At 68.5% G+C, this 43,477-nt stretch carries 38 protein-coding genes and 1 tRNA gene (1 of these 39 running past the window's edge); 27 read left to right on the top strand and 12 right to left on the bottom strand.

The window, feature by feature from the left end; translation table 11 throughout:
• Both OC372_RS11870 and OC372_RS11875 read left to right on the top strand, forming a co-directional pair.
• Positions 1 to 588: the 3' portion of a PH domain-containing protein gene (locus OC372_RS11870; protein ID WP_262002176.1), read on the top strand. It extends 1,470 nt beyond the left edge of the window; only the last 588 of its 2,058 coding nucleotides appear in the window; the start codon falls outside the window, past its left edge; the stop codon is at positions 586 to 588.
• Positions 589 to 590: 2 nt separating this feature from the next.
• A complete protein-coding gene (locus OC372_RS11875) occupies positions 591 to 1,283 on the top strand; it encodes a DUF2520 domain-containing protein (protein ID WP_029263726.1) in 693 nt (230 codons plus the stop codon).
• 13 nt (positions 1,284 to 1,296) lie between these two features.
• On the opposite strand, the gene OC372_RS11880 is transcribed toward OC372_RS11875, so the two are convergent.
• Positions 1,297 to 3,165: a DUF2207 domain-containing protein gene (locus tag OC372_RS11880; RefSeq protein WP_262002177.1), complete on the bottom strand. Its 1,869-nt coding sequence runs from the start codon at positions 3,163 to 3,165 to the stop codon at positions 1,297 to 1,299.
• A gap of 80 nt (positions 3,166 to 3,245) precedes the next feature.
• Between OC372_RS11880 and lysS the strand changes: the two genes are divergently transcribed.
• On the top strand, positions 3,246 to 4,778 hold the full coding sequence (lysS, locus tag OC372_RS11885) for a lysine--tRNA ligase (protein WP_105711039.1): 1,533 nt from the start codon (positions 3,246 to 3,248) through the stop codon (positions 4,776 to 4,778).
• 16 nt (positions 4,779 to 4,794) lie between these two features.
• On the opposite strand, the gene OC372_RS11890 is transcribed toward lysS, so the two are convergent.
• Positions 4,795 to 5,919, bottom strand: coding sequence for a DUF4192 domain-containing protein (locus OC372_RS11890; protein WP_262002178.1), 1,125 nt, complete (start codon positions 5,917 to 5,919; stop codon positions 4,795 to 4,797).
• Positions 5,920 to 6,031: 112 nt separating this feature from the next.
• On the opposite strand from OC372_RS11890, the gene OC372_RS11895 reads away from it, so the two are divergent.
• The 3 genes from OC372_RS11895 to OC372_RS11905 all read left to right on the top strand — a co-directional run bounded on the left by OC372_RS11895 (position 6,032) and on the right by OC372_RS11905 (position 8,537).
• Positions 6,032 to 6,205 (top strand): hypothetical protein, encoded by a 174-nt coding sequence (locus OC372_RS11895; protein ID WP_168380830.1) that lies wholly within the window; start codon positions 6,032 to 6,034, stop codon positions 6,203 to 6,205.
• Positions 6,206 to 6,291: 86 nt separating this feature from the next.
• The gene (gene cls, locus OC372_RS11900) at positions 6,292 to 7,752 is read left to right on the top strand and encodes a cardiolipin synthase (protein WP_105711041.1); all 1,461 of its coding nucleotides are present in this window, start codon (positions 6,292 to 6,294) and stop codon (positions 7,750 to 7,752) included.
• Positions 7,753 to 7,808: 56 nt separating this feature from the next.
• Entirely contained in the window at positions 7,809 to 8,537 is a 729-nt protein-coding gene (locus OC372_RS11905) for a hypothetical protein (protein ID WP_262002179.1), read from the top strand.
• Positions 8,538 to 8,646: 109 nt separating this feature from the next.
• On the opposite strand, the gene OC372_RS11910 is transcribed toward OC372_RS11905, so the two are convergent.
• On the bottom strand, positions 8,647 to 9,645 hold the full coding sequence (locus OC372_RS11910) for a diacylglycerol/lipid kinase family protein (protein ID WP_262002180.1): 999 nt from the start codon (positions 9,643 to 9,645) through the stop codon (positions 8,647 to 8,649).
• 82 nt (positions 9,646 to 9,727) lie between these two features.
• Here OC372_RS11910 and OC372_RS11915 point away from each other — a divergent pair, with 82 nt between their 5' ends.
• Positions 9,728 to 10,258, top strand: coding sequence for an RNA polymerase sigma factor (locus tag OC372_RS11915; RefSeq protein ID WP_262002181.1), 531 nt, complete (start codon positions 9,728 to 9,730; stop codon positions 10,256 to 10,258).
• A gap of 34 nt (positions 10,259 to 10,292) precedes the next feature.
• Here OC372_RS11915 and OC372_RS11920 read toward each other — a convergent pair whose 3' ends face one another.
• Positions 10,293 to 10,673 (bottom strand): YybH family protein, encoded by a 381-nt coding sequence (locus OC372_RS11920; protein WP_262002182.1) that lies wholly within the window; start codon positions 10,671 to 10,673, stop codon positions 10,293 to 10,295.
• A gap of 111 nt (positions 10,674 to 10,784) precedes the next feature.
• On the opposite strand from OC372_RS11920, the gene serS reads away from it, so the two are divergent.
• From serS to OC372_RS11965, 9 genes are all read left to right on the top strand, one after another.
• Positions 10,785 to 12,101: a serine--tRNA ligase gene (gene serS, locus OC372_RS11925; protein ID WP_262002183.1), complete on the top strand. Its 1,317-nt coding sequence runs from the start codon at positions 10,785 to 10,787 to the stop codon at positions 12,099 to 12,101.
• Positions 12,098 to 12,919, top strand: coding sequence for an HAD family hydrolase (locus OC372_RS11930; RefSeq protein ID WP_029263736.1), 822 nt, complete (start codon positions 12,098 to 12,100; stop codon positions 12,917 to 12,919). Before serS ends, OC372_RS11930 begins: the two co-directional genes overlap by 4 nt.
• Positions 12,920 to 12,962: 43 nt before the next feature.
• A tRNA-Ser gene (locus tag OC372_RS11935) sits at positions 12,963 to 13,047 on the top strand.
• Between the two features lie 50 nt (positions 13,048 to 13,097).
• Entirely contained in the window at positions 13,098 to 14,336 is a 1,239-nt protein-coding gene (locus OC372_RS11940) for an LCP family protein (RefSeq protein WP_262002184.1), read from the top strand.
• Positions 14,337 to 14,399: 63 nt separating this feature from the next.
• Complete coding sequence (locus OC372_RS11945) at positions 14,400 to 15,404, top strand: LacI family DNA-binding transcriptional regulator (protein WP_105711047.1); 1,005 nt, start codon at positions 14,400 to 14,402, stop codon at positions 15,402 to 15,404.
• Positions 15,405 to 15,583: 179 nt separating this feature from the next.
• Complete coding sequence (locus OC372_RS11950) at positions 15,584 to 17,227, top strand: glycoside hydrolase family 13 protein (protein ID WP_262002347.1); 1,644 nt, start codon at positions 15,584 to 15,586, stop codon at positions 17,225 to 17,227.
• Between the two features lie 42 nt (positions 17,228 to 17,269).
• Positions 17,270 to 18,640, top strand: a complete 1,371-nt coding sequence (locus OC372_RS11955; protein ID WP_262002185.1) for an ABC transporter substrate-binding protein — start codon at positions 17,270 to 17,272, stop codon at positions 18,638 to 18,640.
• 6 nt (positions 18,641 to 18,646) lie between these two features.
• Positions 18,647 to 19,612 carry a carbohydrate ABC transporter permease gene (locus tag OC372_RS11960; RefSeq protein WP_262002186.1) on the top strand — a complete coding sequence of 322 codons (966 nt, stop codon included), beginning with the start codon at positions 18,647 to 18,649 and terminating at the stop codon, positions 19,610 to 19,612.
• A complete protein-coding gene (locus OC372_RS11965) occupies positions 19,609 to 20,556 on the top strand; it encodes a carbohydrate ABC transporter permease (protein WP_091035694.1) in 948 nt (315 codons plus the stop codon). The genes OC372_RS11960 and OC372_RS11965 overlap by 4 nt, the downstream gene beginning before the upstream one ends.
• Positions 20,557 to 20,561: 5 nt before the next feature.
• Here OC372_RS11965 and OC372_RS11970 read toward each other — a convergent pair whose 3' ends face one another.
• Complete coding sequence (locus OC372_RS11970; RefSeq protein ID WP_029263743.1) at positions 20,562 to 21,569, bottom strand: LacI family DNA-binding transcriptional regulator; 1,008 nt, start codon at positions 21,567 to 21,569, stop codon at positions 20,562 to 20,564.
• A gap of 149 nt (positions 21,570 to 21,718) precedes the next feature.
• On the opposite strand from OC372_RS11970, the gene OC372_RS11975 reads away from it, so the two are divergent.
• Genes OC372_RS11975 through rhaS form a run of 4 tightly spaced genes read left to right on the top strand, consistent with a single transcriptional unit; the run spans position 21,719 to position 26,418 of the window.
• Positions 21,719 to 23,248, top strand: a complete 1,530-nt coding sequence (locus tag OC372_RS11975) for a sugar ABC transporter ATP-binding protein (RefSeq protein ID WP_262002187.1) — start codon at positions 21,719 to 21,721, stop codon at positions 23,246 to 23,248.
• A complete protein-coding gene (locus OC372_RS11980; RefSeq protein WP_105711051.1) occupies positions 23,245 to 24,273 on the top strand; it encodes an ABC transporter permease in 1,029 nt (342 codons plus the stop codon). Before OC372_RS11975 ends, OC372_RS11980 begins: the two co-directional genes overlap by 4 nt.
• Entirely contained in the window at positions 24,270 to 25,319 is a 1,050-nt protein-coding gene (locus tag OC372_RS11985; protein ID WP_262002188.1) for an ABC transporter permease, read from the top strand. The genes OC372_RS11980 and OC372_RS11985 overlap by 4 nt, the downstream gene beginning before the upstream one ends.
• 55 nt (positions 25,320 to 25,374) lie before the next feature.
• On the top strand, positions 25,375 to 26,418 hold the full coding sequence (gene rhaS / locus OC372_RS11990) for a rhamnose ABC transporter substrate-binding protein (RefSeq protein ID WP_105711052.1): 1,044 nt from the start codon (positions 25,375 to 25,377) through the stop codon (positions 26,416 to 26,418).
• 196 nt (positions 26,419 to 26,614) lie between these two features.
• Here rhaS and OC372_RS11995 read toward each other — a convergent pair whose 3' ends face one another.
• The 3 genes from OC372_RS11995 to OC372_RS12005 all read right to left on the bottom strand — a co-directional run bounded on the left by OC372_RS11995 (position 26,615) and on the right by OC372_RS12005 (position 31,011).
• Positions 26,615 to 28,012, bottom strand: a complete 1,398-nt coding sequence (locus tag OC372_RS11995; protein ID WP_262002189.1) for a rhamnulokinase — start codon at positions 28,010 to 28,012, stop codon at positions 26,615 to 26,617.
• Positions 28,013 to 28,118: 106 nt separating this feature from the next.
• The gene (locus OC372_RS12000; RefSeq protein WP_262002190.1) at positions 28,119 to 30,155 is read right to left on the bottom strand and encodes a bifunctional aldolase/short-chain dehydrogenase; all 2,037 of its coding nucleotides are present in this window, start codon (positions 30,153 to 30,155) and stop codon (positions 28,119 to 28,121) included.
• Positions 30,156 to 30,249: 94 nt separating this feature from the next.
• The gene (locus tag OC372_RS12005) at positions 30,250 to 31,011 is read right to left on the bottom strand and encodes a DeoR/GlpR family DNA-binding transcription regulator (protein ID WP_262002191.1); all 762 of its coding nucleotides are present in this window, start codon (positions 31,009 to 31,011) and stop codon (positions 30,250 to 30,252) included.
• A 108-nt stretch (positions 31,012 to 31,119) separates the two neighbouring features.
• Here OC372_RS12005 and OC372_RS12010 point away from each other — a divergent pair, with 108 nt between their 5' ends.
• Together OC372_RS12010 and OC372_RS12015 are read left to right on the top strand one after the other, a co-directional pair.
• Positions 31,120 to 31,905 carry an SDR family NAD(P)-dependent oxidoreductase gene (locus OC372_RS12010; protein WP_262002192.1) on the top strand — a complete coding sequence of 262 codons (786 nt, stop codon included), beginning with the start codon at positions 31,120 to 31,122 and terminating at the stop codon, positions 31,903 to 31,905.
• A gap of 28 nt (positions 31,906 to 31,933) precedes the next feature.
• Positions 31,934 to 33,382 carry a rhamnulokinase gene (locus OC372_RS12015; RefSeq protein ID WP_262002193.1) on the top strand — a complete coding sequence of 483 codons (1,449 nt, stop codon included), beginning with the start codon at positions 31,934 to 31,936 and terminating at the stop codon, positions 33,380 to 33,382.
• 16 nt (positions 33,383 to 33,398) lie between these two features.
• On the opposite strand, the gene OC372_RS12020 is transcribed toward OC372_RS12015, so the two are convergent.
• Positions 33,399 to 34,331 (bottom strand): sugar-binding transcriptional regulator, encoded by a 933-nt coding sequence (locus OC372_RS12020; RefSeq protein ID WP_262002194.1) that lies wholly within the window; start codon positions 34,329 to 34,331, stop codon positions 33,399 to 33,401.
• A gap of 143 nt (positions 34,332 to 34,474) precedes the next feature.
• Here OC372_RS12020 and OC372_RS12025 point away from each other — a divergent pair, with 143 nt between their 5' ends.
• Genes OC372_RS12025 through OC372_RS12040 form a run of 4 tightly spaced genes read left to right on the top strand, consistent with a single transcriptional unit; the run spans position 34,475 to position 39,234 of the window.
• The gene (locus OC372_RS12025; protein WP_262002195.1) at positions 34,475 to 35,521 is read left to right on the top strand and encodes an NAD(P)-dependent alcohol dehydrogenase; all 1,047 of its coding nucleotides are present in this window, start codon (positions 34,475 to 34,477) and stop codon (positions 35,519 to 35,521) included.
• Positions 35,518 to 37,107 carry a sugar ABC transporter ATP-binding protein gene (locus tag OC372_RS12030; RefSeq protein WP_262002196.1) on the top strand — a complete coding sequence of 530 codons (1,590 nt, stop codon included), beginning with the start codon at positions 35,518 to 35,520 and terminating at the stop codon, positions 37,105 to 37,107. Before OC372_RS12025 ends, OC372_RS12030 begins: the two co-directional genes overlap by 4 nt.
• Entirely contained in the window at positions 37,104 to 38,111 is a 1,008-nt protein-coding gene (locus tag OC372_RS12035; protein ID WP_262002197.1) for an ABC transporter permease, read from the top strand. Before OC372_RS12030 ends, OC372_RS12035 begins: the two co-directional genes overlap by 4 nt.
• 49 nt (positions 38,112 to 38,160) lie before the next feature.
• Positions 38,161 to 39,234 carry a substrate-binding domain-containing protein gene (locus tag OC372_RS12040; RefSeq protein ID WP_315985396.1) on the top strand — a complete coding sequence of 358 codons (1,074 nt, stop codon included), beginning with the start codon at positions 38,161 to 38,163 and terminating at the stop codon, positions 39,232 to 39,234.
• Between the two features lie 81 nt (positions 39,235 to 39,315).
• Here the strand turns inward: OC372_RS12040 and OC372_RS12045 are convergent, their stop codons facing one another.
• Genes OC372_RS12045 through OC372_RS12055 form a run of 3 tightly spaced genes read right to left on the bottom strand, consistent with a single transcriptional unit; the run spans position 39,316 to position 42,332 of the window.
• Positions 39,316 to 40,725 carry a hypothetical protein gene (locus OC372_RS12045; protein ID WP_105711056.1) on the bottom strand — a complete coding sequence of 470 codons (1,410 nt, stop codon included), beginning with the start codon at positions 40,723 to 40,725 and terminating at the stop codon, positions 39,316 to 39,318.
• A gap of 45 nt (positions 40,726 to 40,770) precedes the next feature.
• Complete coding sequence (gene rhaI, locus OC372_RS12050) at positions 40,771 to 41,937, bottom strand: L-rhamnose isomerase (RefSeq protein WP_262002198.1); 1,167 nt, start codon at positions 41,935 to 41,937, stop codon at positions 40,771 to 40,773.
• Positions 41,934 to 42,332: an L-rhamnose mutarotase gene (locus tag OC372_RS12055; RefSeq protein ID WP_105711058.1), complete on the bottom strand. Its 399-nt coding sequence runs from the start codon at positions 42,330 to 42,332 to the stop codon at positions 41,934 to 41,936. The genes rhaI and OC372_RS12055 overlap by 4 nt, the downstream gene beginning before the upstream one ends.
• A 142-nt stretch (positions 42,333 to 42,474) precedes the next feature.
• Between OC372_RS12055 and OC372_RS12060 the strand changes: the two genes are divergently transcribed.
• A partial coding sequence (locus tag OC372_RS12060) for a LacI family DNA-binding transcriptional regulator (RefSeq protein ID WP_262002199.1) occupies positions 42,475 to 43,477 on the top strand: 1,003 nt, incomplete at its 3' end.

Below are 43,477 nucleotides of genomic sequence, written 5' to 3' on the forward strand. Positions count from 1 at the left end.
CAGGGCGTCTCGCTCAGTCAGGGGCCGATCGACCGGTCGCAGCGGGTCTCGGGCGCGCAGGTGCATTCGGTTCCGGGACCCATCACCGGCTACCTCTCCGGCCTCGAGCGCGCCGATGCCCTGGCGCTGCTCGACGACGTCAGCCGGGCGGCCGCCGAGGCCGCATCGCGCGACACGACCCACCGCTGGAGCGAGCATGCGGCCGCCGCATCCGAGACGCAGCCCGTGGGGCCGCCCGCGTACGCAGGTCCGCCGTCCGTGACTCCGCCGCCGCCGCCATTCGTGCCGAACCTCGCGCCCCCGGCGCCGGGGGCGCGACCGGCGCCGTTCGCCCCGCCGGCATCGTACGCCCCGCCGGCATCGTACGCGCCGCCGGCATTCACGCCGCCTGCTGCGGCACCGGCGGCACCGCCCGCCCCTGCGGCACCTCCCGCCCCTGCGGCACCTCCCGCAGCTCCGCCTTCGCCTGTGGTTCCTGCGGCAGCACAGCCCGACCCTGCTGCAGCGCCGGCTGAGCCGCCGGCTGAGCCGCAGTTGCGGCGGCGGAGGACGCCGCCGCCCGCACCGTCGGATCAGCCGGAGGAGTGACGGTGGCGCGGGACGGGCGTCTCGGCGTCGGCATCATCGGCGCGGGACGTGTCGGTCCGGTGATCGGTGCGGCGCTCGGCGGAGCGGGGCACGCGGTGATCGGGATCACGAGCGGGTCCGATGACGAGCGCGCTTCGGCCGTGCTGCCGGATGTGCCCGTGCTCGACGCGCTGGAGGTCGTGCGTCGAGCCGAGCTCGTGGTCATCGCGGTTCCCTCCGAGCAGCTGCCGTCGCTGGTCGCCGGCATCGCCGAGGTCGGGGGCTGGCAGATCGGGCAGCTCGTGCTGCACACCGATCCCGCGTACGGCATCGACGTGCTGCGGCCGGCCGCCGAGCGCGGCGCGATCCCGCTCGCCGTGCACCCCGCCATCACGTTCACGGGGACCTCGATCGACCTGCGTCAACTGCAGGCGGGGTTCGCCGCGGTGACGGCTCCCGCCGCGGTGCTGCCGATCGCCCAGGCGCTCGCGGTGGAGATCGGATGCGAGCCGGTCGTGATCGCGGAGGCAGACCGACCGGCCTACGCGGATGCGATCGCGACGGCCACCGAGTTCTCGCGATCGATCATCGGCCAGTCGACGGCCCGGTTGCGCGAGCTCGGCGTGGAGAACCCGGGCGGCTACCTGTCGGCGCTGGTGCAGTCGACGGTCGAGCGTGCGCTGCGCGAAGCATCCGACGCCCCGCCACTGATCTGACGGTGCCGGCGGCTCATCGTCCGCCCGAGAACCCTCCGCCTCCGCCACCACCGGAGAACCCGCCGCCGAACGACCCGCCGGCACTCGACGAGCCGCCGGCTGATGGTGCGGAGTAAGTCGCCGCAGATTGCGAGGACGCCATGAACGACGCCAGCTGAATGCGAAGGGCGAACGAGGTCGGGTCGCCGATCCAGGACGCTCCTCGCTGCTCGTGCGCGTAGGCACGTTCGAGCACGTCGCCCCACTCGTCCTCCATGCCGAAGAGGATCGCGTAGGGGAGGAGCCGTTCGTACACGTGGATGACGTCCGCCGTGCCGTCCTGTCGGCGCTCAGCACCGCTGTAGGACTGCAGCATACGGAGGCGGTCGGCATCCGCGACGCGGATGAACTCTTTCACCCCCTGCAGATACTCGGAGGCGCGCGCTCCTTCGGCCGTGAGGACAGTGTGCTTCGAGAACGCGTACACGCTCGACAGGAATACGAGGAAGGCCACGAACGACATCACGACGAGCGCGGGGATCGCGGAGAGGCGGCCGCTGGTGGCTGCCCAGATCCCCAGGCCCAATCCGATCAGCGCCACGCCGATCGCGCACCACTGCAGGAGCACAGCGCCACGGCTGCGCGCCCTCCCGGTGAAGCCGCGGGATGCCGCTGCGGTCGTTCCACTCTCCTGCAGCGCGGTCATGCGGGCGGCGAATGCTTCATCGGCGGCGGGCAGCTCCACCACTCCGGCCGAGTCGGCGTCGAGGAACAGTGCGTCCAGTGCCTCCGCATCCAGCTCGTCCGGTGCCGCCACCCCCGGGAGGCGGCGCAGGCGCGGCTCTTCCGCCTCCACGCCTTCTTCGATGCGCAGAGTTCCCCGTACGGCGAGGTGCACGATCTCTGCGGGGATCACGTCCTTCGCGCCGGTGATGGCCTTCGCCGCGATGAGCGGGGGCAGGGAATCCGGCACGTCGTACTGGGCCACGACGATACCGGTGGCCACCCGTCGCCGGCGAGCGAACGCCCAGACGGCGAGCCAGCTGCCGACCGACAATCCCGCAGCGCCCGCGGCCGCGACGAAGGGGGCGACGTCGCCCACCGGGTCAGGTGTGCGTGCGAGGGGCTGCGCGACCGTGCCCGGCTCGAACCCGATGGCCACGGTGACCCCGTCGCCGGCGGGCCGCTCTCCGGACTCGACACGGAACGTCGCTGCGTCACCGTCGGTGGTCGGCCCCTGCAGATCGCACTCGTCGGTCGATCCCGGTGGCCCCGTGTAGCAGCGCGTGGATCCCGTGAGCGCGGCCGCCAGCTCGGGATCGAGCACGATGTCGGTGCGGAACCGCTCGATGGGCTGCGTGCTGTCGAGCGGCAGGAGGTTCCAGTAGAACTCGTCCACTGCCGGCGTCGAAGACCCTGCGGCCGGCTTCGTCGCAAGAACCGTGTCGCGCATCTCGTACTCGATCACGTATGTGGTGAGGCCGTGCACGTAGGTGTCGTCGTCGCCGGTGAGCACGTACAGCAGCCCGTCCTCCTCGTCGGTCTCGTACGGCACCTCCTGACCGTCGTCATCGGTCACGGAAAGCACCCGCGTCTCGGTGCTCGCCCCCTCGTACGAGGTCGCGAGCCCGCGGACGATGCCGAGATTCTGGTCCGTCTCGGGGAAGCGGGCGACCAAGGTCTCGGTCACGTGCATCCGCGCGCGGCCCTCCTCGTCGAGCCCCACCTCGTACACGGCATCCCACGATGCATACGAGAAGTCGCCCACGTCGCCTGGCTCCGCGGCGCGTACCTGCGGTGCGAGTCCAGGTCCGTCGGCGGCAGTGGCTGCGGCGGGAGCGGCGATCGCGGCGACCGCGAGCGAGAGGACGGCGAACGCGCGGAGGATCCGTGGAAGGGCCATTCTTCGAGGCTACCCAGCATGCGCCCTGAGCCGGCACGCCGCCTCGGTAAACTGGGAGGGACTTCCAAGGAGCCCCCCACATGACTGACGCGTCTGCCGCGCCCGAATCGGCCTCGACCGAACCTTCTCTCGAAGAGGACGTTCATGAGCAGAAGGCCGTGCGCCTCGCCAAGCGTGAGCGCCTGATCGAGAAGCGCACGGATGCCGGTGGGGGAGCGTTCCCGGTCGGCGTGCCGGTCACGCACACGATTCCCGCGCTGCGCGCCGAGTACGGCGAGCTCGAGGCGGGCGCCGAGACGGGTGTCGTCGTCGGTGTCGCGGGTCGCGTCGTGTTCAGCCGCAACACGGGCAAGCTCTGCTTCGCCACCCTGCAGGCCGGCGACGGCTCGCGCATCCAGGCGATGATCTCGCTCGCGAACGTCGGCGAGGAGTCGCTCGCGGACTGGAAGGAATACGTCGACCTGGGCGACCACGTCTTCGTGCATGGCGAAGTCATCTCCAGCCGCCGTGGAGAGCTGTCGGTCATGGCCGATGGCTGGGCGATCGCTTCCAAGGCGATCCTCCCGCTCCCCAATGCGTACTCCGAGCTCAGCGAGGAAGGGCGTGTGCGCAGCCGCTACCTCGACCTCATCGTCCGCGAGCAGGCACGGACGACCGTGCGTGCCCGTGCCGCGGTGAATGCGAGCCTGCGCGCGACGTTCACGAGCCACGACTACCTCGAGGTCGAGACCCCCATGCTGCAGGTGCAGCACGGCGGCGCCTCCGCACGTCCCTTCATCACGCACTCGAACGCGTTCGACACCGAGCTGTACCTGCGCATCGCGCCCGAGCTCTACCTGAAGCGTGCGGTCGTCGGCGGTATCGAGCGTGTGTACGAGATCAACCGGAACTTCCGCAACGAGGGAGCCGACTCCACGCACAGCCCCGAGTTCGCGATGCTCGAGGCCTACCAAGCGTACGGCGACTACAGCCAGATGGCCGCGCTCACGCAGGAGCTCGTGCAGAAGGCGGCGATCGCGGTTGCCGGTTCGACGACCGTGACCTGGGCCGACGGCACCGAGTACGACCTCGGCGGGGACTGGGACCGCATCTCGATGTACGAGTCGCTCTCGGCGGCATCCGGTCGCACGGTCACACCGCAGGACTCGGTCGAGGACCTCATCGCCTTCGCCGAGGCGAACGACGTCGATCTTCCTCCGCAGGCCACCCACGGCAAGCTCGTCGAAGAGCTGTGGGAGCACTTCGTGAAGGGCGACCTGGTCCGCCCGACCTTCGTGATGGACTTCCCCGTCGACACGTCGCCCCTCGTGCGCGAGCACCGCTCGATCGCCGGCGTCGTGGAGAAGTGGGACCTGTACATCCGGGGGTTCGAGCTGGCGACCGGATACTCCGAGCTCGTCGACCCGGTGATCCAGCGGGAACGGTTCGAAGCGCAGGCCAAGCTCGCCGCGCGCGGCGATGTCGAGGCGATGCCGGTCGATGAGGAGTTCCTGCGGGCGCTCGAGCACGGCATGCCGCCGTCCGGCGGAATGGGAATGGGGATCGATCGTCTGCTGATGGCGATCACCGGCCTCGGCATCCGCGAGACGATCCTCTTCCCGCTCGTCAAGTAGTCTCCGAAGCCTGCGGTCATGCCGCCGAGCGTCGACGGAACGCCCATTCCGGAAGCATCGCGCCGGCGATCATGGTCTCCAGCAGGGCGGCCAGCGAGTATCGCGGGTCGATCTCGCGGACCAGTTCCAGATAGCGGGCGGCGTGGGTGGCTCGCCCCAGCGCCCACGACAGCCAGGCCGCCGCGGTGAGAGGTGCTGGTCGGGCCTCGCGGGGTGCCCGCGCTGCTGCCTCGCGTACGACGGACAGTGCGAGGCGGAGCCGATCGAGGTCCGGGGCGGGCCCCTGCCCCAGGAACAACCGTCCGAGCTCGTCGGGGACCATCTCGCCGGACTTCGCGAACGCGGTCTGCGCGTCGAGCGCGCGGACGCCTCCCGCGAGGTCGCTCGCCCACTGCGCGATCGCGACATCTCGGAGCAGCGGACGTTCCAGGCACCACAGCAGCGTCGCGGTCGCGTACGACGGAAGAGCATCGGGGGCCGCGAGCACCGATTCGAAGAACGCCGGCACGTCTTCGAGCAGCACGAGCGCGGCGATCAGCTGCGGATTCTCCCGTCCGGTCAGCCGGCCCTTTCCGTTGCCCTCTCCATCGAGCAGTGCCGCGAGTTCGAGTGCCGCTCTCCCCACTCGTTCTTTCTCGGCAAGATCCACCTCGGGCAGTCGAGCCCCCGCAGCCTGGTCCTCCGAGACGCCAGGCGCGGTCGGTCCCTCGGTGGGACTGCAGATCTCTGCCAGCGAGTGGAGGTCGGGGTCGCTCTCCACATAGCTCGACCACCCGGAGGGGGTCACGCAGAGCGCATCGACGACGCGGAGTCCCGCGTCCTCCGCGCAGCCGAGAAGTTCGTCGACGGCCACGGCATGGGGGAGGACGAGGCCGTCGCGGGTAGCGTGCGAAGGCTCGTCCGTGTACACGACCACGGCGACGGCATCGGTCCCCTGGACGCGGGCGACGAGGCCGACCGCAGCGTCGGCGTACAACGCGAGGTCGGTCCCGTCAGAGGGCAGATCGAGTCGCATGGCCCCGTCGGTGCGTGTGCCGCGGAAGGGCAGCAGCACGATGCTTCGACGAGGGGTGAAGCCCGCGAGAGTGGGGACGATGCCGAGGAAGGCGGCCGAATCGGTGGCGCGCAGCAGTGTTGTCATGTCGAGAGTGTTTCGGAGCAGCGATCCCTCGGGGGCGGAAAAGCCGAGTTGTGGACGCGGAACCTGAATGCGCGGCGGTGTGCACGAGGAGTGGCTCGCGTACCATGGGGTGATGGACAACTTCTGGCTCGCCGCGGCATGGTCGCTTCTGCCGACCATCGGAGTGAGCATCGTGTTCGTCTTCGTGCTCCGCGGCATCCTCCGCTTCGACCGCACGGAGCGCAAGGTCCACGCGCAGATCGAGGCGGAGGAGCGCGCGGCACGGGGCCTTCCGCCGCGCGTCTGAGTCCCACCCATCCGCTACTGTGAAGCCAGCGTGCCGACCTCGGCGCGCACCCGAGGTGATCGTCACCGCGGTGGGGAAGGTGCACGATGACCGCGGAGACCTGGGGCTGGTGGATCGCCGCCTTCCTGCTGGTGCTCGACATCGCGATCCGTGTCACGGCGATCATCGTCATCCCGCGCAATCGGCGTCCGACCGCCGCGATGGCCTGGCTCCTCGCGGTGTTCTTCATCCCGTTCGTCGGAGTCTTCCTCTTCCTGCTGATCGGAAACCCGCGCCTGCCGCGCGCACGTCGGCGCAAGCAGGACCAGATCAACGAGTACATCGCCGAGACGAGCGAGCACCTGCACTTCGGAACACTGCGCCCGAACGCTCCCGCGTGGTTCGGTCCGATCGTCCAGATGAATCAGAAGCTCGGAGCGCTGCCGCTCTCCGGTGACAACGGCGCGCACCTGATCTCCGATTACCAGGAGTCGCTCGACGAGATGGCCGAGGCCATCCGCACCGCAGAGGAATACGTGCATGTCGAGTTCTACATCCTCCAGTCGGACACGGCGACGGACAACTTCTTCCGCGCACTCGAAGAGGTGTGCGCCCGTGGCGTAGAGGTGCGGGTGCTTCTCGATCACTGGGCCAACCAGGGCAAGCCCCGGTATCGGCAGACGATCGCCCGACTCAACGCGATGGGGGCGGACTGGCACCTGATGTTGCCGGTGCAGCCACTCAAGGGCAAGATGCAGCGCCCTGATCTGCGCAATCACCGCAAGCTCCTCGTCGTCGACGGCAACATCGCGTTCCTCGGGTCGCAGAACATCACGGATTCGACATACAACCTGCCGAAGAACATCAAGCGCGGGCTGCACTGGGTCGATCTCATGGTCCGCCTCGACGGGCCGGTGGTGCTGAGCGTGAACGCGATCTTCGTCGCCGACTGGTACAGCGAGACCGACACGGTGCTCGAGGGGATCGACATCGCCCACGCGAACATCGGCTCCGGCGACCTCGACTGCCAGGTCGTGCCGTCAGGCCCCGGGTTCGAGGTCGAGAACAACCTGCGCCTCTTCCTCGGGCTGCTGTATGCCGCGAAGAAGAAGATCATGATCGTCAGCCCCTACTTCGTCCCCGACGAGGCGCTGCTGCTCGCCGTCACCGCGGCCGTCGATCGTGGCGTCCACGTCGAGCTCTTCGTCTCGGAAGAGGGCGACCAGGCGATGGTCTACCACGCCCAGCGGAGTTACTACGAGGTGCTGCTCAAGGCCGGTGTCCGCATCTGGATGTACCGCAAGCCGTACATCCTGCACACCAAGACGCTCACCATCGACGACGAGGTCGCCGTCATCGGCTCCAGCAACATGGACATGCGCTCGTTCGGTCTGAACCTCGAGGTCTCGATGCTGGTGCGCGGCGAGGAGTTCGTCACGGAGATGCGCGAGGTCGAGGACAAGTACCGCTCCCTCAGCCGTGAGCTGACACTCGAGGAGTGGATGCAGCAGCCGCTGCGCTCGACCGTGCTCGACAACCTCGCCCGCCTGACCTCCGCTCTGCAGTAGTCGTCGCAGGCCATCCGGGCTTTCCGGGGGATCTGCCCGCGGGCTACCCTGTGAGCATGACCTCTGCGCTTCGTCCCCTCGCTTCTGTCGTCGGCCTCGTCGCCGCAGCACTCCTCGTCGCGGGATGCACCGCCGGCCCCGGTTCCGACGCCCCGTCGAGTTCGCCGGCTCCGGGCACGGGAGACGTGGATGACCAGAACGACTTCGAGGGCGCCCTGCTCGACGATGGACGCATGTTCGCCGTGATCACGGTGGGCTCATCGACGTGCGTGCCGCAGGTCGATCAGGTCGCGGCCGAGGGTCAGACCGTCACCGTGACGCTCGTCGACCCCGAGGGCGAATCGCCGAAGCCGTGCACGAAGGATCTCGCTCCACGGGCGAGCCTCGGCGCACTGCCGGAGGGCGTCGACCCGAAGTCGGACATCACCCTGAACGTGACCTACGGTGACCTCACCGACGACGTCGACATCGACGGTGACCCGGCCGCCACCGGCACACCGGGAAGCACGACCGAGTTCCAGCCGTCCGCCGCTTGGCTCGACGACGACGGCCTCGTGCTGCTCACCTGGGGATCGTCGAGCTGCCTGCCGCAGATCGAGTCTCTCGAGGGCGCGGGAAACACCGGAACCGCGTACTTCGTGACCGACGAGAACCAGGTCTGCACCATGGACATGGCACCCCGAGCGACCTTGCTCGCGTTCGGGGAGGACACGGTTGACGACGACGGCACCTTCACGCTGACGCTGGTCGGCGGTGGACTCGACGGCACGGTCGAGGTCCGCTGACCCCTACGGGTAACCGTGGAGATCTTCTGGGCCACGCTCGTCTTCTTGGCCGGGATCAGCGTGATCATCGTGAACAAGCGACGCAAGCGCTGACGGGCGCCGCTCCGCCTCAGAGCATGTGAACCGGGTGGCCGGGCGGCAGCGCGAGCAGCAGCGCACCGGGGTCGGCCCAGCACGTGATGCGCACGGCGGCGCCGAACTCGTCGCCGTCGAGCTCGATCGGAATCGGAGTCGGAGCGGCGGCTTCGGCCGCGGCCCCGTGGAAGAAGTGCACCGACGCGTTCTTGCCGCGACGTTCGAGCACACGGCGCCCCGCGCGGAAGCGCCGCAGTACGGAGTTGTCCCACCAGATCTTGCGCCACACCGCGAACCAGCCGAGCATTCCGGTGGGTTGGATGACGGCGATGTCGAGGGCGGCATCCGTGATCGACGCGTCCGGGATGAGGGCGATGCCGGCCGGAAGCGTGCCGCAGTTGGCGAAGAGCAGACTGTACGCACGGTGCGAATGCAGCCGCCCCTCATCGACCTGGTACACGGCGCGGAAGGGCTTCGCGCGGGGGAGGGAGCGGGCTGCTCCGTCGACGTAGGCGATCCACCCCACGGACTTCTTCAGATCCGAGCGGGTGTTGGCGATCATGTCGGCGTCCAGCCCCATGCCGGCCAGCACCACGAACGCGTGCTCCTCCTCCTCGCCGTTCTCACGGGTCAGTCGCGCCCGGCCGATGTCGATCGGATGGCGGAAGTCGCCGAGCGCCGCACGGATCATCTCCGCCGGATCGGCGAGCGGCAGGCCGAGATTGCGCGCGAGCAGGTTGCCCGTGCCGCTCGGCAGGATCGCCAGGGCGACTCCTGAGTTCGCGATCGCCTCCGAGACCGCGCGCACGGTGCCGTCGCCGCCGGCGACCAGCACGACATCCACGTTGCGTGCGAGCGCATGAGCCGTCGCACCCTGCCCGGCATCCTCGATGGTCGTCGGGTAGAAGGCGGGGTGATCCCATCCGGCCTCGCGGGACATATCACGCACCGTCGCACGCAGATGCTTGCCGTCGACCTTGATCGGGTTGTAGATGAGCGCCGCCTGTCGTTGAACGGGGGCGCTGGTGGTCATGGCGCTACTCTAATCCGGGACGCGCCCGGGTCGGTCACAAACGGACCGCGCCATTCCGGTCGCGAGGACGAGGAGCATCCGGATGCACGATGGTTCCGACGACGCGACCCGCGCGGTGCTCTCCGGACTGATCACGGCGGAACCCGACCGACTCCGTCGCCGCAGCATCTCGTTGGGGGTACCCGCTGCGGATGCCGAAGACGCTGCGCAGACCTCCCTGCTGCGCGCCTGGCGCTCGGTCGCGCATCTCGAGACACCGGAACCCGGCCGCGTATGTTCCTGGCTCGACGCCATCGCGCGGAACGTCGCCATCGACCTGGCTCGGCAGCGTGCGCGCCGGCCGGAGGCCGTTCTCGACGACGACACCGCCGGCGAGCAGACGGGCGTGGATGCCGCGGTGGAGATCCGCGTTTTCCTCGACGGCGCGCTCGAGGCTCTGCATTCGCTGCCGGAGACCATCCGTGAGCCCCTGCTGCTGGCCGTCGTCGACGGTCTCTCCGCGGACGAGGTGGCAGCACGCCTCGGGATCGAGCCCGCAGCCGCGCGGCAACGGATCTCGCGGGCACGCAAGGCGCTGCGGGCCTGCCGCACGACAGGCATGGGTGACGGCTGAGGGAGGCCCGATCGTCGGACCTCCCCCGAAAGGTTCAGGCCGTGCCGAAGGGGCTGTCGACGGCGTACCGCCAGCCGTGCACCTCGTCGTGCACCGCGACATCGGCCGTGGTGCCCGCGAGGGCGATCTCGGAACCGTCGGGACCGGTGCCGGTGATGGTCCAGTCCGCGATCGCGAGTCCGGTACCGGCACTCTCGAAGACGTGACGGACACGCATCGAGATGGGCAGGTTCAGCCCGAGGAACTGCTCGAGAGCGCCGCGCACGGCGGCCGTGCCCGTGACGGCCGTTCCCGGCGCAGGGACGAAGACGACGTCCGACGTGTTCAAGGCCATCAGGCCGTCGAGGTCGCGGGCGTTGAACCGGTCGGCGAACGCCAGGTTCAGCTGGTCGAGGGAGGTCACGGGGATGGTCATGGGGTTCCTTTCCTGGGTCGACCGAATGCCGACCTCTGCAGAGGAAGACGACGCAGCGGCGAGGGCGTGACATCCAGATTCGCCGTCGGCACGGCACCGTAGACTTGGGAGATGATCGACCTCGCACTCCTCCGCGAAAACCCGGAGATCGTCCGCCGTTCGCAGGCTGCCCGTGGAAACGACCAGAGCACCGTCGACGTCGCACTCGAGGCCGATCGATCGCGCCGGGCCGCACTCTCCGCTTTCGAGGAGCTGCGCGCCGAGCAGAACGCGTTCGGCAAGCAGGTCGCGAAGGCTCCCAAAGACGAGAAGGCCGCCCTCGTCGCGCAGGCGAAGGACCTCGCCGAGCGAGTGAAGCAGGCGCAGCATGCGGCGAACGAGGCGGCGGAGGCGGCATCCGCAGCCCTCGCCCGGATCGAGAACGTCGTCATCGACGGCGTCCCCGCCGGCGGCGAGGCCGACTTCGTCGAACTGCGTCGGGTGGGCGAGGTACCCGCATTCGACTTCGAGCCGCGCGACCACCTCGAGCTCGGCGAGCTCCTCGGCGCGATCGACATGGAGCGCGGAGCGAAGGTCTCCGGCGCGCGCTTCTACTTCCTGCGCGGCATCGGGGCTCGCCTCGAGATCGCCCTCATGAACCTCGCTCTCGACAAGGCTCTGCAGAACGGGTTCGTGCCGCTGATCACGCCCACCCTCGTGCGCCCCGAGATCATGCAGGGCACCGGGTTCCTCGGCGAGCACGCCGACGAGGTCTACCACCTCGACAAGGACGACGACCTGTACCTCGTCGGCACCAGCGAGGTCGCGCTCGCCGGGTACCACAAGGATGAGATCGTCGACCTCGCCGACGGCGCCCTCCGCTATGCGGGCTGGTCGACCTGCTACCGCCGCGAAGCGGGTTCGCACGGCAAGGACACCCGCGGCATCATCCGGGTGCATCAGTTCAACAAGCTCGAGATGTTCGTCTACACGACCGCGGAGGAGTCCGAGGCGGAGCACCTGCGCCTTGTCGCGCTGCAGGAGGAGATGCTCACCTCCCTCGGGCTCTCCTACCGTGTGATCGATGTCGCCGCGGGCGATCTCGGTTCGAGCGCGGCGCGCAAGTACGACATCGAGGCGTGGGTGCCGACGCAGGGAGCGTTCCGCGAGCTCACGTCGACGTCGAACTGCACGACCTTCCAGGCACGCCGACTCGACGTCCGGCACCGTCCGGTCGTCGATGCGACGGATACTGCCGCTCCAGGTGCGGCGAAGACGCAGCACGTGGCCACCCTCAACGGCACGCTCGCCACCACGCGCTGGATCGTCGCCCTGCTCGAGACGCATCAGCAGGCCGACGGATCGGTGCGTGTGCCCGAGGTGCTGCGCCCCTACCTCGGCGGGCTCGAAGTGATGCTGCCGCTCGGTGACGGGCGGGCTGCTCGATGACGGGGCACTGGCTGGTCGGACTCGACGTCGACGGCACCATCCTGCTGCAGGACGAGACCATGAGCCCCGGTGTGCCCGAGGCGGTCGCGCGCGTGCGCGATGCCGGACACGTGGTGACCATCGCGACCGGACGAAGCTGGATGGCCACGCGACGCTATGTCGAGGAGCTCGGTCTCACCGCCGACTACGTCGTGTGCTCCAACGGTGCCGTGACGATGCGCCGCGACGGTGACGACTGGGAGCGTTGGAACGTCGAGACCTTCGACCCGACTCCCGTGCTCGGACTGCTGCGCGACCGTCTTCCGGACGCCCGGTACATGGTCGAACTCGCCTCGGGGCAGAGGTTGTTCACCGAGCAGCTCGACGACTGGACGCTCGACGGCGGCCGACAGGTCGACTTCGACGAACTCGGCGCGCTGCCGGTCTCCCGCATCGTGGTCGTCTCTCCCGGGCATGACGAAGACGATTTCCATCGCCTGGTGGCGGATGCCGGCCTCAACGAGGTCTCCTACGCGATCGGGTGGACCGCGTGGTTGGACATCGCCCCGCAGGGCGTGGACAAGGGCACTGCGCTGGAGCAGGTGCGCACCGAGCTCGGTCTCGACGGCGGACGCATCCTGGTGGCCGGCGACGGGCGCAACGACATCGGCATGTTCGGCTGGGCACGCTCCCTCGAGGGACGGGCCGTGGCGATGGGGCAGGCTCCGGACGAGGTGAAGGAAGCCGCGAGCGAGGTCACCGCCGACGTCGAGGACGGCGGGCTGGCGCAGGCGCTCGACACGCTTCCAGCGCCCGCCCAGGTCAGCGCGGGAGAATAGAACTCGGCTAGACTCACGCCTTGTCGACAGATGCGTCTGTCGAGGAGGGTTGTCCGAGCGGCCGATGGAGCTGGTCTTGAAAACCAGTGGGCAGAGATGTCTCGTGGGTTCGAATCCCACACCCTCCGCACAGTGAGCACGGTGACCCCGCACCGGCGCTGAATCCGAAAGGGTCCGAGTGAGCGACAACACCCGACGCCGCCGTACCATCGCGCGACACGGTCAACTCGAGACCCCGAGCCCGCTCGGCCAGCTGCTGAGGTTCATCGCGATCGGCCTGGCCGTGGTGCTCGTCAGCGGTCTCGGCGTCGGCTTCTACATTGCGTACGACTTCTCGAGCACCGTCGCGGCGAACGACGTCGACCTGGACGGTCAGGAAGTCATCCCGCCGGACATCGGCGAGTACGAGAGCGGCTTCAATCTCGTCCTCACCGGTGTCGACACCTGTGAAGAGAAGTACAAAGATCTGTTCGGTGACCGGTGCACCGGGGGAGACGCCGAGGGCACACTCAACGACGTGAACCTTCTGGTGCACGTGTCGCAGGAGCCCCGCCGGATCACCGTCGTCAGCTTCCCGCGCGACCTGATGCTGCCTATCCCGGAGTGCACGGACGAAGACGGCAACGTGCACTCGGCGATGAGCAAGCAGCCTCTCAACACGGCCTACACGGACGGCGGCCTGAACTGCGTCGTCCAGACGATTTCGCAACTCACCGACCAAGAGGTCCAGTTCGCGGCATCCGTCACCTTCGGTGGCGTGATCGAGATCACCAACGCCATCGGCGGCGTCGACGTGTGCCTGGCGAACCCGATCAAGGACCGCTACACCGGTCTGGACATGGCCGCGGGAACGCACACCGTGGAGGGCCTTCAGGCGCTGCAGTTCCTTCGCACCCGTCACGGTGTCGGTGATGGCAGCGACCTCGGCCGCATCGGCAACCAGCAGCAGTACATGTCGAGCCTCGCCCGCAAGATGATCAGCGGCGAGGTGCTGGGCAACGTGCCCGTCATGCTCAAGCTGGCGAACACGGCGCTGAGCAACCTCGAGGCCAGCACGTCGTTGGCGAACAACCCGATGACGCTCGTCCAGATCGCGCTCGCCGTGAAGTCGGTCCCGTTCGAGGACATCGTGTTCGTGCAGTACCCGACCGGTGCCGACTACGCCGACCCGAACAAGGTCGTCCCCAACGAGGAAGCGGCCGCGGCGCTCTGGGATGCGATCGAGGCGAACGCGCAGCTGCAGATCACCCACCAGAACAACAGCAACGACGGTGTGGTCGTGCAGGAGCCGACGGCGCCGGTCGAAGAGGCCACGCCGGACCCCTCTGCGACCCCGGACAACGTCGTGGCGCTGCCGGACTCGATCAAGGGCAACTCTGCGGCTCAGGAGACCTGCTCCAACGGCAACGTCCGCTGAGTCGAGACAGCATCAGCGCAATCCGTTTGCGCGTTCTTGCAAGAACTTGCGTACACTGACCCCATGTCGAAGCGACTCGCCGAGGTGGCGCGCAAGGTCGGAGTGAGCGAGGCCACGGTCAGCCGTGTGCTCAACGACAAGCCGGGCGTCTCGGATGCCACGCGCCAAGCGGTGCTGACGGCACTCGACGTGCTCGGCTATGAGCGCCCGACGAAGCTGCGCGGCGAGCGCGCGCGTCTGGTCGGCCTGGTGCTGCCCGAACTGCAGAACCCGATCTTCCCCGCCTTCGCCGAGATCGTCGGCGGCGCACTCACGCAGAACGGGTACACCCCGCTGCTGTGCACCCAGAACGCCGGCGGGGTGACCGAATCGGACTACGTCGACCTGCTCCTCGCGCAGCAGGTGTCCGGGGTGATCTTCCTCGGTGGTAACTACACGCAGGCGGATGCCGCCCACCAGCATTACGAGCGGCTGCGCCAGGTGAACCTGCCGACCGTGCTCGTCAACGCCCGCGTCCCCGAGCTGCAGTTCGCGACCGTCTCCACCGACGATGCGGCTGCGGCCGAGCAGGCGGTCCTGCACGTGCACCAGCTGGGGCATCGCCGCATCGGGTTGCTGCTGGGGCCGGAGGATCATGTGCCGTCGCAGCGCAAGCTCGACTCCGCGCGCCGTCTGCTCGAGAAGCTCGGAGCGCCGCTCTCGGACGACCTCATCGTGCGCGGCATGTACTCGCTCGAGTCGGGGCAGGCCGGGGCGGCGCGACTCTTCGCCGCCGGCGCCACGGCCATCGTGTGCGCGAGCGATCCGATGGCACTCGGGGCGGTGCGTGCTGCACGTCGCGCGGGGCTGTCGGTGCCGGGAGAGGTGAGCATCGTCGGGTTCGACGACTCGGCGCTGATGAGCTGCACCGAACCGCCGCTGACCACGGTGCGGCAGCCGATCGAGTCGATGGGGCGCGCGATCATCGCGCTGCTGCTCGCGCAGATCGCCGGCACCTCCCAGCCGAGCGACGAGTTGCTGTTCGAGCCCGAGCTGGTGCTGCGCGCTTCGACGGGGCCACTGGTCTGACCGACACCCGGAAGGTGCGGTCTTCTGTGCGCCTGCAAGGCATTGCAAAATTCCAACAATCTGTTTAGTTCTTGCGTGGAACGTTAGAGAAAGCTACATTCGACTCATCGCCACCGACGACGAGGAGTTCCGTGGACACCGACGTTCTGCGCACGGCCGCACCCGCACGCACGCTGACCATGCCCGCGGGCGAGGGATGGTGGCGCACTGCGGTGATCTACCAGGTGTACGTGCGCAGCTTCGCCGACGGCAACGGCGATGGGATCGGCGACCTCGCCGGCGTGCGCTCACGGCTGCCCTACCTGAAGAGCCTCGGCGTCGACGCCCTGTGGTTCACGCCGTGGTACCGGAGCCCGCTCGCCGACGGCGGCTACGACGTGCAGGACTACCGGCTCATCGATCCGCGCTTCGGCACGCTCGAGGAGGCGGAGCAGCTGATCGCCGAAGCGCTCGAGTACGGCATCCGCACCATCGTCGACATCGTGCCGAACCACATCTCCGACCGGCATGAGTGGTTTCAGCAGGCGCTGGCGGCGCAGCCGGGGAGCCCGGAGCGCGAGCGCTTCTGGTTCCATCCCGGTCGAGGCGCAGACGGCGAGGAGATGCCGACGAACTGGGTGTCGAGCTTTCAAGGCGAGACGTGGACGCGCACGCGGAACCCCGACGGCACCCCAGGGGAGTGGTACCTGCACCTGTTCACGCCGCAGCAGCCCGACCTCAACTGGAACCACCCCGATGTGCGGCGCGAGCATGAAGACGTCCTGCGCTTCTGGTTCGACCGTGGTGTCGCCGGGGTGCGCATCGACTCGGCGGCCCTCCCGGTCAAGGACCCGGCGCTGCCGGACCTCCCCGCCGGCACGGCACCGGCCTCGGGGCATCCGCACATCGACCGCGACGAACTGCACGACATCTACCGCGACTGGCGTGCCGTCGCCGACGAATACGACGGCGAGCGCGTGCTCGTCGGAGAGGTCTGGCTCGACGACGCGGAGCGCTTCGCCCGTTACCTGCGCCCTGGCGAGATGCACACCGCCTTCAACTTCGGGTTCATGACGCAGCCGTGGAGCGCTCAGGCGATGCGTGACTCCATCACGCGCACCCTCGCCGAGCACGCGCCCGTCGGTGCCCCCGCGACCTGGGTGCTCTCGAATCACGACGTCACGCGGCCGGTCACCCGCTACGGGCAGGCCGATTCGTCGTTCGCGTTCGAGCGCAAGAGGTTCGGCACCCCGACGGACGCGGTTCGAGGCGCGCGTCGGGCCCGCGCGGCATCGCTGCTCGTCGCCGCGCTCCCCGGCAGCCTCTACATCTACCAGGGCGACGAGCTCGGATTGCCCGAGGTGGAGCTGCCGCTCGACGCGATCGAGGACCCCATGCACTTCCGTTCCGGGGGTGTCGATCCGGGACGCGATGGATGCCGGGTTCCGCTGCCCTGGGCGGGGACGGCGACTCCTTACGGCTTCGGGGGCGCCCCGTGGCTTCCGCAGCCGGACGACTGGGCGACGCTCACCGTCGAGACGCAGGACGCCGACCCCGCCTCGACCCTGAACCTGTACCGCGCGGCGATCGCCCTGCGGAAGCGGATCGCGGATCTCGCCGGCAGCGCCCTGGAGTGGTTGGAGCTCGGAGCAGACATCCTCGCGTTTCGCCGCGGCGACGGCACCGTCAGCATCACGAACCTGGGTGCCGTGCCGGTGCCTCTCCCCGCGCATCATGAGGTGCTTCTCGCCAGCGCCCCGCTCGACGGTGAGCTGCCCCCGGATTCCACCGCCTGGCTCGCGCTCCGAGCCGTCCCCGGGCGCTCGTCGCGAGCGACCGATTAGCCCTGCACCACCCGATCAGCACCACATGGAAGGACACAGACAATGAAGTCACCGATGAAAGCCCTCGTCGCCGGCGTCGCCGTGCTCACGACGGTCGGCGCGCTCGCCGGCTGCACGTCGAGCGGGGGCGACGACAGTGCCGACGGCAAGACCGAGCTGCGGGTCGCGACGTTCCCCCCGGGAGCGGATGCTGCCGCCTATGAGGCGTTCGCCGAACAGGAGAAGCAGTTCGAGAAGGAACATCCCGACATCGACATCGTGGGTGTCGAGTACGAGTGGGAGGGGCCGACCTTCGCCGTGCAGCTCGCCGGCGGAAGCCTGCCCGACGTCTTCACCGTGCCGTTCACCGACTCCAAGACGCTGCTCGAGAACGGCCAGCTGATGGATGTCACCGACGCCATCGACGAGCTCGGCTACACCGACAAGTTCAACCCGATCATCCTCGACGGCGTCACGGGCGACGACGGCAAGATCTACGGCTTCCCGCGCCAGGCCTATGCGGCCGCACTGCACTACAACCGCGACCTGTTCACGCAGGCCGGGCTCGACCCCGACAACCCGCCGGAGACGTGGGACGAGATCCGCGAGGCCGCCAAGGCCATCACGGATGCCACGGGCAAGGCCGGTTACGCGCAGATGGCGATCAACAACACCGGAGGCTGGCAGCTGACCTCGCAGACGGTGGCGCGCGGCGGTCGGACGCAGACCGACAACGGCGACGGCACGGCGGAGTCGACGATCGACAACGACGCCACCAAGGCGGCTCTGCAGTTCCTGCACGACGTGAAGTGGGAGGACCAGGCCTTCGGTTCCAAGGTCGACCTCGACTGGGGAACCATCAACCAGGAGTTCGCGGCCGGCAACATCGGCATGTACACCTCGGGTTCCGACATCTACACCGCGCTCGTGCGGGACTTCGGCATGGACTCGGCGATCTACGGCATGACGGTCGTGCCGATGGAGGGCGATGACCCCGGTACTCTCGGCGGCGGCGACATCGCCGTGATCAGCCCCACGGTCGACGACACGACGAAGGCTGCAGCGGTGACCTGGATCGACTGGTACTACATGCAGAAGCTCATGGACGAGGACGCGGCTGTCCTCGACGCGAAGACCCTGAACGAGTCCGGTCAGGCCGTCGGCACGCCGCTGCTGCCGGTGCTGAGCCGCGAGCTGTACGACGAGTCGCAGGAGTGGATCGCCGACTACATCAACGTGCCGGTCGACCAGATGGCACCGTTCAGCGACCGCATCTGGGACCAGACGCCGGTCGGTGAGCCGAAGGTGAAGACGCAGGAGGTCTACGCGCTTCTCGACACCGCGGTGCAGACCGTCCTGACCGATCAGAACGCCGACATCGACGCGCTGCTCGCCCAGGTGCAGGCCGATGCGCAGGCGAAGCTCGACGAGTAACGCTCCATGACGATGACGCTCTCCGAGCAGCGGGCGGCGGTGGAGGACTCTCCGCCGCCCGCTGTGCGCCGTTCCCGCCGCCGCTCACCGCTCACGTGGTTCCGCGGCGGCGGGCTCGCGAACCTCCTGTTCGTGCTCCCGATGCTGTTCGTGTTCGTCTTCTTCTCGTGGTCGCCGATCGTGCAGTCGGTGATCATGAGCCTGCAGAAGACGAACCTGATCGTCTCCGAGTGGGTCGGAATCGACAACTACCTCGCCGTGATCGGCGACCCCGAACTCGGTCGGGCCGTGATCAACACCCTGTGGTTCGCCGTGCTCGCTCTGCTCTTCGGCTTCCCTCTGCCGCTGCTCATGGCCGTGCTGATGAGCGAGGTACGCCGCGGCAAGGGCATCTACTCGGCGCTCGCGTATCTCCCCGTCGTGATCCCGCCCGTGGTGGCGGTGCTGCTGTGGAAGTTCTTCTACAGCGCCGACCCGTCCGGTGTCTTCAACACGGTGCTCGGGTTCGTCGGCATCCCTCCGCAGCCGTGGATCCAGGACGCCGTGCAGGCCATGCCCTCGCTCGTGCTCGAGGCGACATGGGCGGGAGCCGGAGGATCGATCATCATCTACCTGGCCGCGCTCCTGGGCGTGCCGCCCGAGCTGTACGACGCAGCCGAGGTCGACGGCGCCGGCATCTGGAAGAAGATCTGGCACGTCACGCTGCCGCAGCTGCGCGGCATCCTCTTCATCATGCTGATCCTGCAGGTGATCGCGACCGCCCAGGTCTTCCTCGAACCGTTCCTGTTCACCGGCGGTGGCCCCGCCGGAGCGACCAAGACCGTGCTGCTGTACATCTACGACAAGGCCTTCCGCAACAGCCTGGGCGGTGACTACGGAGAGGCGACGGCCGTCTCGGTGCTGCTCGCCATCGTCCTCGCCCTGCTCTCCTGGCTGTACTTCAAGCTGACCGACCGTTGGAGCACGACGTGAGCCTCACCACCCGCCTCTCGACCCGTGCCGCGGAGAAGGCGGCGGAGAAGGCCGCCGATCGCGTCGGGGACCGCACGGTCATCTCCGACTCGGAGCGCCGGCGCCCCGGCATCCGCGTCGGAATGTCGATCACGCACGTGTTCCTCACCGTCGGGCTGGTCGTCGCCGGCCTCGGCCCGATCCTGTGGCTCGCGAAGTCGGCCATCACGCCGACGCAGGACACCCTGCAGCAGCCGTTCGCGCTGTGGCCGAACGGCATGGACTGGGAGAACCTGTCGACCGCGTGGAACGACATCCACATCGACCAGTACTTCTTCAACACGGTGATCATCGCGCTCGGCGCCTGGTTCGTGCAGCTGTTCATCGCGACCACCGCAGGCTATGCGCTCTCGGTGCTGCAGCCGAAGTACGCGCCGATCCTGAACGCGCTCGTGCTGGCGACGCTGTTCATCCCCGGCATCGTGCTGCTCGTGCCGCTGTATCTGACGATCGTGCACCCGCCGCTGCTGGGGGATGTGAGCCTGCTCAACAACTACCTCGCCGTGTGGTTGCCGATGGGGGCGAACGCCTTCAACATCCTGCTGGTCAAGCGGTTCTTCGACAGCCTGCCGCGTGAGGTGTTCGAGGCGGCGCGCACCGACGGCGCCGGTCCCTTCCGGCTGTTCTGGTCGATCGTGCTGCCGATGTCGAAGCCGATCCTCGGGGTGGTCTCGGTGTTCGCGATCATCGCCGCGTGGAAGGACTACCTCTGGCCGATGCTCGTGCTGCCGGATCCGTCTGTGCAGCCGCTGTCGGTGCGCCTTCCCGCTGTGCAGTCGCAGACCGAGCTGGATGTGTTCCTCGCGGCCCTCGCGATCGCGACGCTGATCCCGATCGCGATGTTCCTGATCTTCCAGTCGGTGTTCCTGCGCTCGGCCGGACTCGGGGGTGCCGTGAAGGGCTAGTCGGCTCAGCCGGTGGTCGAGCGCCGCACGATCAGTTCGGGCGGGAACACGGTCTGCCGGGGGATGCTCTCGGGGTCGGAGGCCTCTTCGAGCACGATGCGCAGGGCCGTGCGCCCGATCATCCGGCTGGGCTGTCGGATCGATGAGAGCGGCACCGCGGCGGCGGCGGCGAAGGGGATGTCGTCGAACCCGATCAGCGCGATCTCGTCCGGGACGAGCACCCGTCCCCCGGCGACGAGCGACTGCAGCAGACCGAGCGCCAGCAGGTCGTTCGCGGCGAACAGGGCGTCGGGCCACTCTCGGCGCGGCCGGGTGAGCAGCTTCGCGCCCGCGGTGGCTCCCTCCTCCACCGTCATGGCCGAGGTGGGGACGACTTCGAGGTCGACGTGCACCGAGGCGTTCTCGGCGGCGGCGCGCGCACCGGCGAGCCGATCGGTGACCTGGCGCATGTCGAACGGGCCGCCGACGAAGGCGATGCGTCGTCGCCCCGCCTCGATGAGGTGCTCGACCGCGAGACGTCCGCCCGCGACGCTGTCGACGGAGACCGATGAGAATCCGCTGTCGGCGCTGAACCTGTCGACGAGCACGGTGGCGATGCCGCTGGCCCGGAATCGGCGGAGCTGCGTCATGACGTCGCCGTACGGGGCGATCAGGAGGCCGCGCACCTGCTGCTCGCGGAAGAGGTCGAGATACACCTTCTCGCGGGACGGGTCGTCGTCGGTGTTGCCGTAGAGGATCGCGATGCCGTGACTGGAGGCTTCGTCTTCGGCGCCGCGCACCACATCGCTGTAGAACGGGTTCTGCCCGTCGAGGACCACGAAGCCGACCGTCGTGCTGATGCCGGCGCGCAGTTTGCGGGCGGCGTCGTTGCGCACGTACCCGAGTTCCTCGATGGCCCGGCTCACTCGCGCCACCGAATCGCTGGAGACCTCTTCCGGACGGTTGAGGACGTTCGAGACGGTCCCGACCGACACCCCGGCGCGGAGGGCGACATCACGGATGCTGACCGGCACGGCTCTCCTCTCGACGTCGGGCGGATCACGGTTCGGGCATCAGGGGTTGACCTGCGGCCCGCATCACATACACTAGCCTGAAACCCACCTGAATCGATTCAGGTAGATTCATTCCGCACAATCATCCCCCTCAACGGAGAGGAAAGCCCGTGGTCGATGAAGCACCCGCCCGCAGTGCTCCCCCCACCGCGCTCGAGCTGCACCGTGTCGTGAAGTCCTTCGGGCCCGTCATCGCGCTGCGCTCCGGAAGCCTCACGCTGCAGTCGCGGTCCATCCACGCCCTCATCGGCGAGAACGGCGCCGGCAAGTCGACGCTCGTGAAGATCATGGCCGGGCTCTACCGGCGTGACTCGGGCGACTTCCGTCTGCACGGCGAAGACGTCGACTTCACGAGCACCGCCCAGTCGAAGGCCGCGGGCATCGCGGTGATCTACCAGGAGCCGACGCTCTTCCCCGACCTCTCGGTCACGGAGAACATCTTCATGGGTCGGCAGCCCACGGGTGCTCTCGGCCGCATCGACCGCAAGGCCATGCGCACCGAGGTCGATCAGATCTTCCGTCGCCTCGGGGTCGCACTCGATCCCGACCGCATCACCGAGGGCCTCTCGATCGCCGACCAGCAGATCATCGAGATCGCCAAGGCCATCTCGCTCGACGCCAGTGTGCTGATCATGGACGAGCCGACCGCGGCGCTCAGCGGCGTCGAGGTCGATCGGCTTTTCGCGGTCGCACGGAGCCTGCGTGATGAGGGTCGCGCGATCCTGTTCATCTCGCACCGCTTCGACGAGGTGTTCGACCTGTGCGACACGGTCACCGTGATGCGCGACGGTGCCTACATCGACACGACGCCCATCGCCGAGACCACGGTCGACGACCTCGTGCGGCAGATGGTCGGCCGTGACGTCACCGAGCTCTTCCCGAAGCAGGCGGCCGAGATCGGCGACCCGCTCCTCGAGGTGCGCGGACTCACCAGCCCCGGTGTCTTCCACGACATCTCCTTCACCGTCCGCGCGGGCGAGATCGTCGCACTCGCCGGACTCGTCGGCGCCGGCCGCAGTGAGGTCGCCCGCGCCGTGTTCGGTGTGGACGGCTACCGCGAGGGCGAAGTGCGGATGCTCGGCGCCGGTGTGCCGCGCCGCAACCCCACCGCCGCCATGCGCCACGGCCTCGCCCTCGTGCCGGAGGATCGGCGCAAGCAGGGCCTCGTGATCGATGCGAGCGTCGGCGGCAACATCACCCTCGCCATCCGTCGCAATCTCGCCAAGTGGGGCCTGATCACCACCGGCATGGAGAACCGTGCGGCAAAGATCTGGGCGTCTCGCCTCGAGGTCAAGACGCACGCGCTCGACACCGTGGCGGCCACCCTCTCCGGCGGCAACCAGCAGAAGGTCGTGCTGGCCAAGTGGCTGGCTACCGACCCGCGAGTGCTCATCATCGACGAGCCGACCCGAGGGATCGACGTCGGCACCAAGTCCGAGGTGCACCGCCTGCTCTCGCAGCTGGCGGGCGAGGGGATGGGGATCCTGATGATCTCGTCCGAGCTCCCCGAGGTGCTCGGCATGGCCGACCGCGTGCTCGTCATGCGTGAGGGCCGGATCACCGCCGAGCTCGACCGGGAGGACGCCACCAGCGAGAACGTCATGTTCGCCGCCACGCACGCATCGGAGCAGCACGCATGAGTACCACGGCACTGGCCGCACCGGCACCCGCGTTCGCGAAGAAGCCCGGCGGCATCGGACGCGCGCGCGAACTCGGCATCTTCGCCGCCCTCGTCCTGGTGGTCGTCGCGGCCACCGTGAAGAACCCGAACTTCCTGTTCAGCGCCGACGGGTGGCGCGACCTGCTGCTGACGCCATCGATCCTCGTGCTCGTGGCCGTCGGCCAGGCGATCGTCATCATCACCCGTAACGTCGACCTCTCGGTCGGCTCGGTCATGGGGCTCACCGCGTTCCTGACGGGGCGGCTGTTCATCGACGTCCCCGGTATCCCGATCCCGATCGTGGTGATCGCCGCCGTGATCTTCGGCGCTCTCCTGGGGTTGGTGAACGGCGCGCTGGTGGCCTTCGCCAAGGTGCCGGCGATGGTGATCACGCTGGGCACGCTGTATGCCTACCGCGGGATCAACGTGCTCTGGACCGGCAGTGACCAGGTGCACCCGTCCGACTTGCCGAAGGACTTCCTGCGCCTGGGCACGCAGCAGATCCTCACGATCCCGGTGCTCTCCATCGTCGCGATCATCGTGCTGGCGCTCGCCGCCTGGTACATGCGCAACACCCGCGGCGGCCGCGAGTACTACGCGATCGGCTCCGACCCGGGAGCCGCCGAGCTCTACGGCCTCAAGACCACCCGCCGGGTGCTCAGCGCGTTCGTGCTCTCCGGCGCTCTGGCAGGCCTCGCCGGTGTGTTCTACGTGACGCGGTACGGGTCCGTGAGCTCGCAGGTCGGCTCGGGCTGGGAGCTGGATGCCGTGGGCGCGGCCGTCATCGGCGGCATCGCGATCACCGGCGGCGTCGGCTCCGTGTGGGGCGCGGCCATCGGCGCGATGCTGCTGATGACCATCAACCGGGCCCTGCCCATCCTCGGCATCCCGGACTTCTGGCAGCGCGCCGTGGTCGGTGTGCTCATCATCGGCGCGATCGTGCTCGACCGGCTGCTCGCCGTACGACAGAGACGGCAGCTCATCGAGGCAAGGGACGAATCATGACCACGACCACCACCTCCGGGGTCCGAGTGATCCGGGACTACGACCAGCCGCTGTGGCGGCGCATCCTCATCAACCGCGAGTTCGCGATCATCGGCCTGCTCGTGCTGGTCGTGATCGTGTCCGCCGTGTCGATCCGCGGGTTCGCGCAGCCCATCACCGTCAACTACCTGCTGCTCGACGTCGCCCCGATCCTGCTGATCGCCCTGCCGATGACCCTCGTCATGATCACCGGCGAGATCGACCTCTCGGTCGGTTCGATGGTGGGTCTCGCGAGCGTCGTCACGGGGGTGCTCACCGAGTCGGGTGCGCCGTTCGAGGTCGCCGCCCTGGCCGCCCTCGCGGTCGGTGTCATCGGCGGAGCGTTCAACGGCTTCCTCGTCACGGTCGTCGGGCTGCCGTCACTCGCCGTCACGATCGGAACGCTGGCGCTGTTCCGCGGACTCGCGGTCGGCCTGCTCGGGACCACTGCGGTGACCGATTTCCCGGAGATGTGGACGGCACTGGCGAAGGCGAAGATCGCCGGCACCACCATCCCCTACATCGTGATCCCGTTCCTGATCCTGCTCGCGATCTTCGTCGTGGTGCTGCATTTCACCCCGTTCGGTCGCGGCATCTACGCGATCGGGCTCTCGAAAGACGCCGCCCGTTTCTCGGGCGTGAACGTCGAGCGGACGAAGTTCATCCTCTTCATGCTGTCGGGGGTGGTCGCCGCGTTCGCCGGCATCTTCTACACGCTCCGCTTCGGCAGTGCCCGCGGCGACAACGCCACCGGGCTCGAGCTCCAGGTCATCGCGGCCGTGGTCCTCGGCGGGGTGTCGGTGTTCGGCGGGCGCGGGCACCTGCACGGCGTCGTCGCCGCCGTGCTCCTGATCGGGGTGCTCGGCAGCGGGCTCCGTCTCGCCGGCGTCACCTCTGACGTCATCAACATCATCACCGGTGGCCTGCTGATCTTCTCGGTTGTCGCAGCCAGCATCCTCGCCTGGGCGCAGCGCATCCGCGCCAAGGCCGGGCCACCGCTCCGCGTCGCAGCCTCTCCCGCACCATGAGGCAGCCTCTCGCCGTCGGCATCCGCCCGCGGTGATCATCACGAAAGGAAGAACAATGACGTTTGCACGCAAGAGGGTCTCGGCGTTCGCCGCCGTGGCCGTCGCCGCAGCGCTCGTGCTGACCGGCTGCGCCGACACCGGCAGCGGGTCGGGCGACGCAGGCTCCGGCGAGGGCGGCGGATCCGACAACCTGTCGATCACGTTCCTGCCCAAGAACCTCGGCAACCCGTACTTCGACACCTCCAGCGAGGGCGGCAAGAAGGCCGTCGAGGAGTTCGGCGGCACGTTCGCCGAGGTCGGACCGGCCGAGGCCACTCCCGACGCCCAGGTGAGCTACATCAACACCGCCACGCAGCAGGCGGTCGGCGCGCTCGTCGTCTCGGCGAACGACCCGAAGGCCATCTGCGACGCACTCAACGAGGCGCGGGACGCCGGTGTGAAGGTCGTCACCTTCGACTCCGACACCAACCCCGAGTGCCGCGACCTGTTCATCAACCAGGCCGACTCCGAGGGAATCGCCAAGGTGCAGATCGATCAGATCGCCGAGCAGATCGGCGGAGCGGGCGAGATCGCCGTGCTGTCGGCATCGGCCAACGCCACGAACCAGAACGCCTGGATCGAGCTGATGAAGGAGTACGTCGCGAGCGACTACCCCGACATCACGATCGTCGAGACCGTCTACGGCGACGACGAAGACCAGACCTCGTTCGACAAGACGGCGGCCCTGCTGCAGAGCCACCCCGAGCTGAAGGGCATCGTCTCGCCGACCACGGTCGGTATCGCGGCAGCGGCGCGCTACCTCTCCACGTCGGACTACAAGGGCAAGGTCGCGCTGACCGGACTCGGCACGCCGAACCAGATGCGTGAATACGTGGAGGACGGCACCGTCACCTCGTTCGCGCTGTGGAACCCGGCCGACCTCGGCTACCTCTCGGCCTTCGCGGCCAAGGCGCTCGTCGAGGGCGACATCACCGGCAAGGAGGGCGACACCTTCGAGGCGGGTGACCTCGGCGATTACGAGGTCGGCGCCGACGGCGTGGTCCTGCTGGGAGACCCGTTCGTGTTCAACGCGGACAACATCGGCGACTTCGACTTCTGAGTCGCCTCGCACGAGGGCGTCGGGGCTTCGGCTCCGGCGCCCTCTCGCATACGCCTCGGGGCCGCTTCGCATGAGCCCCGGCGTCGGGAGGGTTTCTCGGCGATGGGCGGATGCCTGTCCCGCGATCGTCCGCCCGACGGCGAGAACTCCGCCTGAGGCGTGGACCCCGCGACGCGCGAGCGCGGGTCAGCGCGGATCAGCGCGGGTCGAAGCGCGTTGGAGCGTGCGTCGCGGCGACCACGGCGCGCAGCTCCTCGAGTGTTGCGGGCGCGGCGCCGAGGGCCCGGGCCTGGACGAGCACGTTGCCGAGAGCCGTCGCCTCGACCGGACCCGCGAGCACCGGCAACCCTGTGCGGTCGGCTGTGGCCTGGCACAGGAGCCGGTTGAGCGATCCGCCGCCCACGAGATGGATGCTGTCGAGCTCGCGGCCGGAGAGATCCGCGGCCGTTTGCACGGCGTCCGCGAAGGCCGCGGCGATCGACTCCACGATCGAACGGGCGAATGCCGGTCGGGAGCTCGGGGCACGGTCGCCGAGGAGCGCCGCGATCCGTCCCGGCATGTCGCCGGGTGCGCTCAACGACGAGTCGTTCGCATCGAACACGGGCACCTCGCCGGTGACCTCGGATGCCGCAGCGAGCAGCTCGGGCAGATCGATGCGGGCACCGTCTTCGGCCTCCCAGGCGCGCACGGTCTCGCTGAGGAGCCAGAGCCCCGTGACGTTGTGCAGGAACCGATAGCGACCATCCACGCCGAGTTCGTGGGTGAAGTTCGCGGTGCGAGCGGCATCCGTCAGCACCGGTTGCGCGAGTTCCACGCCGACCAGGCCCCACGTTCCGCAGGAGATGTACGCGGATCGCGGCGAGGAGAGGGGAGCGGCGACGACGGCAGATGCGGTGTCGTGCGAGCCCACCGCGATCACGGGCAGGTCGATGCCGATGGTCGCCACGAGCTCGGGCCGAAGGCGGCCGATGGTCGTGCCGGGATCGACGAGCGGCGGCAGGATGCGCGACGGGATGCCGAGGCGATCGGCCAGCTCGTCGTCCCAGTCGCCGGATTCGACGCCCAGTAGCCCGGTGGTCGAGGCGTTCGTGCGCTCGGCCACCGCGACACCGGTGAGCAGGAAGGCGATGAGGTCGGGGATCAGGAGCGCGGTATCGGCCTCGGCGAGGCGTTCGTCGACGCGGTACTGGTACAGCGTGTTGAACGGCAGGAACTGCAGGCCGTTGCGCTGATACAGCTCGGAGAACGGCGCGATCGCGTGCACCTCGTCGACGCCACGAGCGGAGCGCTCATCGCGGTAGTGGAAAGGCTCGGCGAGCAGCTCGCCGTCTTTCAGCAGGCCATAGTCGACGGCCCACGAGTCGATGCCGATGCTCTCGATGCGCGGTTCACGGCGGACGGCCTCGGCGAGTCCTGCCACGACGTGCTCGTACAGGGCGGCGAAGTCCCAGTGCAGTCCGTCTGTGCGCTCGACCGGTCCGTTCGGGAACCGCGCCACGAGCTCGAGGTCGAGCTGTCCGTCGCCGATCCGCCCGATCATCACGCGCCCGCTGGTCGCGCCGAGGTCGACCGCCGCGACGGCCCGGACGCTCATCGGGGTTCTCCGTTCGTCGAGTGCACGGCATCCGCCCGAGTGCACGGCCGGTCGACGTGAACAGGGCGTGCCTTCGGCGCGAAGCCGTGCACTCGACGGATGGGAGTCATCGCAGGAACGCCGCGGCGACGCCGGAGTCGACGGGGATGTGCAAGCCCGTGGTGCGGCTGAGCTCGGGGCCCGTGAGCACGTAGACCGCGTCTGCGACGTTCTCGGGGACGACCTCGCGCTTGAGGATCGTCCGGTTGGCGTAGTACTGGCCGAGGTCCTCTTCCGCAACACCGTAGGTCGCTGCGCGGTTGGCGCCCCAGCCCGAGGCGAAGATGCCGGAGCCGCGCACGACGCCGTCGGGGTTGATGCCGTTCACGCGGATGCCGAACTCACCGAGCTCGACGGCGAGCAGTCGCACCTGGTGGGCCTGGTCGGCCTTGGTTGCGGAGTAGGCGATGTTGTTCGGGCCGGCGAAGACCGAGTTCTTCGAGGAGATGTAGATGATGTCGCCGCCGAGCTTCTGGTCGATGAGCACGCGTGCGGCGGCCTTCGACACGAGGAACGAGCCCTTGGCCATGACGTCGTGCTGCAGATCCCAGTCCTTCTCCGTGGTCTCCAGGAGCGGCTTCGAGAGCGAGAGCCCGGCGTTGTTCACGACGAGGTCGACGCCGCCGAACGCGAGCACCACCTCGTTCAGCGCGGCCTGCACGGCATCGGCATCCGCGACGTTCGCGGCGACACCGATCGCGACATCCGTGTTCCCGAGTTCCGCGGCGGCGGCCTGGGCCTTCTCGAGGTCGAGGTCGGCGATCACGACGCAGGCGCCCTCGGCGGCGAGACGGGTGGCGATGGCCTTGCCGATGCCGGAGGCGGCACCGGTGACGAATGCGATGCGGCCCTGGTGCGTCTTCGGCTTCGGCAGGCGCTGCAGCTTGGCCTCTTCCAGCGCCCAGTACTCGATGCGGAACTTCTCGGCGTCCGAGATCGGCGCATAGGTCGACAGCGCCTCGGCGCCGCGCATCACGTTGATCGCGTTGACGTAGAACTCGCCGGCGACGCGGGCGGTCTGCTTGTTCGCGCCGTAGGAGAACATGCCCACACCGGGGATCAGCACGATGAGCGGGTCGGCTCCGCGGATCGCGGGCGACTCGGGGGTGGCGTGCGCGTCGTAGTAGGCCTGGTAGTCGGCGCGATACTGCTCGTGCAGCTCATGCAGTCGGGCGATCTGCTCCTCTGCGGAAGCCGTGGCCGGCAGGTCGAGGATCAGCGGCTTGACCTTGGTGCGCAGGAAGTGATCGGGGCAGCTGGTGCCGAGGGCGGCCAGCTCGGGCGCCTTCTCGGATGCCAGGAAGTCGAGGACCACGTCGGCGTCGGTGAAGTGTCCGACCATCGGCTTGTCAGTCGATGCGATGCCGCGGACGGTCCCGGCGAGGGCGGCTGCGCGCTCCCGGCGCTCGTTCGCAGCCAGGGCCTCGAATCCGGCGCGGACGCCGCCGAACGGCTGGTCCTTGCCATGCGCGGCGATGTACTCGGCGGCGGTGTCGATGATCCACAGCGAGTTCGCCTCGGCCTCTTCCGAGGTGTCGCCCCACGCCGTGATGCCGTGGCCGCCGAGGATGGTGCCGATCGCCTGCGGATTCTGGGCCTTGATCGCGGCGATGTCGAGACCGAGCTGGAAGCCGGGGCGACGCCAGGGAACCCACACGACCTTGTCGCCGAAGATGGTCGCCGTCAGCGCCTCGCCGTCGGCGGCCGTCGCGATCGCGATGCCGGAGTCGGGGTGGAGGTGGTCGACGTGTGCGGCGTCGACGAGCCCGTGCATGGCGGTGTCGATCGAGGGAGCCGCTCCGCCCTTGCCGTGCAGGCAGTAGTCGAACGCGGCGACCATCTCGTCTTCACGATCGAGGCCGGGGTACACGTCGACCAGCGCGCGCATGCGGTCGAGGCGCAGCACGGCGAGGCCGCTCTCCTTCAGAGTGCCCAGGTCGCCGCCGGAGCCCTTGACCCACATCAGCTCGACCGGCTGCCCCGTCACGGGGTCGGTCTCGGTGCCCTTGGCGGAGGTGTTCCCGCCGGCGTAGTTCGTGTTCTTCGGGTCGGCGCCGAGGCGGTTCGACCGGGCTATCAGGGCGGCGGCGGTGGGGTTCGTCATGACTCTCCAAGACAGGGGCGATGCACACGACCATGTGCACTCATGCTGTTACTTCATGTGAAAGATAACATGAAACCACGTTTACCGGAAGCGCTCAGAGGATGTCGGTGGTCTGCCGGAAGGGGCTCAACCGCTCGTCTCCCGGGTCGAGTTCCGTGATGAGCACCGAGATCTCCTCCCGTTCCAGCGCCCGCGCCACGGAGCGGCGCTCGAGCTTGCTGGAGTCGACGCACACCACGGTGGTGCCGGCGTTCGCGGCCATCGCCTGCTTCAGCTCCGCCTCGTCGACAGACACCTCCGAGGTGCCGTCCGCGCTGTCGAGGGCATCCGCCGACGAGAAGAAGATGTCGAAGTACACCGACCGCATGCTCCGGCGCGCGATCGGTCCGACGAGGCTGCCCGTGGTCGGCTCGGCGGTCCCACCGGAGATCACCGCCGTGACGCCGTCGAGTGGTTGCAGGAGCTGGAACGACTCGAACGAGTTCGTGTACACGGTGAGTCCGGTTCTCGGGCCGATGATCGAGGCCAGCATGTTGACCGTCGAGGAGGCGTCGAGCGCGATGCTGCCCTGTTCTGGGACGAGCCGGAGCGCCTTCTCGGCGATCGTCCGCTTCGCGCTCGCCCGGATGGCCCGCCGCGCATCGAACGGGCGGGCTCGCGGAGCCGCGGTCGCCCCGCCGCGCACGCGACGCACGCGCCCCTCGGCCTCGAGCTCGAGCAGGTCGCGCCGGATCGTCATCGACGACACGGAGAAGAGGTCGGCGGCCGCCTCGATCATGACGCCCTGGGGGCCGTTCGCGAGTTCGACGAGTTCGTCTCTGCGGCGCTGCGCTTCGAGATTGCCGGAAAGAGCCATGGGAGGAATCTATCCGGTGCGCGACGTGATACGGGGAGCGGAACACTCTTACTGCGCTCAGATGAGCGCAGAGTATCGCGAAGTGAGCGTCACGGCTAGGCTCTGCTCATGTCTGGAACCACCACTGAACCTCTTCTCGGCCGTGTCGCCGTCGTAACCGGCGGTGCCCGAGGGTTGGGCTATGCGATGGCCGAGGCGCTCGCCGGCGCCGGTGCGGACCTCGCACTGCTCGACCGCCTCGACACCGTCCGCGTCGCCGCCGACACTTTGGCGTCGACCTCTGGGCGCCGTTGCCTTGGCGTCAATGTCGACGTGACTTCGGAAGCGTCGATCGGGTCAGCATTCGACCTGGTCGCCGAGGGGCTGGGGGTGGCTGATGTGCTGGTGAACAGCGCGGGCATCACCATGGGTAGCCCGCTCTTGGAGACGGCTCCTGAGGAGTGGCGTCGCGTTCTGGACGTCAACGTCACCGGCACCTTCGTGACGAGCCGCGAATTCGCGAGACGACACATCCGTGCTGCTCGGGGGAACGCGGCGAGCGTTGTCAACGTCTCCTCGATGTCGGCCTTCGCGGTGAACATCCCCCAGACCCAGGCGGCGTACAACACCTCGAAGGCCGCAGTGTCGATGCTCACCAAAAGTGCCGCGATCGAGTGGTGGCCTCACGGCATCCGTGTCAACGCGATCGCCCCGGGGTATTTCGCCAGTGATATGACGAGGGACTTCGTGGCCGATAACCCGGAGATGGCGGCCGAGTGGGTGCGGCGCATTCCGGTAGGGCGGATGGGCGAACCCGATGAGCTGGGCGACCTTCTCGTCTATCTTGCGAGCGAGAGGTCCAGCTACGTCGTCGGGCAGAGCATTCTCATCGACGGCGGTTACACAAGCGTGTGATCGCGCGTCGGACCATAGTCTGAGGGGCATGCCCGAACAGCCTCTATGCTCGGCGACCTTCCGAGCTGCCGCCGTCGACCTCGGCGGGGCCAGCGGTCGCGTCGTGAGTGCGACCGTCGACGGCGGAATGCTGCAGATCGACGGAGTGCATCGGTTCCGAAACCGTGCGTTCACCGACGAGCTCGGTCTGCGGTGGGATGCGCAGCGTCTGCACCGGGACGCGGTCGCCGGTTTGAGAGCGCTGCGTCGCGACGGGGCCGCGTTCGCGAGCGTCGGTGTGGACGCATGGTCGGGCGACTACGGCCTGCTCGCCTACGATGGGCTCCTCGACGCCCCGTTCCACCAGCGCGACTCGCGCACCGACCGCAGCTTCCCCCTGGTGGACGCGGTGCTGCCCGCCGAAGATGCGTTCCGGGAGACCGGCGTCACCGCGCTCCCCATAATGACGATCTATCAGCTGATGGCGGATCGCGACGCAGGACGTCTGGACACCGTGCAGCGGATGCTGCTGATGCCGGATCTCCTTGCCCACTGGCTCGGTGCGGCCGAAGTGGCCGAAGCCACGAATGTCTCGAGCACGGGTCTCGCGCTGCCGTACGGCGCAGCCTGGGATCCGAGCCGCATCGACGCGCTGGGCCTACCGACACGGATCTTCCCCGAGGTCGTCATGCCGGGCACGGTGACCGGCCGAGCGCGGGAGGGGATCCTGGCCCCAGGCGACATCACCGACATCACGACGGTCGCATCCCACGACACGGCCAGTGCCGTGATCGCCGTGCCCGCACTGGACGAGAACTTCGCGTTCGTCTCCTGCGGAACGTGGATCCTCACCGGAGTCGAGGTTGACCGCATCATCACGACCGATCGAGCCCGCGAGGCGGGCTTCACCAACGAGCTCGGCCTCGACGGCACCGTGCGCTTCCTCCGGATCGCGGCCGGACTGTGGATCGTGAACGAGTGTATGCGGGAATGGGGCCTCGACGGCTGGGGGGCACGTAGCACTGCGGCTCGCCGGGAGCTGCTGGAGCGGGCGCACGTCGCTCCGTCCGTCGGTGTCCTGGTCGACACCGGTGACCCGCGGCTCCTGCGACCGGGGCAGATGACGGCGCGCCTCGCGGAGCTCCTGGTCGAGTCCGGTGGCCGCATGCCGACGGATCGCGCCGCCATCGTCCGTCTCGTGCTCGAGAGCCTGGGTGCTTTCGTGGCGCGACAGGTGGAAGAGGCTGCGTCGCTGTCAGGCGTCGAGGTGCGGGTGGTCCACCTCGTCGGCGGCGGGTCCGAATCGCCGATTCTCGCCCAAGCTGTCGCAGATCTTTCGGGACGGACCGTTATGGCCGGACCGTCGGAGGCGACCTCGATGGGGAACATCCTGGTGCAGGCGCGCGCCCACGGCGCGGCACGCGGAGGGCTCGGCGACCTGCGCCGCATCGTTCGCGCATCGACCGAGTTGCGCCGCTACGAGCCCTCCCGCGGCTGAGAGCCCGATAAGCCGCTCAGGCCGAGGTCTCCAGAAGACGCCGTGCCAGTGCTGCGTCCGTCACCAGCGAGTCGACGATCCCGGAGCGGAGCGCCGCGGCGACGGCCCCGGTCTTCGAAGGGCCGCCGGCGACCGCGATCACCTCGGGAATGCGGCGGAGCTGCTCCGTCGATACGGCAAGGGAGCGCTCGGCGACGGAGCCCACGACCTCGCCGTTCTCATCGAGGAGGGTCGCGCAGATCTCGGCCTTCGCCCCGGCCGCGAGCAGTTCATCGAGAGCGCCCGCTCGCCCGGCGTTGTCGTAGAGCTGCGAGTCGGGAGGGCTCCACGATCCGACGGCCACCACTGCCTTGGTCACCGAGTCGAACCGTCGGAACGTCTCCATGATGCCCGGCTCGCGCCGGAGCGCGGATGCCGTCGCCGCCGTCTCCACGAGAAGGGGCGCGAAGATCGCCCGCGAGCGTCCACCCGAGATGCGGCTCACCTGGCGGATCACCTCGACGCCGTTCTCCGGCGTGGGGGCAGCGACTCCGGCGAGCTGGACCACCTCGCAGGTCGCGAGTGAGCGGAGGTAGCCGGCCATGGCGGTCAGCGTGCGCCCCGCCGTCAGCCCGAGGACATCGCCCTCGGTGACGATCTCGCTGAGCAGGTCTGCTGCTGCGCGCCCCAGTCGATCCTGGATGAGCTCGGGTGTCGTGCCGGGCGTGATCACCGCGAGCGCGCGGGTCAGGCCGAACCGCGCGCGCAGTTGCATCGAGAGGTCAAGATCGAGGGAGTCGGGCGCCTCGATGGTGATCTTCACGAGTCCCTGCTCGAGCGCGTCCTCCAGCATCCGGGCGATCTTGAAGCGGGAGAGACCCAGCTCCTCGGCGATCTCGACCTTGGTCCGGCCGTCCAGGTAGTGCAGGCGCGCGACATGCGAGATCCGCACCAGCTCATCGGGTCCCATGTCGCCTCTTCGTCTGTCGTCGGTCGGGTCCCGATCAGCATAGCCGGATTCGTACGACTGCGCTCATGTGAGCGCATGGTTGTCTCATTCGTCGAGCATGGCTAATGTCGGTCGAGCAATCACGACTGCACCCGAGGAGCCCGATGAAGCGCACAGAACTGCCGACGACCATGCGTGCGAGCGTGTTGGTGCGAGCCGGCGAACTCACGGTGGAGACCCGCCCCGTTCCGATACCACGTGCGGACCAGGTGATCGTCCAGGTCGGATCCGTCGGCATCTGCGGCTCCGACGTCCACTATTTCCACGAGGGACGGATCGGCGACTTCGTCGTCGAGCACCCCCTCGTGCTCGGTCACGAGGCCGGCGGCGCCATCGTCGCGGTCGGTCTGGACGTCGACGACTCGCGGTTGGGGGAACGGGTCTCTATCGAGCCGCAGCATCCGTGCCGCGTGTGCGAGTTCTGCCGGAGCGGCCGCTATAACCTCTGCCCGCGTATCGAGTTCTACGCCACTCCGCCGATCGACGGTGCGTTCGCGGAGTACGTCGCGATCCAGCAGGACTTCGCCTACGCGGTGCCGGCCACGGTCAGCGATGACGCCGCAGCTCTGATGGAGCCGCTCTCGGTCGCCATCGCCGCCGTGCAGAAGGCCGGCGTGCGCCCCGGCAGCTGCGTGCTCATCACCGGAGCGGGGCCGATCGGCATCGTCACCGCACAGACCGCGCGGGCCTTCGGCGCGACGGAGATCGTGATCAGTGACCCGATGGCCGAACGCCGCGAGGTGGCCTTGCGGTTCGGTGCGACCGTGGCGGTCGACCCGGCGGCCGGTCCCCTGGGTTCGGGTTACGACGCCTTCGTCGACGCATCGGGCTCGCCCGTGGCGGTGAAGCAGGGCATCGCTGCGCTGAAGCCCGGTGGCACAGCTGTCCTGGTGGGGATGGGTGCCGACGAGGTCGCCCTGCCGGTCTCCACGATCCAGAACCGCGAGCTGATCGTCACCGGGATCTTCCGCTACGCCAACACCTGGCCGACCGCGATCGATCTGGTGGCTTCGGGCGCGGTCGACCTGGACGCGCTCGTCACCGGATCCTTCGGCCTTGCCGAGGTGCGGGAAGCCCTCGACTCCGCCTCGCACCCCTCGACCCTGAAGAGCGTCGTCCGCCCCGGCCGCGAGTATGCGGGGGACGTATGACCGAGATCGAGCGGACCGGGAACATCTCGCTGAGCGAGCAGCCCGACATGCTGGCGTGCGTCGCCGTCCACAAGGCATTCGGCGGCGTGCCGGTACTCAAGGGCGTGAGTCTGCATCTCGTGCCCGGCACCGTGACCGCGCTCGCCGGAGAGAACGGTGCCGGCAAATCGACCCTGATGAAGATCGCGTCCGGCCAGATGAAGGCGGACGCCGGCAGTGTGCTCGTCCGCGGCGAGGAACTGGCTGCAGGGTCGGCCCGCGACGCCCACCAGCGCGGCGTCGCCATCGTGCCTCAGGAACTCGCGTCCATCCTCGACACCGCCGTGTACGAGAACATCTTCGTCGGACGGGAGCTGCGCGGCCCGATCGGTCTCGTCGATCGCCGCCGCATGGCCAGGGAGGCGAAGGAGATGCTCGCAGAGTTCGGCGTCGACGTCGACCCGGCGGCCCGCATGGGCTCGCTGCCGGTGGGTCTCCGCCAGATCGTCGAGATCGTAAAGGCGACCAGCACAGGCGCGCGCGTTCTGCTCCTGGATGAGCCCACCAGTGCGATCGCCGAACGCGAGGTGGGTCGCCTGATCGAGAACATGCGGATGCTCCGTAACCGAGGGGTCGCGATCCTCTTCACGACCCACAAGATGGAGGAGATCAGAGCGATCGCCGATCGGGTCGTCGTCCTGCGCGACGGCAGGCTCGTCACCGATGCCCCGCTGGCCGAACTCAGCGACGACGACATCGTGACGGCGATGATCGGCCGGGAACTCGAGGACCTGTTCCCTGATCTGCCACCGGCGGCCGACGAAATCGCGCTCTCGGTCAGCGGACTCGAGTACGCGCCGGCCCCGCAGCCGGTCGACCTCCAGGTGCGCCGCGGAGAGATCGTAGGTCTCGCGGGCCTCGTCGGCGCAGGGCGCACCGAGCTCATCGAGGCGCTGTTCGGAGTACGACGTTCGACCGCGGGCGAGATCGCCGTCGGAGGCAGCCGCGTGCGCCGCGGTCGACCCGCCGAAGCGATCACGGCCGGCATGGCACTCGTCCCCGAAGACCGCAAGGGTGCGGGTGCCGTGCTCAGCATGGACATCCTCGCGAACGCGACGCTGCCGCGCGTGAGCGCATTCTCCGTCGCCGGATGGCTCAAGGGCCGGAGCCGGGTGGATGCGATCTCCGAGGTCATGGGCTCCGTGCGGCTGCGCAGCAGAGGCCTCGGACAGCTCATGGAGACGCTCTCGGGCGGCAACCAGCAGAAGGTCGTGCTCGCACGGTGGCTCACCGGCGAGGTCAAGGTGCTGCTGCTCGACGAGCCGACGCGTGGTGTTGACATCGGCGCTCGCAGCGAGATCTACCGGATCATCACCGATCTGGCTGCTTCCGGCATGGCGGTGGTGATGGCCTCGAGCGACATGCCGGAGATCCTCGCGCTGTCACACCGTGCCCTGGTCCTCAAGGACGGTGGGGTCGTGGCCGAACTCGACCGTGCCGCCCTCCAGCAACCGGACGTGCAGGACCGTATCTTCCGACTCGCGAGCGGACTCGACATCTCCGACGCGCCTTCGATCGCAGCACCCTCCGTAAAGGACGACCAATGAGCGACACCCGCACCGCCGCGCAGACCTTCGTGCCCGAATCCGAGGTGAAGCGGTTCAGCCCGACCTGGTTCGGGGACCTCGCGATCCGCTACGCGATGGTGATCGTGATGGTGCTCATCATCGCGTTCTTCCTGTACCGCAGCGCGCGCTTCGGCACGGTCGACAACCTCCAGACGATCCTGGTCGCGGCAGCACCGTTCGCGCTCATCGCGCTCGGGCAGACGCTCGTGATCCTCACCGGCGGTATCGACCTGTCGGTGGGCAGCGTGATCGCGGGTGCCGCCGTGTTCGGCAGCCTCACCGCCAAGGCGTTCCCCGACCAGATCTGGCTCGCGATCGTCGCGGGGGTGGTCGTCGGCCTCATCGCCGGATCCATCAACGGCTTCGTGGTGTCCGTGATGAAAGTGCCGCCCTTCATCGCGACGCTCGGGATGCTGACGCTCGCCTCGGGCGTCGCGTACGTCGCGGGCAACGGCGCACCGATCACCGGGCTGCCCGCCGACTTCTCCCGCATCGCCAACGCGCAGTTCGGTGGTCTCACGCTGCCCGTGATCCTCATGATCGTCGGCATCCTGGGGCTCGCGATCATCATGCGTCGCACCACATGGGGCATGCGCGTCTACGCGATCGGCGGCAATCCGGTGGCCGCGGGCATCGCGGGCATCAACGTCGGCCGTACCATCTTCAGCGTCTATGCCATCTCGGGCATGCTGGCCGGAATCTCCGGCGTGATGCTGGCCAGCCGTGTCACGCTCGGCGCCCCGAACCTCGGCGTCGGCTATGAGCTGGATGCCATCGCCGCGGTCGTGATCGGCGGGGCGAGCCTGCTCGGCGGGCGCGGATCGATCTGGGGGACGGCATTGGGCCTGCTCCTCATCCAGACGCTCAACAACGGCCTCGACATCCTGACCGTCCCGGCGTACTGGCAGAAGGTCATCAAGGGGGTGCTCATCGTCGCGGCCGTCGCCGTCGACGTGTGGGCGACCCGACGACGAAGCCGCTAGCGACCGACGAAGACCCTGCTTCATCGCACCACCCAACGAGAGGAATCCCATGTTCACCAAGAAGCGCCGCATCGTTGCGGCTTTCGCCGCCACCTCCGTCGCAGCACTGATGCTCGCCGGGTGCGGCGCCGGTGACCCGAGCGCTAACGCCGGCGGCGACGACAGCGGCCAGGAGCGCATCACCATCGGCGTGAGCGTGTACGACATGTCGTCGTTCGTGACCGAGGGCAAGGAAGGCATCGAGCGCTACGCCGATGAGAACAACATCGAGATCCTGTGGAACTCCGCGGGCCTCGACGTCAACACTCAGGCGAGCCAGGTCGACCAGTACGTCACCGCAGGTGTGGACGCGATCGTCGTCATCCCGGTGCAGGCCGACTCGCTGCAGCCACAGATCGCCGCGGCCAAGGCCGCGGACATCCCCTTCTTCGATGTCAACGCATCTCTCAACAGCGACGACCTCACCGGGTCCGTGCAGCCGGATGACGTGGCAGCAGGGGAACAGGAGGCGCAGATGATGATGGACGCCCTGGGGGGCAAGGGCAACGTCATCATCCTTCAGGGTCCGCTCGGTGGCTCGGGTGAGATCAACCGGGGTAAGGGCATCGACAACGTGCTCGCCGAGAATCCCGACGTGAAGGTCCTCGCCAAGGACACCGCGAACTGGAAGCGGGACGAGGCCGTCAACAAGGTCAGCAACTGGATCTCGGCGTTCGGCGACGACATCGACGGCGTGATCGCGCAGAACGACGACATGGGGCTCGGCGCACTTCAGGCGCTCAAGGAAGCAGGCATGACGGATGTTCCGATCGTCGGCATCGACGGTATCGCCGACGGACTCGAAGCGGTGAAGAACGGCGAGTTCATCGGCACCTCGCTGCAGAACGGCACGGTCGAACTGTCGGCCGGCGTGGCCTACGCGGCCGCCATCGTGCGCGGCGAGGACGTCAAGGAGAACCCGATCTACCTGATGCCGGCCATCACGACGGAGAACGTCGATGAGGCGATCGGCCACGTCGTCACCGAGCGTCAGGCGTTCCTGAAGAACCTCAGCGAGATGACGAACAAGAACCTCAAGAGCGGCAACATCGCCTACGAAGGCCTCACCGGCCAGACTGAGTGACAGCGGCTGTTCCGTGAATGACGACGCCGCCCGGTGACTGAGTCTGGGCGGCGTCGTCGCGCTGATCGCCCGAGTCCGACGCTATCGGGTGCGTCGTCGACGTGCCGCGACGGAGAGCTGGATGAGGACGCCTCCGAGCACCACCGCGAGCACGCCGGTGAGCAGCACCGGGAGGGGGTCGGACCCGCTGTCCGCCAGAACCGGGCCGCTCCCCGGCGACGGTTCGGGCGGCCCGGGCGCGAAGGCGAAGCGAGCCGATGTCGCTGCGGGCGCGAGGAGCCCGGTGAGTTCGTATGCGGCCGGATCGAGGACGTACTCGCCTCCGGACGAGACGAGGTCCAGCGCGAGCGAGCACGAGACGTCCGTCGGTCCGAGGCTCCCGCGACCGACGATGCCCGCCGACGTCACGTCGAGCGCGCCGTTCGGGCAATCCGTTTCGATGGCCGGGCTCTCGGCGGGAACGAGACCGGCGGGCAGAGCGAGGTCGAAGCTCCATTCCGGCTTCGCGCCGCTGGGCACCGCCGGCGATCCCGCGAGGTGCGTGTTGGTGACGGTGAGAAGGAATCGGGCCGGCTGGTCGGAGGCGTAGGAGTCGCCGCTCGGGGGAGCCGCGATCACCGCATCGAGTTGCGGAGTCGTGTCGATGAGGGCGAGATTGTCGAAGGCGTTGTCGTCGCCACCGCCCCCACCCAGGTTGTTGAGCAGCGCGACCTCGACGCTCGGCGACTGCGCCAGCAGCGACGTGAATCCTCGGAAGGTGCCCACGTTGTTCCCGTTGATCTGGTGGACGGGCAGGTCGCACGCGGCGATCGGTCCGGGAAAGGCGGCGACCGGAGGGGAAACGCCGTCGTCGAGCTGCACCGCCAGGTCGACGGGGTTCGTGGTCCAGCAGTTCGCCTGGGCCACATCGACCGTCGCGGTGTAGTAGTGCCCGGCGATCACCGGCACCGCGGTCGCGGCCATCACTCCGGCGGGCGAGTCTCCCTGGGTGTAGGAACTCACCGCGTGATTCGCGGTGGGCTCGGCGCGGGGCACGGACGGATACGGGTAGTCGGGGTCGGCGGCCCAGGATCCCAGGGTCCTCGCGAGGCTGCGCGACTGATTCCAGCCGTCCTGCAGGCAGTCCGCCGCCTGGGAGGCGGTGGGAACGGTCGAGACGTCATCCCCGGCGACGATGAGCCCGTTGCAGAACTGCCCGTTCCATGCGGGCTCGGCGCTGTAGCGCTCGCCGCCGCGTCCGACGTATCCCGGTACCGGTGGGGCGACACCGTCGTCGTAGTCCGCGATCGTCTGCACGAACTCCGGTGTCGCCGGAGGAACGGGGCCCTCGAATCCCTCGTACAGCACCACGGTCGGCGCTGCCATGACGCCAGGCGACCCCGGTGCGGCAGCAGCAGACGAGGCGCCCGACGCGATGATCACGCCGAGCGCTGCGGTCGCTCCCACCAGGGGGAGCGACCGACGCACGCGTGACCTGCGAAGGGCCGGCATGTCTTGAAGGTACGCCCCGGGCCCCCCGCTGTCGATGGGTTGCGGTCAGGCGCCCCAGCCGGCCTGCACGCCACCCACGCGGTCGGCAGCGATCTTCTGCTGGTAGCCGGATGCGGCGTAGGCGGCCATCGGGTCGGCGGCCAGACCGCGCGACTCGCGCCATTCGGCCAGCGCCGGGCGCACGTCGGTGTAGAACGCATCCATGAAGACGGCGTTCGCGGCGAGCACGTCGCCCGACTTCTGCGCGGCGGTGAGCGCATCGTGGTCGACGAGCAGCGCGCGGGCGGTCATCTCCTGCACGTTGAGCACGGAGCGGATCTGGCCGGGGATCTTGTCCTCGACGTTGTGGCACTGGTCGAGCATGAATGCCACGTCGGGATTGTTGAGGCCACCACCGCGGATCACCTCGAACAGGATGCGGAACAGCTGGAACGGATCGGCCGCGCCGACGATCAGGTCGTCGTCGGCGTAGAAGCGCGAGTTGAAGTCGAACGAGCCGAGCTTGCCGAGGCGCAGCAGCTGCATCACGATGAACTCGATGTTGGTTCCGGGGGCGTGGTGACCGGTGTCGAGGCAGACCATGGCCTTCTCGCCGAGGGCGCTGACCTGGGCGTAGGACGTGCCCCAGTCGGGAACGTCGGTGTGGTAGAACGCCGGCTCGAAGAACTTGTACTCGAGCACGAGGCGCTGGTCGTCGCCGAGGCGCGCGTAGATCTTCTGCAGCGACTCCTGCAGCCGGTCCTGCCGGCCGCGGAGGTCTGCCTGGCCCGGGTAGTTCGAGCCCTCGGCCAGCCAGATCTTGAGGTCACGGCTGCCGGTGGCGTCCATCACGTCGATGCAGGCGAGGTGGTGGTCGATGGCCTTCTGGCGGACACCTGCGTCTTCGTGCGTGAGGGCGCCGAACTTGTAGTCGTCGTCCTGGAAGGTGTTCGAGTTGATGGTGCCGAGCGTGACGCCCAGGTCTTCGGCGTGCTTGCGCAGATCGTCGTACGAGTCGACGAGGTCCCACGGGATGTGCAGTGCGACCGAGGGGGCGAGAGCGGTGTACTTGTGGACCTGCGCCGCATCGGCGATCTTCTCGAACGGGTCGCGTGGGGTGCCGGGGGTGCCGAACACCTTGAACCGGGTGCCGGAGTTGCCGAACGCCCAGCTGGGCAGCTCGATGCCCTGCTTCTCGAGGGTTGCGAGGTGGTCGGGGGAGAGGATGCTCACGATGCACTGCTTTCTGAGTCGTTGCCGGATCTGGAGTCGTCGTCGGATGCTGCGTGCCCGCCGGCGGCGGCGAGCTGGTCTTCGAGGTGGAAGACCTCGGTGAGCGCAGTGGCGGCCTGGTCGGGCCGACCGTCGAGGCCGTGGAAGAACCGGCTCATCTCGGCCTCCCAACGCGCAGCGACCGGAGAAGCCGAGAGGTACGCCTGAGCGGCGGCATCGTCATCGGTCTCGTAGTAGCCGATGAGCGTGCCGTGGTCGCCGAGGAACAGCGTGTAGTTGCGGCGTCCGGCGGCGGCGATCTCGGCGAGCATCTCCGGCCACACCGGGGAATGCCGTGCGAGGTACTCGTCGAGCAGCTCGGCACGGATCTGGAGCTGGAAGGCGACGCGCGTCATGGGGCTCCTCTGCCGAGTGACGTAGTTTCTGAATCGTTTCAATCATCATCGTAGGACGAGCCGATGACACCCGTCAAGCGGAGGGTGGCTCGAACGATTGCCGTACACTCTCGCACAGCATCCGAAGCGGCGAGGAGCAGCAGTGGCAGTGAGTGTGCGGGACGTCGCAGCGGCGGCAGGAGTGTCGGTCGGTACGGTGTCGAACGTCCTGAACCAGCCGGACAAGGTCGCGGCGATGACGGTCGAGCGGGTGCAGGCAGTGATCGCCGAACTCGGCTTCGTGCGCAACGACGCCGCCCGTCAACTCCGTGCCGGTCGCAGCCGGAGCATCGGCCTGGTCGTGCCCGACGCGGGCAACCCGTTCTTCGCCGACGTCGCCCGTGGCGCCGAGGCGCGCGCGGACGAAGACGCGCTCGCCGTTCTGCTCGGCAACAGCGATGAGAACCCCTCGCGGGAGGACAACTACCTCGATCTGTTCCGCGAACAGCGGGTCAACGGGGTGCTCATCACACCGGCATCCGACGACATCGACAAGCTGCTGCGCGTGCAGGCGGCGGGCACGCCCGTGGTGCTCGTCGACCACGAGGCGCCTGGAGCGGTGTTCTGCTCGGTGTCGGTCGACGACGACGAGGGTGGCTTCCTGGCCGCGCAGCATCTGCTGCGGATCGGACGGCGACGTCTGGCATTCGTGGGGGGACCGGAGTCGATCGCGCAGGTGATGAACCGCCTCCGGGGTGCGCAGCGCGCCGTCGACGAGGTGCCCGACGCGACGCTCGAAGTGCTCCGGATGCCGGCGCTCACAGTGCTGCATGGGCGCGCGGCCGGCGAGGAGATCGCCGCGCGCCGGGAGGTGGATCGACCGGACGCGATCTTCGCCGCGAACGATCTGCTCGCTGTGGGCCTGCTCCAGGCCCTGACGATGTTCCACTCGCTGCGAGTGCCGGATGACATCGCACTGGTCGGCTATGACGACATCGACTTCGCGACGGCCACCGTCGTGCCGTTGACGTCGGTGCGCCAGCCTGCCCAGCTCATCGGACGCACCGCGGTCGAGCTGCTGCTGCGGTCGATCAGTGATCCCGACGGCGAGTATGAGCGCCGGGTGCGGTTCCGCCCCGAGCTGATCGTGCGGCAGTCGACCGCCG

Source organism: Microbacterium sp. Mcb102, assembly GCF_024519805.1.
Taxonomy (GTDB): domain Bacteria; phylum Actinomycetota; class Actinomycetes; order Actinomycetales; family Microbacteriaceae; genus Microbacterium.

Excerpts from the sequence above, each read along its gene's own strand:
- OC372_RS11880 (WP_262002177.1), bottom strand. The coding sequence starts at position 3,165 with ATGGCCCTTCCACGGATCCTCCGCGCGTTCGCCGTCCTCTCGCTCGCG.
- lysS (WP_105711039.1), top strand. The coding sequence starts at position 3,246 with ATGACTGACGCGTCTGCCGCGCCCGAATCGGCCTCGACCGAACCTTCT.
- OC372_RS11890 (WP_262002178.1), bottom strand. The coding sequence starts at position 5,919 with ATGACAACACTGCTGCGCGCCACCGATTCGGCCGCCTTCCTCGGCATC.
- OC372_RS11895 (WP_168380830.1), top strand. The coding sequence starts at position 6,032 with ATGGACAACTTCTGGCTCGCCGCGGCATGGTCGCTTCTGCCGACCATC.
- cls (WP_105711041.1), top strand. The coding sequence starts at position 6,292 with ATGACCGCGGAGACCTGGGGCTGGTGGATCGCCGCCTTCCTGCTGGTG.
- OC372_RS11905 (WP_262002179.1), top strand. The coding sequence starts at position 7,809 with ATGACCTCTGCGCTTCGTCCCCTCGCTTCTGTCGTCGGCCTCGTCGCC.
- OC372_RS11910 (WP_262002180.1), bottom strand. The coding sequence starts at position 9,645 with ATGACCACCAGCGCCCCCGTTCAACGACAGGCGGCGCTCATCTACAAC.
- OC372_RS11915 (WP_262002181.1), top strand. The coding sequence starts at position 9,728 with ATGCACGATGGTTCCGACGACGCGACCCGCGCGGTGCTCTCCGGACTG.
- OC372_RS11920 (WP_262002182.1), bottom strand. The coding sequence starts at position 10,673 with ATGACCATCCCCGTGACCTCCCTCGACCAGCTGAACCTGGCGTTCGCC.
- serS (WP_262002183.1), top strand. The coding sequence starts at position 10,785 with ATGATCGACCTCGCACTCCTCCGCGAAAACCCGGAGATCGTCCGCCGT.
- OC372_RS11930 (WP_029263736.1), top strand. The coding sequence starts at position 12,098 with ATGACGGGGCACTGGCTGGTCGGACTCGACGTCGACGGCACCATCCTG.
- OC372_RS11945 (WP_105711047.1), top strand. The coding sequence starts at position 14,400 with ATGTCGAAGCGACTCGCCGAGGTGGCGCGCAAGGTCGGAGTGAGCGAG.
- OC372_RS11950 (WP_262002347.1), top strand. The coding sequence starts at position 15,584 with ATGCCCGCGGGCGAGGGATGGTGGCGCACTGCGGTGATCTACCAGGTG.
- OC372_RS11955 (WP_262002185.1), top strand. The coding sequence starts at position 17,270 with ATGAAGTCACCGATGAAAGCCCTCGTCGCCGGCGTCGCCGTGCTCACG.
- OC372_RS11960 (WP_262002186.1), top strand. The coding sequence starts at position 18,647 with ATGACGATGACGCTCTCCGAGCAGCGGGCGGCGGTGGAGGACTCTCCG.
- OC372_RS11980 (WP_105711051.1), top strand. The coding sequence starts at position 23,245 with ATGAGTACCACGGCACTGGCCGCACCGGCACCCGCGTTCGCGAAGAAG.
- OC372_RS11985 (WP_262002188.1), top strand. The coding sequence starts at position 24,270 with ATGACCACGACCACCACCTCCGGGGTCCGAGTGATCCGGGACTACGAC.
- rhaS (WP_105711052.1), top strand. The coding sequence starts at position 25,375 with ATGACGTTTGCACGCAAGAGGGTCTCGGCGTTCGCCGCCGTGGCCGTC.
- OC372_RS11995 (WP_262002189.1), bottom strand. The coding sequence starts at position 28,012 with ATGAGCGTCCGGGCCGTCGCGGCGGTCGACCTCGGCGCGACCAGCGGG.
- OC372_RS12000 (WP_262002190.1), bottom strand. The coding sequence starts at position 30,155 with ATGACGAACCCCACCGCCGCCGCCCTGATAGCCCGGTCGAACCGCCTC.
- OC372_RS12005 (WP_262002191.1), bottom strand. The coding sequence starts at position 31,011 with ATGGCTCTTTCCGGCAATCTCGAAGCGCAGCGCCGCAGAGACGAACTC.
- OC372_RS12010 (WP_262002192.1), top strand. The coding sequence starts at position 31,120 with ATGTCTGGAACCACCACTGAACCTCTTCTCGGCCGTGTCGCCGTCGTA.
- OC372_RS12015 (WP_262002193.1), top strand. The coding sequence starts at position 31,934 with ATGCCCGAACAGCCTCTATGCTCGGCGACCTTCCGAGCTGCCGCCGTC.
- OC372_RS12020 (WP_262002194.1), bottom strand. The coding sequence starts at position 34,331 with ATGGGACCCGATGAGCTGGTGCGGATCTCGCATGTCGCGCGCCTGCAC.
- OC372_RS12025 (WP_262002195.1), top strand. The coding sequence starts at position 34,475 with ATGAAGCGCACAGAACTGCCGACGACCATGCGTGCGAGCGTGTTGGTG.
- OC372_RS12030 (WP_262002196.1), top strand. The coding sequence starts at position 35,518 with ATGACCGAGATCGAGCGGACCGGGAACATCTCGCTGAGCGAGCAGCCC.
- OC372_RS12035 (WP_262002197.1), top strand. The coding sequence starts at position 37,104 with ATGAGCGACACCCGCACCGCCGCGCAGACCTTCGTGCCCGAATCCGAG.
- OC372_RS12040 (WP_315985396.1), top strand. The coding sequence starts at position 38,161 with ATGTTCACCAAGAAGCGCCGCATCGTTGCGGCTTTCGCCGCCACCTCC.
- OC372_RS12045 (WP_105711056.1), bottom strand. The coding sequence starts at position 40,725 with ATGCCGGCCCTTCGCAGGTCACGCGTGCGTCGGTCGCTCCCCCTGGTG.
- OC372_RS12055 (WP_105711058.1), bottom strand. The coding sequence starts at position 42,332 with ATGACGCGCGTCGCCTTCCAGCTCCAGATCCGTGCCGAGCTGCTCGAC.